Annotated in this window: 59 protein-coding genes, 3 rRNA genes and 1 riboswitch (2 of these 63 running past the window's edge); of the genes, 26 read left to right on the forward strand and 36 right to left on the reverse strand. The window is 72.5% G+C overall.

What is annotated here, in order from left to right; translation table 11 throughout:
* Positions 1-556 carry the 5' portion of a CueP family metal-binding protein gene (locus E7744_RS14195; RefSeq protein ID WP_210417130.1) on the reverse strand. It extends 68 nt beyond the left edge of the window, so 556 of the gene's 624 nt are visible here — the first part of the coding sequence; it begins with the start codon at positions 554-556; its stop codon lies beyond the left edge, outside the window.
* A gap of 99 nt (positions 557-655) precedes the next feature.
* Here E7744_RS14195 and E7744_RS14200 point away from each other — a divergent pair, with 99 nt between their 5' ends.
* Together E7744_RS14200 and E7744_RS14205 are read left to right on the forward strand one after the other, a co-directional pair.
* A complete protein-coding gene (locus E7744_RS14200) occupies positions 656-1315 on the forward strand; it encodes an SDR family oxidoreductase (RefSeq protein ID WP_137774685.1) in 660 nt (219 codons plus the stop codon).
* An 88-nt stretch (positions 1316-1403) separates the two neighbouring features.
* Positions 1404-1766 carry a YciI family protein gene (locus E7744_RS14205; protein ID WP_137774686.1) on the forward strand — a complete coding sequence of 121 codons (363 nt, stop codon included), beginning with the start codon at positions 1404-1406 and terminating at the stop codon, positions 1764-1766.
* 45 nt (positions 1767-1811) lie between these two features.
* Here the strand turns inward: E7744_RS14205 and E7744_RS14210 are convergent, their stop codons facing one another.
* Both E7744_RS14210 and E7744_RS14215 read right to left on the reverse strand, forming a co-directional pair.
* Positions 1812-3194, reverse strand: coding sequence for an HAAAP family serine/threonine permease (locus tag E7744_RS14210; RefSeq protein WP_137774687.1), 1383 nt, complete (start codon positions 3192-3194; stop codon positions 1812-1814).
* 157 nt (positions 3195-3351) lie between these two features.
* A riboswitch (glycine riboswitch) is annotated at positions 3352-3451 on the reverse strand.
* A 117-nt stretch (positions 3452-3568) separates the two neighbouring features.
* Positions 3569-3952, reverse strand: a complete 384-nt coding sequence (locus E7744_RS14215) for a VOC family protein (protein WP_168199832.1) — start codon at positions 3950-3952, stop codon at positions 3569-3571.
* Between the two features lie 124 nt (positions 3953-4076).
* Here E7744_RS14215 and E7744_RS14220 point away from each other — a divergent pair, with 124 nt between their 5' ends.
* Together E7744_RS14220 and E7744_RS14225 are read left to right on the forward strand one after the other, a co-directional pair.
* Positions 4077-4655: an NADPH-dependent FMN reductase gene (locus tag E7744_RS14220; protein WP_137774689.1), complete on the forward strand. Its 579-nt coding sequence runs from the start codon at positions 4077-4079 to the stop codon at positions 4653-4655.
* Positions 4656-4750: 95 nt separating this feature from the next.
* Complete coding sequence (locus tag E7744_RS14225) at positions 4751-5356, forward strand: GNAT family N-acetyltransferase (protein ID WP_246858471.1); 606 nt, start codon at positions 4751-4753, stop codon at positions 5354-5356.
* 15 nt (positions 5357-5371) lie between these two features.
* On the opposite strand, the gene E7744_RS14230 is transcribed toward E7744_RS14225, so the two are convergent.
* From E7744_RS14230 to E7744_RS16530, 4 genes are all read right to left on the reverse strand, one after another.
* Entirely contained in the window at positions 5372-5929 is a 558-nt protein-coding gene (locus E7744_RS14230) for a maleylpyruvate isomerase N-terminal domain-containing protein (protein WP_137774690.1), read from the reverse strand.
* Between the two features lie 188 nt (positions 5930-6117).
* Positions 6118-6699 (reverse strand): dihydrofolate reductase family protein, encoded by a 582-nt coding sequence (locus E7744_RS14235; protein WP_137774691.1) that lies wholly within the window; start codon positions 6697-6699, stop codon positions 6118-6120.
* Between the two features lie 3 nt (positions 6700-6702).
* Positions 6703-7341, reverse strand: coding sequence for a dihydrofolate reductase family protein (locus E7744_RS14240; RefSeq protein WP_210417131.1), 639 nt, complete (start codon positions 7339-7341; stop codon positions 6703-6705).
* A 3-nt stretch (positions 7342-7344) separates the two neighbouring features.
* Positions 7345-8061, reverse strand: coding sequence for a phosphoribosyltransferase (locus tag E7744_RS16530; protein ID WP_137774692.1), 717 nt, complete (start codon positions 8059-8061; stop codon positions 7345-7347).
* Positions 8062-8266: 205 nt separating this feature from the next.
* Between E7744_RS16530 and E7744_RS14250 the strand changes: the two genes are divergently transcribed.
* From E7744_RS14250 to E7744_RS14280, 7 genes are all read left to right on the forward strand, one after another.
* Entirely contained in the window at positions 8267-8515 is a 249-nt protein-coding gene (locus E7744_RS14250; protein WP_137774693.1) for a hypothetical protein, read from the forward strand.
* 17 nt (positions 8516-8532) lie between these two features.
* Positions 8533-9261, forward strand: a complete 729-nt coding sequence (locus E7744_RS14255; protein ID WP_137774694.1) for an OBAP family protein — start codon at positions 8533-8535, stop codon at positions 9259-9261.
* Between the two features lie 116 nt (positions 9262-9377).
* Positions 9378-9869: a DUF4383 domain-containing protein gene (locus tag E7744_RS14260; RefSeq protein ID WP_137774695.1), complete on the forward strand. Its 492-nt coding sequence runs from the start codon at positions 9378-9380 to the stop codon at positions 9867-9869.
* Positions 9870-9898: 29 nt separating this feature from the next.
* Positions 9899-10315: a CBS domain-containing protein gene (locus tag E7744_RS14265; protein WP_137774696.1), complete on the forward strand. Its 417-nt coding sequence runs from the start codon at positions 9899-9901 to the stop codon at positions 10313-10315.
* A gap of 100 nt (positions 10316-10415) precedes the next feature.
* Complete coding sequence (locus tag E7744_RS14270; protein WP_137774697.1) at positions 10416-10991, forward strand: hemerythrin domain-containing protein; 576 nt, start codon at positions 10416-10418, stop codon at positions 10989-10991.
* Positions 10992-11036: 45 nt separating this feature from the next.
* A complete protein-coding gene (locus E7744_RS14275; protein WP_137774698.1) occupies positions 11037-11777 on the forward strand; it encodes a LysE family translocator in 741 nt (246 codons plus the stop codon).
* A gap of 13 nt (positions 11778-11790) precedes the next feature.
* The gene (locus tag E7744_RS14280; protein ID WP_137774699.1) at positions 11791-12492 is read left to right on the forward strand and encodes a hypothetical protein; all 702 of its coding nucleotides are present in this window, start codon (positions 11791-11793) and stop codon (positions 12490-12492) included.
* 76 nt (positions 12493-12568) lie between these two features.
* Here the strand turns inward: E7744_RS14280 and E7744_RS14285 are convergent, their stop codons facing one another.
* Positions 12569-13282, reverse strand: a complete 714-nt coding sequence (locus E7744_RS14285; RefSeq protein ID WP_137774700.1) for a DUF899 family protein — start codon at positions 13280-13282, stop codon at positions 12569-12571.
* A gap of 162 nt (positions 13283-13444) precedes the next feature.
* Between E7744_RS14285 and E7744_RS14290 the strand changes: the two genes are divergently transcribed.
* Positions 13445-14062, forward strand: a complete 618-nt coding sequence (locus E7744_RS14290) for a class I SAM-dependent methyltransferase (RefSeq protein ID WP_137774701.1) — start codon at positions 13445-13447, stop codon at positions 14060-14062.
* A 181-nt stretch (positions 14063-14243) separates the two neighbouring features.
* Positions 14244-14897 carry a maleylpyruvate isomerase family mycothiol-dependent enzyme gene (locus tag E7744_RS14295; protein WP_137774702.1) on the forward strand — a complete coding sequence of 218 codons (654 nt, stop codon included), beginning with the start codon at positions 14244-14246 and terminating at the stop codon, positions 14895-14897.
* A 14-nt stretch (positions 14898-14911) separates the two neighbouring features.
* On the opposite strand, the gene E7744_RS14300 is transcribed toward E7744_RS14295, so the two are convergent.
* Entirely contained in the window at positions 14912-15442 is a 531-nt protein-coding gene (locus tag E7744_RS14300) for a DinB family protein (RefSeq protein ID WP_137774703.1), read from the reverse strand.
* Positions 15443-15510: 68 nt separating this feature from the next.
* On the opposite strand from E7744_RS14300, the gene E7744_RS14305 reads away from it, so the two are divergent.
* The gene (locus E7744_RS14305) at positions 15511-15990 is read left to right on the forward strand and encodes an aminoacyl-tRNA deacylase (RefSeq protein ID WP_137774704.1); all 480 of its coding nucleotides are present in this window, start codon (positions 15511-15513) and stop codon (positions 15988-15990) included.
* Between the two features lie 269 nt (positions 15991-16259).
* The gene (locus tag E7744_RS14310; RefSeq protein ID WP_210417132.1) at positions 16260-17378 is read left to right on the forward strand and encodes an LLM class flavin-dependent oxidoreductase; all 1119 of its coding nucleotides are present in this window, start codon (positions 16260-16262) and stop codon (positions 17376-17378) included.
* Positions 17379-17644: 266 nt separating this feature from the next.
* Here the strand turns inward: E7744_RS14310 and E7744_RS16310 are convergent, their stop codons facing one another.
* The gene (locus tag E7744_RS16310; RefSeq protein ID WP_137774705.1) at positions 17645-18127 is read right to left on the reverse strand and encodes a hypothetical protein; all 483 of its coding nucleotides are present in this window, start codon (positions 18125-18127) and stop codon (positions 17645-17647) included.
* Between the two features lie 451 nt (positions 18128-18578).
* On the opposite strand from E7744_RS16310, the gene E7744_RS14320 reads away from it, so the two are divergent.
* Both E7744_RS14320 and E7744_RS14325 read left to right on the forward strand, forming a co-directional pair.
* Positions 18579-19019 carry a DoxX family protein gene (locus E7744_RS14320; protein WP_246858472.1) on the forward strand — a complete coding sequence of 147 codons (441 nt, stop codon included), beginning with the start codon at positions 18579-18581 and terminating at the stop codon, positions 19017-19019.
* A 353-nt stretch (positions 19020-19372) separates the two neighbouring features.
* Positions 19373-19612: a hypothetical protein gene (locus E7744_RS14325; RefSeq protein ID WP_137774706.1), complete on the forward strand. Its 240-nt coding sequence runs from the start codon at positions 19373-19375 to the stop codon at positions 19610-19612.
* Here E7744_RS14325 and E7744_RS14330 read toward each other — a convergent pair.
* Entirely contained in the window at positions 19609-20067 is a 459-nt protein-coding gene (locus tag E7744_RS14330) for a MarR family winged helix-turn-helix transcriptional regulator (protein WP_137774707.1), read from the reverse strand. The genes E7744_RS14325 and E7744_RS14330 overlap by 4 nt on opposite strands.
* A 251-nt stretch (positions 20068-20318) precedes the next feature.
* Here E7744_RS14330 and E7744_RS14335 point away from each other — a divergent pair, with 251 nt between their 5' ends.
* On the forward strand, positions 20319-21260 hold the full coding sequence (locus tag E7744_RS14335; protein WP_137774708.1) for a DUF1963 domain-containing protein: 942 nt from the start codon (positions 20319-20321) through the stop codon (positions 21258-21260).
* Between the two features lie 109 nt (positions 21261-21369).
* Here E7744_RS14335 and rrf read toward each other — a convergent pair.
* From rrf to E7744_RS14360, 5 genes are all read right to left on the reverse strand, one after another.
* Positions 21370-21486 (reverse strand): 5S ribosomal RNA (gene rrf, locus E7744_RS14340).
* Between the two features lie 306 nt (positions 21487-21792).
* Positions 21793-24883, reverse strand: a 23S ribosomal RNA gene (locus tag E7744_RS14345).
* Positions 24884-25506: 623 nt separating this feature from the next.
* Positions 25507-27032 (reverse strand): 16S ribosomal RNA (locus E7744_RS14350).
* The 16S, 23S and 5S rRNA genes sit together here, the layout of an rRNA operon.
* Positions 27033-27904: 872 nt before the next feature.
* Positions 27905-28579 carry a C40 family peptidase gene (locus E7744_RS14355; protein WP_137774709.1) on the reverse strand — a complete coding sequence of 225 codons (675 nt, stop codon included), beginning with the start codon at positions 28577-28579 and terminating at the stop codon, positions 27905-27907.
* A gap of 195 nt (positions 28580-28774) precedes the next feature.
* Positions 28775-29332 (reverse strand): dihydrofolate reductase family protein, encoded by a 558-nt coding sequence (locus tag E7744_RS14360; protein ID WP_137774710.1) that lies wholly within the window; start codon positions 29330-29332, stop codon positions 28775-28777.
* 318 nt (positions 29333-29650) lie between these two features.
* Between E7744_RS14360 and E7744_RS14365 the strand changes: the two genes are divergently transcribed.
* Both E7744_RS14365 and E7744_RS14370 read left to right on the forward strand, forming a co-directional pair.
* Complete coding sequence (locus E7744_RS14365; RefSeq protein ID WP_168199833.1) at positions 29651-30874, forward strand: ScyD/ScyE family protein; 1224 nt, start codon at positions 29651-29653, stop codon at positions 30872-30874.
* Between the two features lie 284 nt (positions 30875-31158).
* On the forward strand, positions 31159-32355 hold the full coding sequence (locus tag E7744_RS14370) for a ScyD/ScyE family protein (protein WP_168199834.1): 1197 nt from the start codon (positions 31159-31161) through the stop codon (positions 32353-32355).
* Between the two features lie 96 nt (positions 32356-32451).
* On the opposite strand, the gene E7744_RS14375 is transcribed toward E7744_RS14370, so the two are convergent.
* The 4 genes from E7744_RS14375 to E7744_RS14390 form a co-directional block, all read right to left on the reverse strand.
* On the reverse strand, positions 32452-33366 hold the full coding sequence (locus E7744_RS14375; RefSeq protein ID WP_137774713.1) for an amidohydrolase family protein: 915 nt from the start codon (positions 33364-33366) through the stop codon (positions 32452-32454).
* 95 nt (positions 33367-33461) lie between these two features.
* Positions 33462-34187, reverse strand: coding sequence for a YitT family protein (locus E7744_RS14380; protein ID WP_137774714.1), 726 nt, complete (start codon positions 34185-34187; stop codon positions 33462-33464).
* 79 nt (positions 34188-34266) lie between these two features.
* Positions 34267-35268: a zinc-dependent alcohol dehydrogenase family protein gene (locus E7744_RS14385; protein ID WP_137774715.1), complete on the reverse strand. Its 1002-nt coding sequence runs from the start codon at positions 35266-35268 to the stop codon at positions 34267-34269.
* Between the two features lie 46 nt (positions 35269-35314).
* Positions 35315-35749 carry an OsmC family peroxiredoxin gene (locus tag E7744_RS14390; RefSeq protein WP_137774716.1) on the reverse strand — a complete coding sequence of 145 codons (435 nt, stop codon included), beginning with the start codon at positions 35747-35749 and terminating at the stop codon, positions 35315-35317.
* Between the two features lie 196 nt (positions 35750-35945).
* Here E7744_RS14390 and E7744_RS14395 point away from each other — a divergent pair, with 196 nt between their 5' ends.
* Positions 35946-36452 (forward strand): pyridoxamine 5'-phosphate oxidase family protein, encoded by a 507-nt coding sequence (locus E7744_RS14395; RefSeq protein ID WP_137774717.1) that lies wholly within the window; start codon positions 35946-35948, stop codon positions 36450-36452.
* Positions 36453-36472: 20 nt separating this feature from the next.
* Here the strand turns inward: E7744_RS14395 and E7744_RS14400 are convergent, their stop codons facing one another.
* A complete protein-coding gene (locus E7744_RS14400) occupies positions 36473-37756 on the reverse strand; it encodes an alpha/beta hydrolase (protein WP_137774718.1) in 1284 nt (427 codons plus the stop codon).
* 75 nt (positions 37757-37831) lie between these two features.
* Complete coding sequence (locus E7744_RS14405; RefSeq protein ID WP_137774719.1) at positions 37832-38374, reverse strand: helix-turn-helix domain-containing protein; 543 nt, start codon at positions 38372-38374, stop codon at positions 37832-37834.
* Between the two features lie 137 nt (positions 38375-38511).
* Here E7744_RS14405 and E7744_RS14410 point away from each other — a divergent pair, with 137 nt between their 5' ends.
* Positions 38512-38976 (forward strand): pyridoxamine 5'-phosphate oxidase family protein, encoded by a 465-nt coding sequence (locus E7744_RS14410; RefSeq protein WP_137774720.1) that lies wholly within the window; start codon positions 38512-38514, stop codon positions 38974-38976.
* Between the two features lie 16 nt (positions 38977-38992).
* On the opposite strand, the gene E7744_RS14415 is transcribed toward E7744_RS14410, so the two are convergent.
* From E7744_RS14415 to E7744_RS14430, 4 genes are all read right to left on the reverse strand, one after another.
* Complete coding sequence (locus E7744_RS14415) at positions 38993-39850, reverse strand: SDR family oxidoreductase (protein ID WP_137774721.1); 858 nt, start codon at positions 39848-39850, stop codon at positions 38993-38995.
* Between the two features lie 93 nt (positions 39851-39943).
* On the reverse strand, positions 39944-41179 hold the full coding sequence (locus E7744_RS14420; protein WP_210417133.1) for an NAD(P)/FAD-dependent oxidoreductase: 1236 nt from the start codon (positions 41177-41179) through the stop codon (positions 39944-39946).
* 89 nt (positions 41180-41268) lie between these two features.
* Complete coding sequence (locus tag E7744_RS14425; protein WP_137774722.1) at positions 41269-42102, reverse strand: SDR family oxidoreductase; 834 nt, start codon at positions 42100-42102, stop codon at positions 41269-41271.
* Positions 42099-42377, reverse strand: coding sequence for a hypothetical protein (locus E7744_RS14430; protein WP_137774723.1), 279 nt, complete (start codon positions 42375-42377; stop codon positions 42099-42101). Before E7744_RS14430 ends, E7744_RS14425 begins: the two co-directional genes overlap by 4 nt.
* A gap of 233 nt (positions 42378-42610) precedes the next feature.
* Between E7744_RS14430 and E7744_RS14435 the strand changes: the two genes are divergently transcribed.
* Positions 42611-44122 carry an FAD-dependent oxidoreductase gene (locus tag E7744_RS14435; protein ID WP_137774724.1) on the forward strand — a complete coding sequence of 504 codons (1512 nt, stop codon included), beginning with the start codon at positions 42611-42613 and terminating at the stop codon, positions 44120-44122.
* Positions 44123-44206: 84 nt separating this feature from the next.
* Here the strand turns inward: E7744_RS14435 and E7744_RS14440 are convergent, their stop codons facing one another.
* From E7744_RS14440 to E7744_RS14450, 3 genes are all read right to left on the reverse strand, one after another.
* Positions 44207-44911, reverse strand: coding sequence for a hypothetical protein (locus E7744_RS14440; protein WP_137774725.1), 705 nt, complete (start codon positions 44909-44911; stop codon positions 44207-44209).
* A 101-nt stretch (positions 44912-45012) separates the two neighbouring features.
* A complete protein-coding gene (locus E7744_RS14445; protein WP_137774726.1) occupies positions 45013-45459 on the reverse strand; it encodes a hypothetical protein in 447 nt (148 codons plus the stop codon).
* Positions 45460-45528: 69 nt separating this feature from the next.
* Positions 45529-46305: a M50 family metallopeptidase gene (locus E7744_RS14450; protein ID WP_246858473.1), complete on the reverse strand. Its 777-nt coding sequence runs from the start codon at positions 46303-46305 to the stop codon at positions 45529-45531.
* A gap of 159 nt (positions 46306-46464) precedes the next feature.
* Here E7744_RS14450 and E7744_RS14455 point away from each other — a divergent pair, with 159 nt between their 5' ends.
* Entirely contained in the window at positions 46465-47742 is a 1278-nt protein-coding gene (locus tag E7744_RS14455; protein ID WP_137774727.1) for a patatin-like phospholipase family protein, read from the forward strand.
* Positions 47743-47776: 34 nt separating this feature from the next.
* Here E7744_RS14455 and dnaB read toward each other — a convergent pair whose 3' ends face one another.
* Positions 47777-49099: a replicative DNA helicase gene (gene dnaB / locus E7744_RS14460; protein ID WP_137774728.1), complete on the reverse strand. Its 1323-nt coding sequence runs from the start codon at positions 49097-49099 to the stop codon at positions 47777-47779.
* Positions 49100-49803: 704 nt separating this feature from the next.
* On the opposite strand from dnaB, the gene E7744_RS14465 reads away from it, so the two are divergent.
* A complete protein-coding gene (locus E7744_RS14465) occupies positions 49804-50421 on the forward strand; it encodes a class I SAM-dependent methyltransferase (protein WP_137774729.1) in 618 nt (205 codons plus the stop codon).
* Positions 50422-50539: 118 nt separating this feature from the next.
* Here the strand turns inward: E7744_RS14465 and rplI are convergent, their stop codons facing one another.
* From rplI to rpsF, 4 genes are all read right to left on the reverse strand, one after another.
* Complete coding sequence (rplI, locus tag E7744_RS14470) at positions 50540-51004, reverse strand: 50S ribosomal protein L9 (protein ID WP_137774730.1); 465 nt, start codon at positions 51002-51004, stop codon at positions 50540-50542.
* A gap of 30 nt (positions 51005-51034) precedes the next feature.
* The gene (rpsR, locus tag E7744_RS14475) at positions 51035-51274 is read right to left on the reverse strand and encodes a 30S ribosomal protein S18 (RefSeq protein WP_010144869.1); all 240 of its coding nucleotides are present in this window, start codon (positions 51272-51274) and stop codon (positions 51035-51037) included.
* Positions 51275-51471: 197 nt separating this feature from the next.
* On the reverse strand, positions 51472-52047 hold the full coding sequence (locus tag E7744_RS14480; RefSeq protein ID WP_137774731.1) for a single-stranded DNA-binding protein: 576 nt from the start codon (positions 52045-52047) through the stop codon (positions 51472-51474).
* An 80-nt stretch (positions 52048-52127) separates the two neighbouring features.
* Complete coding sequence (gene rpsF / locus E7744_RS14485; protein ID WP_137774732.1) at positions 52128-52433, reverse strand: 30S ribosomal protein S6; 306 nt, start codon at positions 52431-52433, stop codon at positions 52128-52130.
* Positions 52434-52671: 238 nt separating this feature from the next.
* Between rpsF and E7744_RS14490 the strand changes: the two genes are divergently transcribed.
* Complete coding sequence (locus E7744_RS14490) at positions 52672-53250, forward strand: DUF1697 domain-containing protein (RefSeq protein ID WP_137774733.1); 579 nt, start codon at positions 52672-52674, stop codon at positions 53248-53250.
* A gap of 9 nt (positions 53251-53259) precedes the next feature.
* Here E7744_RS14490 and E7744_RS14495 read toward each other — a convergent pair whose 3' ends face one another.
* A complete protein-coding gene (locus E7744_RS14495) occupies positions 53260-54672 on the reverse strand; it encodes a M18 family aminopeptidase (RefSeq protein ID WP_137774734.1) in 1413 nt (470 codons plus the stop codon).
* A gap of 4 nt (positions 54673-54676) precedes the next feature.
* Positions 54677-54821: the end of a glycosyltransferase family 87 protein gene (locus tag E7744_RS14500; RefSeq protein WP_246858474.1), read on the reverse strand. The gene runs 1586 nt beyond the window's last position; the window shows 145 of its 1731 coding nt (coding positions 1587-1731); its start codon lies off the right edge, out of view; its stop codon occupies positions 54677-54679.

Consider the following 54821-nt stretch of genomic DNA (forward strand, 5'->3'; position numbering starts at 1 on the left):
ACTTGCCCCTCGCCTCCACCGTGATGGTGCCCTCGATGCCCGCCGGCAGCCACAGGCCCACGAAGCCGTTGGCGTAGGTGGTGCGCTCCTCGTCCACGAGCACCTCGCCGTCCGCGGCCGTGACGCTCACGTGCACGGGCGTGTCCACGAGTTCGCCCTGGCAGCCGGCCAGGCTGTGGTGGAAGCACTCGTGCGTGGTGGTCTCGAAGGGCGCCACCGCGAGGTAGAACCGGCCCTCGGGGACGGGCAGGGTCTCCTGGCGCTCCCCGTCCGCGAGGACCACCTCCTCCGGGGTCACGGAGGCCGCCAGGCCCCGCTCGCGGTCCTCGTGGGTGGCGTCGAGGGCCTCCACGACCTCCTCGGTGCCGCGGTCCTCCAGGCCATAGTCGGCCAGCAGCGAATCGCCGGGCCCGGCGGCCGCCGTCGCCGGGGACGAACCGGACGCGGAACCGGAGGCGCCGCCGTCGGCACCCGGGGTGGCGGCCGGTGCGGAGCAGCCGGCCAGCAGGAGGACGGCCGCGGCCGCCCCGAGGACTCGGTGGAGGGAAGACGTCATGGCCTCCATTCTGCCGGGAGCCGAAGGCACTGGCCTTCCCGGCCGTCACGGTGACACAGTGGCGGGAGGAGACCGCACCCGGACGGAAGGACCCCACGCATGGCGAAATACCTGATCATCGGCGGACACGGCAAGGTCGCCCTGCTCACCGCTCCCCTGCTGGCCCGCGAGGGGCACGAGGTCACGGCCGTGATCCGCAATCCGGAGCACGCCGGGGACGTGGAGGCCGCGGGCGCCACCCCGCTCGTGCTGGACGTGGAGACCGCCTCGCAGGACGAGCTGGCGAGCGCGTTCGCCGGCCAGGACGCGATCGTCTGGTCGGCCGGGGCCGGCGGGGGCGACCCGCGGCGCACCTACGCGGTGGACCGGGACGCCGCCATCCGGTCCATGGACGCCGCCGAGCAGGCCGGCGTGCGGCGCTACGTCATGGTGTCCTACCTGGGCGCCCGTCCGGACCACGGCATCCCGGAGGACGACTCCTTCCACGCGTACGCCGAGGCCAAGGCTGCCGCGGACGAGCACCTGCGCCGCTCCGGGCTGGACTGGACCATCCTCGGCCCGGGCGCGCTGACGCTGGACGAGCCCACGGGCCGGATCCGGCTCGCGAGCCCGGAGTCGGTCGGCGAGCGCCGGGAGACCTCGCGCGGCAACGTCGCCGAGGCGATCCGCGTGGTGCTGGCCGCCGAGCACGCCGTCGGCCACCAGTACGAGTTCGTGGACGGCGAGGAGCCCATCGTCGCCGCCGTCGCCGCCTCCTGAGTCCCCGGCCCCCGCCGGAGTACCCACCCCCCAGCCGTCCCAGCCGTCCCAGCCGTCCCAGCCGTCCCAGCCGTCCGAGGAGGACGCCATGCCCCAGTTCATGATCTCCGTCTGGCACGCCCCCGGCATCCAGCAGCGGCCCACGGGCCCCTACGGATCCGAGGAGGAGATGCAGGCGGCGTTCCAGGCCGTCGGCGAGTTCAACGAGCAGCTCCAGGCCGAGGGGGCCTGGGTCTTCGCCTGCGGGCTGGACGCCCCGGAGCTGGCCTCCGTGGTGGACGGCCGGCGGGAGGAGCCACGGGTCACCCAGGGTCCGCTCGCGAAGTCCATGGAGTCCATGGGCGGGTTCTGGATCGTGGAGGCCTCGGGGCCCGAGCAGGCGCGGGAGATCGCCACCCGCGCCTCGCGGGCGTGCGGCCAGCGCGTGGAGCTCCGGCCCCTCCAGGGCTGAGCGCCGCCGTCGGGCGCGCCCGAGCGCCTCCCGCCGGGGACCGGCTCAGCCGACGAGGCCGAGCAGGATCCCGCCCACGGCCACCACTCCGGCGACCACCACGAACACGTTGGACAGCGCGCCGCGGAAGGGCGCCAGGGCGGGCACCTTCCGGATGGCGTACATGGGCATCAGGTAGAGCACGGCGGCGATGACCGGCCCGGCCAACGACTCGATGAGCCCCAGGATGCTCGGGTTGAGCACGCCCGCCAGCCACGTGCTGGCGATGAGGAACACGCTGATGCCGATCCGCAGGGCGCGGTCGGGGATGCGCCGGGCCTGCGGGTCCACCATGCCGCGCACGATGCCCTGGGCGCCCTCGAAGGCGCCGAGCCAGTGGCCGAAGAAGGACGAGCCGATCGCGGTCACGGCCACCGCGGGGCCCAGCCAGGCGATGACCGGCAGGCCCATGACGTTGGCCAGGTGCGAGAGCACGGGCAGGTTGGCGTCCTTGGCCTCCTGCAGCCCCTCCGGGCCGAGGGCGAGCACGCAGGACCACACGAAGCCCATGGTGAAGACCACCAGCAGGGTCGCGGTGACGCGCAGGATGGAGGAGGCCTTCCGCACCGAGCCCGCGCCGTACTCGCGGCGCAGGGACAGGGAGAACTGGGAGATCGCCGGGGAGTGGTTGAAGGCGAAGACGAGCACCGGGATCATCAGCCACAGGGACATCCCGAAGTCGCCCGCGGCGGGCACGGCGCCGAAGCCCTCGAGGGACCAGGACGGGATCAGCAGCAGGGTGACGGCGAACAGCACGGCGATCAGCGGGTAGACGAGCCACTGGGTGACCACCAGCATGACGCGCTGGCCGGCCACCATCACGGCGGACATCAGCAGCACGAGCACCCCGGACAGCAGCCAGCGCGGCCACGGGTCCAGACCGAGCTGGTTCACCATGAGGCTGTCCACGGTGTTGGTGATGCCCACGCCGTAGATCAGCACGATCGGGAAGATCGCCAGGAAGTACAGGACGGTGACCACGCGGCCGGCGGCCGGGCCGAAGTAGTCCGCCACCACGCCGGTGATGTCCCGGTCCGGGCGCGGGGAGGCGCACACCATGCGGGACAGGGCGCGGTGGGAGAGGTAGGTCATGGGCCAGATCAGCACCGTGGCGACCAGCAGCGGCCACAGCCCGCCCAGGCCGGCGTTGATCGGCAGGAACAGCACGCCGGCGCCCACGGCAGTGCCGAACAGCCCGATCGTCCAGCTCGTGTCGAAGCGGTTCCAGCGCGGCGCGGCGGGACTGTCGGCGGCGGGGCCGGCCGCGGTGCCGCCGGCTCGGCCCTCGCGGACGAGGGTGGCGGTCGGCGCGGCGGGGCCGGCGTCGGTCCCGACGGCGGCCGGGCCGGCCTCGGTCCCGGTGGCGGGCCCGGTGGGGCGGGGTTCCATGGGTACTCCTCAGGTGGACGGGGGACGGTCGGTCCCTGCGTGTCCTCCCCGCTCTGTCCGTGGACCTGAGAGTGTTCGCGCCGCTCCGCCCGTTGCCGGGCGGCCCGCTTGCCCCGTCGGTGGCCGCGCGTGGGTGTGGCGGCGCTCTCCAGAGGTGCCCAGCGGTCCGGTACGGGTGCCTGTGAGTTTCCCGGGGAGGGCTTGCTCCGTCGGCGTCGCGCATCCGGGTGGAGCGGGATCTCTCCCGGACCGCTCAGTGGCTGATTCCGGGAGGACACTGTAATGCGCCTCACACGCGGGGGCGAATTCGCGCATCCGCCGCCGGGGGCGTATAAGCCGGTCCGGAGGCGCGGCCGGGCGGGCCGGTGCGGCGCTCAGTCCTGGTGCAGGCAGATGAGGTTGCCCACCGTGTCGTCCACCAGCGCGTCCGTGCCGCCGTACTGCTGCCGGGTCGGCTCCATGACCACGCGGGCGCCGCGGGCCCGGACCTGCTCGAACTCCTCGGCACCGCCGGTCAGGGTCATCGCGAAGGCGGGTCTCCCCGCCGCGCGGGTCTCCTCCTGGTAGGCCCGCGCGGCACCCTCCGCACGGCCGAGCACCAGCGAGGCGCCGCCGTCGGGCCCCGGGGCGCGCAGCGAGAGCCAGCGGAAGTCCCCGGCGGCGTAGTCGGTCTCCACCTCGAGACCGAGCACCTCGGTGTAGAACCTCTTGGCGGCGTCCTGGTCGTCGACGAGCAGGTGGGCCTGGGTGATCTTCATGGGCTGGTCCTCTCCGCAGGGCCGCGCTGCCGCGGCGTCACCCCCTAGTGTGGTGGCGGGGCACCGGCCCCGCCACCACATCCGCCACCACGTCCGCCACCACGGCACCCGGGAGGACCACGTCATGAGGATCGGCATCGTCATCGGATCGGTTCGCGAGGGGCGCCTGGGCGCATCGGTCGGCGACTGGGTGGCCGCCCGGGCCCGCGCGCTGGACGCCGGCGCGGAGGTGGAGTGGGAGGTGCTGGACCTCAAGGACTTCGACCTGCCCCTGATGACGGACGAGGACTGGGCGCAGGCCGAGGACGGGCCGGCCGAGGTGCACCGCTGGCGGGACGCCGTCGCGGCCTGCGACGGCTTCGTGTTCATCACCCCCGAGTACAACCGGAACATCCCGGGCGCGTTCAAGAACGCCTACGACCTGCTCTCGCGCCAGTGGATGGACAAGACGCTGGCGATCGTGGCCTACGGCGGCCTCGGCGGCGTGCGGGCCAACGAGGCCTGGCGGATCACCACCGCCGCGTACAACATGCACGTGGTGGGCGACTCCGTGAACCTCGTGCGGCGCACGGACTTCCCGGGCGGCGAGCTGGCCCTGACCGACCACCATGACCGCTCCCTGGCCAAGGTCCTGCACCGGCTCGTGGAGCTCACGCGCGCCGTGACCCCCGCGCGCGCCGAGCGCGCCGCCGTGCGCGGCTGAGCCCGGCGGGATCCCATGGACTCCCCCGCACCGGTGCGGACGGCGCCGGGCCGCCTCCCCACCCCCGGGGCACGGCCCGGGGATCGGGAGGACCGGTGACGCGCCCGACGCCGGCCCCGCCGCCCCCCGTGCCCCTGCACACCGAGCGACTCGTGCTGCGCTACGTCCGCGAGGCGGACGCCCCGGCCCTGCTGCGCTACTACCGCCGCGAGGACACCACCCGGTACCTGCTGGACGGCCCGTGGGACGGGGAGAAGGCCCACCGGGAGGCGTCGCTGCGCTCGGGCCGGCTGCACATCGAGGCCGCCGGGTTCGCCGTGTGCCTCGTCGCCGAGGAGGTGCCCCCGGCGGTCCCGCCGGCGCCGGCGGGCGCCGTCGTCGGGGACCTGTCCCTGTGGGCCGTGGACGGGACGCTGTCCCTCGGCGAGGTCAGCTGGGTGTTCGACCCGGACGCGGGCGGCCGCGGGCTGGCCACGGAGGCGGCGGGAGCCCTGCTGGACCTCGCGTTCGGGCACTACGGCATGCACCGGGTGCGGGCGCGGATGGACGCCCGCAACACCGCCTCGGCGCGGCTCTGCGAGCGCCTGGGGTTCCGGCGCGAGGGGCTGCTGCGCCAGGACTGGCTCATCAAGGGCGAGTGGACGGACACCCTCGTCTACGGGCTGCTCGCCGCGGAGTGGCGGGGCGGTCCGGGGGCCTGAGCCCCTGGACCGGGCTCAGAGGGTCTGGGGGCGCCGCCGCCGCACCGCGCGGCCCGTGCGCCCCAGCACCTGCTCCTGGCGGGAGGCGCCCGGGGCCACGGGCACGGCCTCCTTGAAGATGCCGGGGGCGTAGGCGGCCTGGCCGTAGCCGTCCACGGCGGCATCGACCTCGGCGAGCTCCTCGTCCGTGAGGCGGTGGTCCTCGCCCTGCGAGGTCGCCAGGTCCCAGCGGTGGACGATGAGGTCCATGCCGTAGAAGTCGAGCAGCACCTGGCCCACCGTCGAGTCCCCGAACGGCGTCTCCAGCGGCCGGGACACGAGGTCCCCGTCCCGCACCAGGGCGGCCATGGCCGCGGCGTGCGCGTTCCACTGCTCCGCCGGGGTGCCGGCTACGAGCGGGACCTCCCGGCCGTGCCGGAGCATGAACTCGCGGTGGGTCTGCATGAGGTGGTCCAGCACGTCGGCGGCCGTCCAGCCCTCGCAGGGGCTGGGGGCGTCCCAGTCGGTGACGGCGTTGACGACCTCGGTCAGCGGGTCGGCGTGTCGGTCCCAGGTCTCGGCGAGTGTGCTCATGGCTCCATGGTGCCCACACCCGGGCCCACGTGGGAGGTCTGGCCGCCAATCGGTCGCCCCGGGCGCGCCGGCGGGCGCCCGGCCGGCGTCCGGCCGGCGTCCGACCGGCGTCCGGCCGGCGCCGAGTCCGCATCCCCCGGCCCGCGGGATTCTCCCGGTGCCGGACGCGCGAGGGCCTTCGCCCGGGCTCAGGCCTCGGCGCCGGCCGCGAGCCGCTCCACCCGGTGGCGCAGCGCCACCGCACCGCCGGCGAACCGCCGTTCCGCGACCAGCTCGAGGTCCATCCGCAGTCCCGCGGGGAACACCGCCAGCCCGCCGCCGATGACGATCGGCAGCAGCACCTGGCTCACCTCGTCCACGAGGCCGGCGCGCAGCGCCTGGGCGGCCAGGGTGGGCCCGCCGATCAGCAGGTCCCCGTCCGCCTCCTCCTTGAGCCGGCGCACCACCGCGGGGTCGAAGTGCCGCCGCAGCGTGGTGCGCCGCGTGGACACCTCGTCCAGCGTGGAGGAGTAGACCACCTTGTCCGCCTCCTGCCAGACCCGCGCGAACTCCGCGGTCACGGGGTGGCCCTCGATCAGCTCGGTGTCGTGTTCCCAGGCCGTCATCAGCTCGTAGGTGCGGCGGCCGTAGAGGTGGACGGCCACGCCGGCCAGCTCGTCGTTGGCGTACTGGTGCACCTCGGCGTCCGGCTCGGCCCACGAGAAGTCCCCCGCCTCGTCGGCGATGAACCCGTCCAGCGAGGCGATGACCGAGTAGACGAGACGTCCCATGGCTCAGTCCTCCTGCTCCGAGCCCAGCCCGGCCAGGGTTTCCTCGCCCGCGTCGGCACCGGCGGCGGACGCCCGCGGACGCACGGGGGTGTCCAGGCCGGCCGGCTGGTAGGCCGCGTACACGACCCCACCCGGGAAGACCCGGCCGTCCACCCGGCGCAGGTGCGGCACGTCGAACCCGTCCGGGAAGAAGGACCGGCCGCGGCCCTGCCAGGCCGGGTACGTGAACATCCGGAACTCGTCCACGAGGGCCGCGAGGATGAGCGCGTGGGCCAGGCGGATGCTGCCGGTGACGACCACGTCGCGGCCCGGCGCCCGGCGCAGTGCTCGCACGGCCTCGAGCGGGTCGCCGGGGACCACGGTGGTGTTCCGCCACCGCGGGTCGGTGAGGGTGGAGGAGACCACGCGCTTGTCCGCGGCGTCCAGGGCCGCGGCCACCCCGGTGGTGTCCCCGGACTGCCGCGGCCAGTAGCCCCGGAGGTCCTCGAAGGTCCGCCGTCCCAGCAGCAGCACGTCCTCCTGGGCGGTCTGGCGGCGCAGCTCCGCGGAGAGCTCGGGGTCCTGCCGGGCGGGGTCGAACCAGTCCTCGAGCATCTCGACCCGGCCGTCCAGGGTCATGTTCTGGGAGACGACGATGCGCACGGCTCAGCCGCTCCCCTCGGACCCCGCGGACCCCTCCGGGCCGACGCCCCCCGCCGGACCGCCCGGGGAGGGGCCACGGCCCGCACCGAGGATGGCGGCCACCCGGGCGTCGTCCACGGCGGAGAAGTCGCGGTAGTGCTCCCCCACGGCCCGGAAGCGGCGCGGGGTGGCCAGCACCTCGATCTCGTCCGCCTCCCGGCTCATGAGCATCGTGTCGACCGTCGTGCGCGAGGCCACCGGCAGGGCCAGCACCACGTGGGCCGCCCCCAGCTGCCGGGCCACCCGGCACGCCACGCGCGCCGTGGCGCCCGTGGCCATGCCGTCGTCGATGATCACCGCCGTCTTCCCCCGGAGGTCCAGCGGTTCCCGGCCGGCGCGGAAGGTCCCGGCGCGCCGCTCCAGGGTGGCGTGCTCCTGCTGCTCCACGAGGCGCAACTGCTCGGCGGTGACGGCGAAGTGCCGGATGGTGCCCTCGTCCGTCAGGCGCACCCCGTGCTCGCCGATCGCGCCCATCGCGAGCTCCGGATAGGCCGGCACGCCCAGCTTGCGCACCATGATGACGTCCAGCGGGGCACCGAGTTCGCGGGCCACCACCTCCGCGACCGGCACCCCGCCGCGCGGCAGGCCCAGGACCACGACGTCGGCCCGCCCGGCCCAGCGCGGGGCGAGCCGCGCGGCCAACTGGGCGCCGGCGTCGTACCGATCCGTGAACTCGGGCACATGCCCTCCCGGCGGTGGGTGGTGGTTGCGCCCAGCGTAGGCGGAGCGCCCGAGGTCACGGTAGGGACGGCCGCCGGAGCTCCGGCGCCGGGGCCGCCGGGACACCCGGCGGGCGTGACCCGGGCGGGCATCCCGTGCCAACGCGCCGGCACCGGGGCTAGCGTGGGGCATTCCGACCACGTGTGACGAGGGAAGGACCACGGACATGTCCCATCACGGCGACGACGAGCACCAGCAGGGATCCGCCGGCCCGGACCGTGGTGAGCGGTCCCGGCCGGAGGAGATCCTGGAGGACCGTGCCGACGAGTGGGTCGTCTCGGACGAGGAGGCCGTCCTGGCCTACAACGCGAATGCCGAGCGCCCGGACACGCCCGGGGCCGAGGGTTCCGGGCAGGCCAACGAGGCCGACGAGGCCGACGAGGCCGACGACAGTGGTACCGAGCGGGCGGAGTGACGGGGAGGGAGGCAGGCATGGCCAAGCGGGACAGCCCGACCACGCCGGCGGGCGAGGGCAAGGGAGCATGGCTCGCCACGCTGGAACTGGGCGCCAGGATGCTGCAGGACACGGCGCCGCTGAAGGGGTTCGACGTCTACGTGTGCGGGTTCCACCCCGCGAAGGACGACCCCTCGATGCAGATGGAGGCGCACCACTACTGCCGGGTCGTCAACGACGACTTCATCCAGGCGGTGCTCTTCGACGGCAACACCGCCGAAGCCAACCTCATCGGGATCGAGTACATCGTCTCGGAGGAGCTGTACGGGACCCTGCCGGTGGAGGAACGCGACTACTGGCATCCCCACAACTTCGAGGTGCTCTCCGGCCAGCTCGTGGCCCCGGGCCTGCCCGCCGTCGCGGAGAAGGCGCTGATGAGGCGACTGCTCAACAGCTACGGCAAGACCTGGCACACGTGGCACACCGGCCGGCACGACCTCGGCGGCGGGCACCAGCTGCCGCTGGGCGACCCCATGCTGATGTGGTCCTTCAACCGGGACGGCGAGAACGACCCGGCCCTGGAACGGGACCGCGAGTCGGCCCTGGGCCTGGACACGGCCGCCACGCGCCGGCAGCGCCAGGACCTCGCGGACCACGCGCATCCGCAGCACGGCGTCGACGCCCTCGCCGACCGGTTCACCGGCACGGTGCCCCTGCCCGGGGTCGTCGACGCCGACGCGCCGGAGGCGGGCCCGGCAGGGGGCTGAAAGGGGTGGTTGCCGGGCTGCCGGGACCACGAGGCCTTCACTCTCCGGGATCCGGGGAGCATGATCGGCGCCATGGCATCCGCCATGAACCCGCTGTCCGCCCGAGGGGGTACACCATGAGTACCGCACCGGGCCGGTCGCCGACCGGCCGCACCCATGCCGGAGACACCACGCACCGCAGTCCGGTCCAGGTCGTGGCGCTGCTCTACGGCATCGTCTTCCTGCTCGTGGGGATCGCCGGGTTCATCCCCGGCCTCACCACCAACTACGACTCCCTGCAGTTCGCGGGCCACCAGTCCGAGGCCATGCTGCTGGGGATCTTCCAGGTCTCCATCCTGCACAACGTCGTCCACCTGCTCTACGGCATCGCCGGACTGGCCCTGTCCCGCACGGGCACCGCCGCACGCCAGTTCCTGCTGTGGGGCGGCATCGTCTACCTCGTCCTGTGGCTCTACGGCCTGTTCGTCGGCCAGGACTCCCCGGCCAACTTCGTGCCGCTGAACAGCCCAGACAACTGGCTGCACCTGGCGCTGGGCGTGACCATGGTCGCCCTGTCCTTCCTGCCCCGCAGGACCACCACGGACCACTACGCGGCGGATCGTCCCTGACCGCTGCCGACCGACCCGAGAGGAATCCCATGAAGACCGCACGTGATGTCATGACCGCCGGCGCCGAGTGCATCGGCGAGAACGACACCCTGGAGGAGGCCGCCCGCAGGATGAAGGACCTGGACGTCGGCCAGCTGCCGATCTGTGGCGAGGACAACCGCCTCAAGGGCGTCCTCACCGATCGCGACATCGTCGTGAAGTGCCTGGCCACGGGCGGTGACCCGCGGCAGACCAGGGCCGGGGAACTGGCCGAGGGCAAGCCGGTGACCATCGGCGCCGACGACAGCATCGAGGAGGCCATCAAGACGATGAAGGACCACCAGGTGCGGCGCCTGCCGGTCATCGACGGCCACGACCTGGTCGGCATGGTCAGCCAGGCCGACATCGCCCGCAACTGGCCCGAGGAGCGCGTCGGCGAGCTGCTGGAGGCCATCTCCCAGGACTGAGCCACTTTTCCCGAGTGCCGTGGTCCCGCCGGGACGCCACCGTCCCGGCGGGACCCTGCACGCCCCGAGAACCGAACCGTCATCCACCTGGAGGCACACCATGACCGATACCCCCACCCCCGGCCGGGAGACCGATGCCGTGGACATCCTCACCGCCGACCACCGCTCCATGCTCGAGCTCCTCGGACAGGTCGAGGGCGAGACCGACCCGCAGCGGCGCCGCGACCTGGCGGACACCGTGATCGCCGAGGTCGTGCGTCACTCCGTGGCCGAGGAGATGTACGTGTACCCGGCGATGGAGAAGCACCTGCCCAACGGGCCCGAGGAGGTCGAGCACGACAAGAAGGAGCATGACGAGATCGTGCAGGTGATGAAGGCGCTCGAGGACGTCGACGCCGCCACGCCCCGCTTCATGGAACTGGTCCGGGACCTGGAGGGCCAGCTCCGCCACCACGTCGACGACGAGGAGTCCGACCAGTTCCCCCGGCTGCGGGCCGGCATCCCGGCGGACGAGCTCGTCGAGTTGGGACGGAAGGTGGAGAAGGCCAAGACGGCCGCGCCCACCCGGCCCCACCCGCACGCCCCGCACTCCGAGCTGTTCCACAAGACGATCGGCCCGGGCGTCGGGATGGTCGACCGCCTGCGGGACCGGCTCTCCGGCCGGTCCACCGGCTGACGCCGGGGGTGCCGAGGAGTCCCCGGCCCGCACTACCCTGTCCTGGTGACGATCCTCGACGCCGTCCTCGCCTTCGCCGTGGTGGCCGGCCTGCTGACCCTCGTGCCCGGGCTGGACACCGCCCTGGTCCTCCGGTCCTCCCTGACCCGCACCCGCTCCTACGCCTGGGCGACCGCCCTCGGCATCGCGACGGGCGCCATGGTGTGGGGCGTCGCCGCGGCCGTGGGCGTCTCCGCGCTGTTGGCCGCCTCGGAGCTGGCCTACCGGGTCCTGAGCACGACGGGCGCCGCGTACATGCTGTGGCTCGGCGTCTCGATGATCCGGACCTCGCTCCGCGCCGCCCCCCGGGACACCGGGGCCCGGGCGGCCGGCGGAACCGCCGACGCCGACCGCGGGCCGGCCACCGCGGAGGGTGTCGTCGTCGGCCGGTCCGCGGGCGCCGTCGCCCCCTCGCACGGAGGCCCTCCCTGGCGCGGCTGGCTGACCGGCACCGGCACCAACCTGCTCAACCCCAAGGTGGGGGTGTTCTACATCGCCACCATCCCGCAGTTCCTGCCGGAAGGGACGTCCCCCCTGCTGATGGGCGCCGCCCTCGCCGGCGTCCACTGCGTGCTGACCATGGCGTGGTTCACCGTGCTGATCGTCGGGGGCGGCTACGCCCGGCGCTGGCTGTCCAGCGCGCGCGCCCTGGCCGTGGTCGACCGCGTGACGGGCCTCGTGCTCCTGGGCTTCGGCGGCACCCTGCTGGCGGACGCCCTCGCCCCACCCGCCCCCGCCCGGACATGACCCGGGCCCGTCCGTGATCACCGTCCTGCCGAGCCCGCTGCTCCCGGCGGTGGCCTATGCGGACCTCCTCGCAGGACTCCGCCGTGCTGGACTCCCCTCCTCCCTGGCCCGCGCCGGCCTGGCTCCCGGCGAGGGCGCTGGGGAGCTCGTGCGCCGCTGGTCCGCGTCCGTGGAGCCCGGCACCATCCTGCTCGCGCACAGCAACGCCGGGTTCCTCGCCCCGCTCGTCCGCCGGCGCATCGGCCCGGGCGCCGCGCCCGGGACGCCCATCGTCTTCGTGGACGCCGCCCTGCCCGCGGAACGGGGGGAGTTCACCCTGGCACCGGAGGCCTTCCGGGTCCACCTCGCGGCCCTGGCCGGCGAGGACGGGATGCTGCCGCCCTGGACCCGGTGGTGGCCGCGGCAGGCCCTCGCCCAGGTCATCCCCGAGGACCGGTTCGAGGCGCTGGACTCCGCCTGTCCACGCCTTCCCCTGGCGTACTTCGACACGCGGCAGACGGCGCCCGGGGACTGGACCCGCGGGCCGAACGCCTACCTCGCCTTCAGAGGCACCTACGCCGAGGAGCTCGAGTCCGCCCACCGATGGGGCTGGCCCACGGCGATGCTGGACGGCGGCCACCTGGCCTGGTTGGCGGCCCCGGACGACGTCGCGGCCGCCGTCGTGGACCTCGTCGGGCGGATGGGCCGCGGGACGGCAGGAGGCTGCGCCGGGTAGGCGACCTGTCGCCATCACCCCCGGGCCGCGCCCGCGCGGGACGGCCCGGAGGGTCCGTGATCCGCCCGGCCCGCCCTCACCGGTCGCCGTACCACCGCGCGATGTCCGCGGCCTCCGGCCAGCCGGAATAGGTCTCCCGCTGCGGCCAGCCCGCCGGGACGTCCTGCCACTCCTCCTGCCGGCCGTAGGGCAGCAGGTCCACGAGCGGGAACACGTGCGAGACCTGCTCCACGCCCCGGCTGAAGGTCACCCACGTGCGGTAGACGTCCTCGCCGTCCCGCAGGAACACGTTGAGGGCGAACCCGCCGTCCGGCGGGGCGCCCACGTCGGCGCCGAAGGGGCTGTGCGCCGTGGAGTACCACGTCATCCGGTTGCCCACGCGACGCCGGTAGGCGAGCGCCTCGTCGATCGGGCCCTGGGTGACCACCACGAAGCGGGCGTCGTAGTTCTCCAGGGACTCCAGGCGGGTGAACTGGGAGGTGAAGTAGGTGCAGCCGCCGCACTGGAACTCCGCGCCGGGGTGCCACATGTGGTGGTAGGTGATCAGCTGGTGGCGGCCCTCGAAGACGTCCACGAGGCGCAGCGGGCCGAAGGCCCCCTCGAGCGTGTACTCGGGCATCCTCACCATGGGCAGGCGGCGGCGCTGGGCGGCGATGGCGTCGAGCTCCCGCGTGGCCGCCTTCTCCCGGACACGCAACGCGTCGAGCTCGGCCTGCCACGTCGCCTCGTCGACGACCGGCGGAAGGGCCGGGGCGGCGTCGTGGTGCCGGAGTGATTCCTCGACGGACATGGTGACCCCCTCGGATCGGGCGCCGGGACCACCGTGGCCCCGGTGATGACTCCACGCTAGGCCCGCGGGCCGGCCCCGGCACCTCCGATCCTGCGCGGTTGCCGCGCCTTCCGCGGCCGCCCGTCCCGCGCGGATACTGGACGTCGAGGGAGGCGGCCGAGCATGGGGTTCTACACCGAGAGGATCCTCCCGCGGCTGGTCGACGCGGGCTGCGGGACCGCGGCGGTCGAGCCCCTGCGCCGGCGAACGTGCGCGGGCCTGCACGGCGAGGTGCTCGAGCTCGGCTTCGGCTCCGGGCTCAACGTGCCCTTCTATCCTCCGGCGGTCACCCGGGTCCGCGCCGTCGATCCCTCCGATCTCGCGTGGCGCCTCGCCTCCACCCGCGTCGCGGCCTCCCCCATCCCGGTGGAGCGGGGCGGACGGGACGGCCAGTCGCTCCCCTTCGCGGACGGCACCTTCGACACGGCGCTGTCGACCTGGACGCTCTGCACGATCCCGGACCCCGCTGCGGCGCTGCGGGAGCTACGGCGCGTGCTGACGCCCGGCGGCACGCTGCACTTCGTGGAGCACGGCCTGGCCCTGGAGGAGGCGGTGCGCACGTGGCAGCGCCGGCTCGAACCGCTGCAGAAGCGCGTCTGTGGCGGGTGCCACCTCACCCGGGAGCCGCTGCGACTGATCCGGGAGGCCGGCTTCACGGTGACGTCGGTCGAGCGCTTCTACGAGGAGGGGGTCCCGCGTCCCTTCGGGGCGGACTCCCTCGGCGTCGCCACCGCCCGCTGACCCGGCGGAGCGCCGCCGCGGCCACCGCGCGGCATCGCCGTGCCGTGGCCCCCGGTTCCGCGGGCTCCGTCGCCGCGCCCGCTCCGCGGGCGCCCACCCCTCGCCTCGGTCGCTATTTAGTCATATCATCGAACTATTCCATCCCCCCCGCGCAGCCGCGCCCCTCCGGAAGGACAGCACCATGGACACCACCGAGGTCTGGGCAGCCGTCGACGACCGCCGGCACGCCCTCGCCGAGCTCCTCGGGCGCCTGGAGCCCGGCGAGTGGGACCGCCAGTCCCTGTGCGAGGCCTGGACGGTCCGCGAGGTCGCCGCCCACCTGACACTCGTGCGATTGCCGCTGCCGCGCCTGTTCGCCCTCTTCCTGCAGTATCCCGGCAGCACCAACCGGACCATCCGGGACGGCTCCAAGGCCCTCGCGCGACGCATGACGAACGAGGAGATCGTCGAGGCGCTGCGCTCGATGGTCGGCCTGCACCACCACTTCCCCGGACTGACCTGCCGCGAGGCACTCATCGACTCCGTCGGCCACACCCTGGACATCACCCTCCCGCTCGGCCGCGAGGTCGAGCTCCCGACGGCGGCGCTCGCCGAGGCCGCCGACCACGTCCTGTCCTACGGCGGGCGGGGCAACGCCCGCGTCTTCCGGCACCTGCCGACCGAGGGGTTCCGCCTCGTGGCCACCGACCACGACTGGTCGCGGGGGTCCGGTCCCGAGGTCACGGGCACCATGGCGGACCTGTTCCTGGTCCTCACCGGCCGGACCGTTCACCTGGACCGGCTGGGCGGCGAGGGCGCAGACCGGCTGCGGGACGCCGTCGTCCAGCCCGCCTGACGCGGACCGGCCCCTCAGCCGCGCACGTCGTGGAGGTGGTGCTCCATCTCGTGGCCGATGTACTGCCCCAGCGAGTCGATCGTGAAGGCCGTGCCGTCCGAGCGCCGGCCCGGGCGGCCGCGGTCCTGCGCCGGCACGGAGTCCAGGATGGCCACCGTGCGCCGGGTGGAGCGCTCCAGGTCCTCCCACGTGGTGCCCGGGTCTGCGGCCCAGTAGGCCAGCTGGACGGCCTTGGCGTTGCCGTCCCAGTCCGCCAGGACCGGGTCCTGCTGGTCCCGCATCGACTTCACCCGCTCACCCAGCAGCCGCACCATGTCCCGGACGTGACAGGCGTACTCCAGGGGTGACCAGACCTCCGGCACCGGGCGGACGGCCACGTCCGGCCGCTGCAGGACCGGCAGCCACCGCCGGGTCCCCTCCCTGATCCGGTCCGCCACCTGCGCCGGGTCGAAGGGCCGGAAGCCGCACTCCGCACAGCCGTCGGTGATGACGGCGGTCCAGTCGCGGTCGTCTGCGGGCACGGGGGCCGGGGCCGGGGTGTTCATCCGCCCATCCTGCCCATCCGGACCGGGCCCGTCGAGGGCGGGCGACCGGTGCTGGGTACGCTGTGGGCGTGACCGACCAGCCCGCCGGACTGCCCGCGATCGCGGCCTCCGGCATCCCCTACACCCTCACCCGGCACGGGCCGGTGTCCTCGCTCGCCGAGGCCGCGGCCGCCCGGGGCGTGGACCCGGCCCGCCTGGTGAAGACCCTCGTGGTGCGCCGAGGCGAGGGAGACTACGTCTTCGTGCTCGTCCCGGGCCTGCGCAGCATCGCCTGGCCGAAGCTGCGCGCCCTGCTGGGGGTCAACCGCCTGTCCCTGCCCCCGGCCGAGGAGGCCCGGGCGGCCACCGGCTACCCGCGCGGGTCCATCACGCCCTTCGGGGCGACGACGGCCTGGCCGGTCATCGCGGACGTCACCCTGCGCGGCCAGGAGGTCTCGATCGGCGCCGGCGCGCCGGGCGCGGCCGTCACCGTGGCCGCCGACGCGCTCCTGGAGGTGCTGGGCGCCCGGGTCGCGGACGTCACCGAGCCCGAACCGGACCGGGGTTGAGCCTCCGGGGGCGGGGCACCGTCGTCGTCCCGGTGTCCGGGCCCGCGTGCGGGAGCCGATCCCCCACCACGCATCCCCGGCCGGCGCCCTGCCCGGCCGACGTCGACTCCGGGCTCCCTCCCAGCCCCCGTTCACGCAGGTGACATCGGGATGTCGCCCTCCTTTGCCCGGCCGCGCCAGTCTGGTGGGATGGGCAGGGGCCGTGGACGCGCCCCGCCCGCCGCCGGCCACGGCGGCCCGGGACGAGACGAGACGAAGGATGATGACGCGTGACCCAGGAGATCGACCTCGGCTGGTTCATCCCCACCATGGGGGACACCTCACGGCTCGGTGACCCGGCCGCCGCGACCCCGCCGAGCCTCGAGCTGTTCACGCACATCGCGCGCACCGCGGAGGACGCGGGCTTCACCTACCTGCTCGTGCCGGTGATGCCGGAGTGCCACGAGGCCTACATCTCGTGCGCCATGGTCTCGGCCCGGACGGAGCGGATCGACATGCTGGTCGCCGCCCGCGCGGGGTTCATGGCCCCCACCGTCATGGCCAAGATGCTCGCCACCTTCGACCGGCTCTCCGGGGGCCGGCTGCGCGTCAACCTCATCACGGGCGGCGACTCCGCCGAGATGGCCGCGGACGGGATGTTCCACGGGCATGACGAGCGCTACGCCGTGCTCACCGAGACGGTGCAGGTCCTCAAGGACGCCTGGACGCGCGAGGAGCCGTTCGACGTGGACGGGACGTACTTCACGGCGCGCGGCGTGGACGTCCGGCCGAAGCCCGTGCAGCGCCCGCACCCGCCGTTCTACCTCGGCGGGATGTCCCCGGCCGCCCGGGAGCTGTGCGCCGCCCACGCGGACGTGCACCTGTTCTGGGGCGACACCCCGGCGAACATCGCCGGCCACGTGCGGGACATGACGGCCCGGGCCGCGGCGAAGGGGCGCACCCTGGACTTCGGCATGCGGCTCCAGGTGGTCGTCCGGGAGACCGAGGCCGAGGCGTGGGCCGCCGCCGAGGACCTCATCTCCCACGCCAGCGCCGAGCACAAGGAGTCCGTGAAGGGCCGCTGGAGCGAGTCGCAGGCCAACGACCGGATGAAGGAGCTGGCGCAGGCCGAGGGCCACCTGGTGGACGATCACCTGTGGAGCGGCATCGCCACGGTGCGCCACGGCGCGGGGATCGCGATCGTGGGCGACCCGGCGCAGGTCGCCGCCAAGATCGCCGAGTTCGTGGAGGCCGGCTGCTCCAGCTTCTGCCTGTCCGGCTACCCGCACGCCGAGGAGGCCGAGCGCTTCGGCCGGCTCGTCATGCCGCTGCTGCGCGAGCGCTTCGCCGTCCGGCTCCCCGGCGGGGGCGCGACGCCGGCCCCGGACCTGGCCGGCTCCGTCGCCTGACCGGGCGGTGGCCTGGCCGGGAGGTGGCCTGGCCGGGAGGTGGCCTGACCAGGGCGTGTCCCGACCGGGCGGTGGCCGGGGCGCGGTACCGGCGGGTGCCGGCATCGCGGGAGTGCCGCCATCGTGAGGTTCCCCCGCTCCGGGCCCGCCGTCGCGGGACGCGGGAAGGCCCCCGACCGGGGCCGGGGGCCTTCCGTGCGGCCGTGCGCCCAGGGCGCAGCGGGCCGCCGCGACCGGTCAGGGAAGACGACCGGTCAGGGGAGACATCAGCCGAGCACGATCGACTGGTCGATGGTGATGGCCTCCGGGGCCGGCGCGGTCACGTCACCCTCGGCGGGGGCCGTGGCCTCGGTCTCGACCGGGGCGGTCTCCTCCACCGGGGCCTCCTCGGTCACCTCACCCTCGGCCGGGGCGGTCTCCTCCACCGGGGCCTCCTCGGTCACCTCACCCTCGGCGGGGGCGGCCTCCTCGGTCACCTCACCCTCGACCGGGGCTGGCTCCGTCACCTCACCCTCGGCCGGGACGGTCTCCTCCACCGGGGCCGGCTCCGTCACCTCACCCTGCTGCTGGCCGGGCGCGAACTCGTGAGCCACGTCGGCGTTGGAGGTGCCCGGCGCCTTCTGCTGCGCCTCTTCGGAGATCGACGCTCCGGGGTTGTCGGCAGGGGCGGCGTTGGCAGCACCCATGGTGCCGGCGACGCCGAGGGCGCCCATCGCGGAGGCGGACAGGATCTTGTGGACCAGCTTCATGGTTCCACCCTTCCTTTCGGGGTTGGTGTCCTCTGGGTTGGGGGGCCCGGGACGTGGTGGCAACTCGGCGAGCGCCGGTCACGTTCCGGGTGCGCGTCGTCCGGACGACGCACCATCCACTGGAACAGGCCCAGCCCTCGGAGGTAAAGGCCCATGTCAGATCCGACGGCGAGTTCTGAGCCAGCGCCAAGGCCCTGTCAAGGAGACCGGGCGCCCGGGGAGAAGGTGTCCAAGATCACTTCACGAGTCTCCCTTCCGCTCGCGATCCGCGACATCCCGGGGCTCAGGGCGGCACCTACTCGTCGGTATACGAACTACCCCGCCTCCGACACGCACCTCCGGCTTGACGCAGGACCGCCCTCCGGGGCACATTTAGTTGACGCGTAAATCATTTGCGCCCGGGCCGAGGCCGGGGCGCCACTCCCCGACGAACGACCACAAGGAGCCGTCCGTGACCACCTCTGCCCAGATCCTCCCCGCCCCCCGCCCCGTCCAGGATTCGCTGCTGCTCGTGGCCCGCGTGATCCTCGGTGTCATCTTCATGGCCCACGGGGCCCAGAAGTTCTTCGAGTGGACCTTGGCCGGCACCGGCGCTGCCTTCGCCGAGATGGGCATCCCGCTGCCGCAGGTCGCCGCCACCTTCGCCGCCATCGTCGAGTTCGGCGCCGGCGCCCTGCTCATCCTCGGCCTGTTCACCCCGATCGCCGCCGCCCTCACCCTGGTCGTCACAGTGGGCGCCTGGCTGATGGTCCACCTGTCCAACGGCATCATGGTCGCCAACAACGGCTGGGAGCTCGTCGCCGCCCTCGCCCTCGGCGCCCTGGTGTTCGTGGCCGTCGGCCCCGGCCGGTTCAGCCTGGACGCGCTGATCGCCCGCCGCCGCAGCGCCTGACCACCACGCGACAGCCTGCCCCCGTGGGGCACGGCTCGGCCCGCCCCCGCCACGCCCCCGCCCCTCCGGGTCGGAGCGACGGGGGCGGGCCTTTCGCGTGCGGCCACCCCCGCCCCACCGGACGGGTCCACCGGTACGGCCGCTCGGTCTCGGGCGATCACGGCGGCGGCGCAGTCCTCGGCCGGGAGGACGCCCTGTTCGGGGTGGAGTGTCGGGGCATGGCCCGGCACCGGACGCCCTCCGGATCGACCGGCCGGCCGGGGTTCTACGACGTGTAGAATACATAGCGCACTAACTAATTGCGTCCATGGAGTCCCGTGCCATGCTCCCGGGGTTCCTCGAGGGAGAGCCACATGCGCGAGAAGCCCTACTCCGTCACGTCCGACCGCACCGGGCTGGGATTCGGGTACCGACTGGGCTGGCGGCTGGCCTACATGGTCACGTTCGTCACGGGTTCGGCCAGTCGCCAGGGCACGCTGGATCCGAGTGCGCAGCTGCGCAGGGAACGGGCCCGGCGGCTCGTCGAGGCCTACCGCGCGCGGGGCGAGGAACCTCCGGCCGGTGCGCTGACCGCCGCCGGCTACGCCGGCTAGTCCCCCGGCCGAGGGTGGACCCGGTCCATCAGCATGCTCATCAGCCGGTGGAGTTCCTGGAGCTCGGTCCGGTCCATCTGCAGGCGTTCCATCATCTGCACCGGCACGGCCTCGGCCTGCCGGCGCAGGTCCCGGCCGGCCTCGGTGAGGTCGATGGCCAGGGCCCGGTCGTCCTCGGGATCCCGGCCCCGGTGGATGTACCCCAGGGCCTCCAGTCGCTTGGTCAGCGGGGACAGGGTGGCCGGCTCCATGTGCAGCAGCGCCGCCAGGTCCTTGATCGACAGGGGCGCGTGCTGCCACAGGGCCAGCATGACCAGGTACTGCGGGTGGGTGAGCCTCAGGGGCTCGAGCACGGGCCGGTACGCGGCGATGACCCCTCGGGAGGCTACCGACAGGGCGAAGCAGATCTGGCTCTCCAGCGCCAAGGGGTCGGTGAACGGGGCACTGTGGTCCATGCCTCCAGCATGCCCCATCCCGGCCCGCACGGGATCCCATGTCCGGCCTCCCCGGATCGGGCTTGGGCGCCGTCGGCTTCCACCTCTACCCCTGCGGGGGAACCCTCGCCGGCGCCCACTGGATGAACGGTCACCTACCGGACCAGCACCAGGAGAACACGTGGACCGGCCCCTCTGGTTGACTACCTGACAGGTCACGGCGTGCCACCACCCGTGGCAGCCATTCGCCGGTCGAGACCCCAGGAGTCGGCTTGGTTCTCCCCCTCGGATCCTTCCCCCCGATCCACGGTACGTACCCGGCCATCCTCGACTGGCTCGATGCACACGGCGGTGGGCAGTGGCAGGACAGGCTGCGCTACGCCCTCGCGTTCTCCGAGCAGGGCTTCGACCCGGGCGAACAAGAACTGGCCGACGCGTGGCCGAGTGGCGCCCAGGTCAGTTGGCTCGGCGGGCCGGCCGTGGACACCGGCGCCTGGCCGCACGACGCCGACGGCGTGCCGCTGACCCACGTCGCCACCATCGACCTCGCCGGACTGGACGGAGCCCTGGACCGCGCCGGGAAGGCCATCTGGCCCACCGCCCAACTGCAGGAAGGCCTACCCCGGGCAGGCATCCTGCAGGTCTTCCATGACCTGCGGACCTACGGCCACGAGCCCGGTGATCGAGAACGGAAGGCCTGGGTCGTCATTGTCAGCGGGGACCCTGCATACCCTACGGGCGGCCCAACCCCTGCGCCGACCGGGCGGCGGCCGGCCCTCGTCGACCGTCCCGGAGCCTGGGCCGCACCCACCCGGGCCTGCCAGTTGGTGCTGCCCTTCTCCGGCTTCGCGCTGCCTTCGCCCTTGGACCTCTCCCCCCGGGAGGCGGGCGAGTTCGATCGACTCGAGGAGCTCACCGAGACCGTGCACCTGGCATGGATGAGCCAGCGCGGCGTCGGCGGTTCCTCCGCGATCCCCACCACCCATGCCTACGGGTACAGCTCCCGAGGTCACCACGCGGCCTCCATGGACCTCCTGCCCGAGGCGCTCCCGCTGGCCGATGGCGACCGGTACCGATTGATCCTGGAGATCGAGGGCTGGACCGTGCTGGAGGGGTGGTTCGGCGACGCCGGCAGCCTGGAGGTCTGGATGCGCCAGTCCGACCTGGATGCCGGCGCCTTCGAGAACACATGGTGCCTCGTCCGCACCGACTGAGGACACGGTCGGGCCAGTGGGCCTGGCGGTGCCGGTGGCGCTGGGGGGTGGGGGGTGTTAAAGGCCAGGAGCCCTGGACCGTGTGGTCCAGGGCTCCTGGTGAATGGTTGTCCGGCGGCGTCCTACTCTCCCACATCCTCCCGGATGCAGTACCATCGGCGCTGTGGGCCTTAGCTTCCGGGTTCGGAATGGGACCGGGCGTTTCCCCCACGCTATGACCGCCGTAACCCTGTGACCGCCCTGTCCGGGCCCGTGCCCCGCACTCCCCGGGTGGGGGGTGGGGTGGGCCGCCGTGTCGGGGGTGGCTTGGTGGTTACAACACTGTGGTTGCACTGTTCAATTGTACCCATACTGGGCCCCGGCCGGGCCCGGCGTGCCGGGGGGCTGGTGGGGTGCCCGGGGTGGTGCCCCGGGCTGGCCGCCCCCCGCGGGGGGTGGTGGTTCGGTCGGGTTGTTGTTCCGCAACCGCATAGTGGACGCTGCGCACCTGGCCCTCCCCGGCCGGTGAAGCCCGGCCCGGGGGTGGTGTTGTGTGTTTAAGTTGTCGGCCTATTAGTACCGGTCGGCTTCACAAGTCGTTGGTCCTTGCTTCCACGTCCGGCCTATCAACCCAGTGGTCTGCTGGGGGCCTCCCACCCACGAGGGGTGTGGAAATCTCATCTCGAAGCTGGCTTCCCGCTTAGATGCTTTCAGCGGTTATCCGTTCCGAACGTAGCCAATCAGCGGTGCACCTGGCGGTACAACTGACATACCAGAGGTTCGTCCGTCCCGGTCCTCTCGTACTAAGGACAGACCTTCTCAAATTTCCTGCGCGCGCAGAGGATAGGGACCGAACTGTCTCACGACGTTCTGAACCCAGCTCGCGTACCGCTTTAATGGGCGAACAGCCCAACCCTTGGGACCTACTCCAGCCCCAGGATGCGACGAGCCGACATCGAGGTGCCAAACCATGCCGTCGATATGGACTCTTGGGCAAGATCAGCCTGTTATCCCCGAGGTACCTTTTATCCGTTGAGCGACGGCCGTTCCACAACGGGCCGCCGGATCACTAGTCCCGACTTTCGTCCCTGCTCGAGATGCCTCTCTCACAGTCAAGCCCCCTTGTGCACTTGCACTCGACACCTGATTGCCAACCAGGCTGAGGGGACCTTTGGGCGCCTCCGTTACATTTTGGGAGGCAACCGCCCCAGTTAAACTACCCATCAGGCACTGTCCCTGACCCGGATCACGGGCCGAAGTTAGATGTCCAATGTGACCAGAGTGGTATTTCAACGATGACTCCACGAGCACTGGCGTGCCCGCTTCACAGTCTCCCACCTATCCTACACAAGCCACACCGAACACCAATACCAAACTATAGTAAAGGTCTCGGGGTCTTTCCGTCCTTCTGCGCGTAACGAGCATCTTTACTCGTAGTGCAATTTCGCCGAGTTCACGGTTGAGACAGCGGGGAAGTCGTTACTCCATTCGTGCAGGTCGGAACTTACCCGACAAGGAATTTCGCTACCTTAGGATGGTTATAGTTACCACCGCCGTTTACTGGGGCTTAAATTCTCCGCTTCGCCTTGCGGCTAACAGGTCCTCTTAACCTTCCAGCACCGGGCAGGAGTCAGTCCGTATACATCGTCTTGCGACTTCGCACGGACCTGTGTTTTTGATAAACAGTCGCTTCCCCCTGGTCTCTGCGGCCCCGATCCCCTCCATCCAGCGCGTGGATGTCAGGGTTGGGGCCCCCCTTCTCCCGAAGTTACGGGGGCATTTTGCCGAGTTCCTTAACCATGATTCTCTCGATCGCCTTGGTATTCTCTACCTGACCACCTGTGTCGGTTTGGGGTACGGGCGGCTGGAACCTCGCGCCGATGCTTTTCTTGGCAGCATAGGATCACCGGATCCCCCACCTGGTGGGGGCCTATCGGGTCTCAGGCTCACGTCCGGCGGATTTGCCAACCGGACACCCTACGCCCTTGGACCAGGTCATTTCCATTGCCTGGCCCGGCTACCTTCCTGCGTCACACCTGTTAATGCGCTTGCCTCCCCGGTTCAGGTCCCGCGCTTGCCCGCCACGCGCCCCCGAAGGGGCGTCCAGGCGGGTTCGGGCGGTTAGTATCACCGGCTCGGCAGGGGCGGTTCTTCGCCGGTACGGGAATATCAACCCGTTGTCCATCGACTACGCCTGTCGGCCTCGCCTTAGGTCCCGACTTACCCAGGGCAGATTAGCTTGACCCTGGAACCCTTGGTCATCCGGCGGACGGGTTTCCCACCCGTCTTTCGCTACTCATGCCTGCATTCTCACTCGTGCACAATCCACCGGCGCTTCCGCCCCGGCTTCACCTCGTGCACGACGCTCCCCTACCCATCCAGCAGATGCTGAATGCCACGGTTTCGGCGGTGTGCTTGAGCCCCGCTACATTGTCGGCGCGGAATCACTTGACCAGTGAGCTATTACGCACTCTTTCAAGGGTGGCTGCTTCTAAGCCAACCTCCTGGTTGTCACAGCAACTCCACATCCTTTCCCACTTAGCACACGCTTGGGGGCCTTAACCGGTGGTCTGGGCTGTTTCCCTCTCGACCATGAAGCTTATCCCCCACGGTCTCACTGCCACGCTCTGACTTCCCGGCATTCGGAGTTTGGCTGACGTCAGTAACCTTGTAGGGCCCATCAGCCATCCAGTAGCTCTACCTCCGGGAAGAAACACGTGACGCTGCACCTAAATGCATTTCGGGGAGAACCAGCTATCACGGAGTTTGATTGGCCTTTCACCCCTACCCACAGCTCATCCCCTCCATTTTCAACTGAAGTGGGTTCGGTCCTCCACGCGCTCTTACACGCGCTTCAACCTGGCCATGGGTAGATCACTCCGCTTCGGGTCTAGACCGTGCCACTAAGATCGCCCTATTCAGACTCGCTTTCGCTACGGCTTCCCCCCACGGGTTAACCTCGCGACACAGCACTAACTCGCAGGCTCATTCTTCAAAAGGCACGCCGTCACCCCGCAGGGCTCCGACGGATTGTAGGCACATGGTTTCAGGTACTATTTCACTCCCCTCCCGGGGTGCTTTTCACCATTCCCTCACGGTACTGATCCGCTATCGGTCAACAGGTAGTATTCAGGCTTACCAGGTGGTCCTGGCAGATTCACACGGGATTTCTCGGGCCCCGTGCTACTCGGGCACACTCACTAGGCGGCGGAACGCATTACGGCTACGGGACTCTCACCCCCTACGGTCAGGCATCCAAACCTGTTCGCCTATACGCCCGCACCTCACCACCCCAGGCCGGCAGACCTGGGACGCAAAGGCCCACAACCCCGAACACGCAACCCCTGCCGGGTATCACACGTGCACGGTTTAGCCCCATCCGCGTTCGCTCGCCACTACTGACGGAATCACATGTTGTTTTCTCTTCCTGCAGGTACTGAGATGTTTCACTTCCCTGCGTTCCCTCCAACCGGCCTATGTGTTCAACCGGCGGTCACACGCTCGTCGGCGTGCGGGGTTCCCCCATTCGGAGATCCTGGGCTCAACGTCCGGTTATCGACTCCCCCAGGCTTATCGCAGATTCCCACGTCCTTCATCGGCTCCTGTTGCCAAGGCATCCACCATGCGCCCTTGAAAACTTAGCCACACAACGGCCAAGCCTCGATGAGCATAAGACACCCACCACGCCGGCACCCCCGAGGGGACACCACGGGCGGGCATCGAAAGATGACTACATTCTCGGCGCCGCCACACCACGCCAGGGGGCGTGGGCATGACGGCAAAATAAGATGCTCGCGTCCACTATGCAGTTCCCAAACAACAACCCGCGCCACACGCCCCCACCCGCGCCGGCACCCCCCACGAGGAGGAGAACCCACGCACCACGGTGTCTCGGTGCAGCCGGAACCAGACCACAGGCCCGGAACAACCACCCCCCGGCCACCCCACCACGACGGGCAGGGCGCCACCGGGATCGGCGGCCGGTCCTGTTGTCCCAGGACCCAACAGTGTGCCAACACCCCCACGCCCATCCACCCGGGGTCCTCCTTCCACACGCCGGCGCGACACCCCAGGACAACCCCCGGGGCGCCCATTCCAGGCGCAGTACTGCAAGGACCACCGGCCGGTACGGCCAGGGGCACCATTCGTTGATGTTCCACCCATGAGCAACCCGCCGGTCCACACGCGGGACCGACACGGGCACCAAATGGACCACCCCGGTAACCCCCGCACCTGGTGCGGGACGAGATGGCCATGCGCTCCTTAGAAAGGAGGTGATCCAGCCGCACCTTCCGGTACGGCTACCTTGTTACGACTTAGTCCCAATCGCCAGTCCCACCTTCGACGGCTCCCCCCACGAGGGTTGGGCCACCGGCTTCGGGTGTTACCGACTTTCGTGACTTGACGGGCGGTGTGTACAAGGCCCGGGAACGTATTCACCGCAGCGTTGCTGATCTGCGATTACTAGCGACTCCGACTTCATGGGGTCGAGTTGCAGACCCCAATCCGAACTGAGACCGGCTTTTTGGGATTAGCTCCACCTCACAGTATCGCAACCCATTGTACCGGCCATTGTAGCATGCGTGAAGCCCAAGACATAAGGGGCATGATGATTTGACGTCGTCCCCACCTTCCTCCGAGTTGACCCCGGCAGTCTCCCATGAGTCCCCGGCACGACCCGCTGGCAACATGGAACGAGGGTTGCGCTCGTTGCGGGACTTAACCCAACATCTCACGACACGAGCTGACGACAACCATGCACCACCTGTGAACCCGCCCCAGAGGGGAAGGACCATCTCTGGCCCGGTCGGGAACATGTCAAGCCTTGGTAAGGTTCTTCGCGTTGCATCGAATTAATCCGCATGCTCCGCCGCTTGTGCGGGCCCCCGTCAATTCCTTTGAGTTTTAGCCTTGCGGCCGTACTCCCCAGGCGGGGCACTTAATGCGTTAGCTGCGGCGCGGAAACCGTGGAATGGCCCCCACACCTAGTGCCCAACGTTTACGGCATGGACTACCAGGGTATCTAATCCTGTTCGCTCCCCATGCTTTCGCTCCTCAGCGTCAGTAACAGCCCAGAGACCTGCCTTCGCCATCGGTGTTCCTCCTGATATCTGCGCATTTCACCGCTACACCAGGAATTCCAGTCTCCCCTACTGCACTCCAGTCTGCCCGTACCCACCGCAGATCCGGGGTTAAGCCCCGGACTTTCACGGCAGACGCGACAAACCGCCTACGAGCTCTTTACGCCCAATAATTCCGGATAACGCTCGCGCCCTACGTATTACCGCGGCTGCTGGCACGTAGTTAGCCGGCGCTTCTTCTGCAGGTACCGTCACTTGCGCTTCTTCCCTACTGAAAGAGGTTTACAACCCGAAGGCCGTCATCCCTCACGCGGCGTCGCTGCATCAGGCTTGCGCCCATTGTGCAATATTCCCCACTGCTGCCTCCCGTAGGAGTCTGGGCCGTGTCTCAGTCCCAGTGTGGCCGGTCACCCTCTCAGGCCGGCTACCCGTCGTCGCCTTGGTGGGCCATTACCCCACCAACCAGCTGATAGGCCGCGAGTCCATCCAAGACCGATGAATCTTTCCACCCCCACACCATGCGATGGAGGGTCGTATCCGGTATTAGACCCGGTTTCCCAGGCTTATCCCAGAGTCAAGGGAAGGTTACTCACGTGTTACTCACCCGTTCGCCACTCATCCACCCCAGCAAGCTGGGGCTTCAGCGTTCGACTTGCATGTGTTAAGCACGCCGCCAGCGTTCATCCTGAGCCAGGATCAAACTCTCCGTAAAAAACTACAGAAGAAACAACACCACGCCCGGCGGAAAACCCGGCACGGCATCATTCAATCCCTGGCAAGAGGCCCTCCACCACACGGGGGTGCGGCGGTCAGGCCATCCACCAATTTCAAACAATTGGCATCAACAAACTTGGCACACTATTGAGTTCTCAAACAACAGGCACGTGATCAGTACCGGCGAAGGAAACCGGTTTCACCCGGCCGTTTCTTCGCTTTCCTCATCCGCGGCTTTCAAAGCGTAGTCCCTCTTCCCCGGCCCGTCAAACCGGCGTTCCCGCCGCGCTCACCGCACCCGGACCGAAGTCCCACCGCCGCCCCCGGACCACCCGCCGGCCGCCACAGCGACCCGCCAGCTCCCCGGAGCAACTTTCCCATCCTAGACCCTCCCGGGCCCCGGCGTCAAACCCGCCGCACCCGGCCGGCCCCCGGCACCAGGCCGGACACCGCCCCAGTCAAGGACAGCCGCACCACCACCGGAAGGACAACCGCCCCTCCACGCCGTGGCACGAGGAGCAACCCTACACCCCCACCCACCCCCACGCAAACCGGGACGGCCTCGCGCCTCCGACGTGGAGGGAGCAACCCGATATCCCGGCCCCCAACCGCAGCCGGCGGACGGCCGGTGGACGATGTCGAGTAGCCGGCGGCCGGGGTGTGAGGCGTCCAGGGCCAACGCCCCGGCGGCATGGGCTCCGAGGAACCCCGTGCCCAGCACCTCGCAAGCCGCGGGCACGACAACGGCCCGGAGACGCGGCTGGGCCCGGCATCCCGTTCCGGGGATGCCGGGCCCTGTCCCTCCGCGAGGGTGCCGGTGCAGCGTTCAGCCGCGAGGTGGTCCGGCACCGGGCCGGACCGGGGGTCCACTCAGTAGCGGACCGCGGTGCTCATCATGTTCCAGGGGCTGTAGTCGAGGTCGGTGACCGCGACGCCCATCTGGGGGTTGCGAGCGTGGGCGATCTTGCCGTCGCCGATGTAGATGGCCACGTGGTAGACGCCGGAGCCAGAGCCGTTGTTGGACCAGAACACCAGGTCGCCGACCTGGAGGTTGCTCATGGAGACCTGCTGGCCGCCGTAGAACTGGGCCGAGGAGGTCCGCGGGATGCTCTTGCCGGCCTGGGCGAAGGCCTGCTGGGTGTAGCCGGAGCAGTCGTAGGCGGTCGGGCCGTTGCCGCCCCAGCTGTAGTAGACGCTCGGGTCGGCGGCCTTGGCGGCGGCCCACTGCGCCACGTCCGCCTGCCAGCCGGTGGCCGAGGAGGTGGAGTACGAGGCGAGCTGGTAGGTGCCCCCGGAGGCGGTCGAGGTGGAGGCCGTCGAGGAGCTCGTCGAGGTGGACGCGGAGCTGTAGCTGTAGTCCTGCTGGGCCGAGTAATCGGTGGTGGACACTCCACCGTCGTGGGCCGAGGCGGGGGCGACACCGGCGAGGGTGGCACCGGCGAGCGTGGCCAGGCCCGCGGCGCTGACCGTCAGGGAGCGACGGCGGCGGGAGCGGGCGGACAGCTTCTCGGCCTCGAGACGGGCACGGCGGGAGGGGTAGTTCATGGGGATACTCTCAATACCTAGCGCGTTATCTGAACGTTATCCACCGTACACGCTCGTTATGGAAACGCAACACTGAAGGAACGCTGATCGTTCGCTGGGAACGGCACGCACCACGCCACTCGGGCGCGAGAGCGCCGCCCGAAGGCCGACCTGCCCACGTTACCACTTCGTGATCACGACGGGCGTCCTCGGTGGTCAGGCGGACGTCGGCCGGACGTCGTAGACCAGCCTCGCCCACTCGCCGACCTTCTCGGCCGAGCACAGCCGCAGCCGGTCCCATCGCGCGTCGCCGGCGAACAACGGCTTCCCCGTGACCAACGTCACGGGCGCGACCGTCAGGCAGATCCGGTCCAGCGCCCCCGCGTCGAGGAACCGGGCCGCCAGGCCGCCCCCGCCCATGAGCCAGACGTCACCGTCCCCCGCGGCCGCACGGATCTCCGGAAGGTGACGGCCGACGTCGCCGTCCACGACCCGGACGTCCGCTCCCTCCGGGACGGGCAGGTCCCGGCTCGAGAAGACGAACAGGGGCTGCCGGCCCAGGTACTCCGGCCACTTCTCCGGATGGGCCAGCAGGTCCTCGGTCCGCAGGACCCACTCATAGGTGGTCGAGCCCATGACGATGGCCGTGGCGGCCTCCATGAACGGCTTCAGGTCCGGTTGCTCGCCCGGGATGGCGAACAGCCAGTCGAGCGAGTCGTCCTCGGTCGCGAGGAATCCGTTGAGCGTGCACGCGGTCTCGTAGATGACGGCCATGCCGGAACGCTAGCAACGCGGCGGAGCCCGCGGCAGGGAGCGGCGGCCGAGCGGGTACGGCAGCCAGGACGGGGAAGGGTTAATTCGCGCCCGGGGGGTTGTGCGGTCATGGACCCCGTGCCGGGCCCGCCCTACTGTCTGCCCTGTCCCGGCATCCCGCCCTCCCGGCTTCCTCCACCGTTCTCCGTGCACACCCAGCAGCCGATCACTCCACTACCGACAGCGCTCCACGGCGCAGACTCCACCGGCGGCTCCACCGGGCACCGACCGTCTCGACCGAGGCGGCCTTCGGCACCATCCCCTCCCGGAGGAATCACCATGCGTACCAAACCACTGCTCGCCGGGGCCGGCGCCCTGGCCCTTGCCACCACCCTCGTCGGCGCGCCCGCACAGGCCCACGAGAGCCCGAGGCCCCCGCGGGCCCACGAGCTGGCCAGCGGGCTCGTCAGCCCCCTCAGCCTGGACCTGGGCCGCCGCGGGGACGTGTACGTCACGCAGAATTTCGCCGGCGCCCTGTCGAAGGTGGACCGCCGGGGCACCGTGACGGACGTCCATCGCGGCAACCTGGCCGAACTGGCCGGCGTCGCCTATGACCGGGGAGCCACGTATCACGTGGAGACGAACGCCCCCGAGGGCGGGACGCCCACCTCCCACGTGATCAAGACCGCGCGGGACGGCATGCGGACGGTGGTCAGCGACGACTTCATGAAGTACGAGCGTGACCACAACCCGGACGGTGACGAGACCTACGGCTTCGTCCGCCTCCGCGGTACCTGCGCGGCCCAGCTGGACGCGTTCCAGGACTCGCTGGCAGACCTGGCGGGACCGGGCGGAGGAACCCCCCAGTTCGCGCGGTACACCGGCATCGAGGAGTCCCACGCCTACCAACTCGAGGTCGATCGCGGCACCATCTACGTCGCGGACGCCGCCGCCAACGCGATCCTGAAGGTCAACGAGCGCACGAAGCGGATCTCCACCGTCGCCGTCATCCCGGCCACCCCTGTGAGGTTCACGGCGGCCATGGAGACCTACCTGGAGGAGACCATCGAGGGCGCCCTGCAGCAGCAGGGCCAGGAGCGGGACATCGACATGCCGGACTGCCTGGTCGGCCAGCGGTACGTGCCCGAGCCGGTGCCGACGGACGTCGTCAAGGGGGGCCGGGGCGAGCTGTTCGTGTCCACGCTGGGCGGCGGGGTCGGCGAGGCCACTGCGCAGAGCAAGGTGTACCGCATCGAGCAGCGCCGTGGACCGGACCGGGTCACCACGGTGGCCCGTGGCCTGTTCGGTGCCACCGGACTGGACCGCGCCCCGAACGGCGACCTCTACGTCGCCGAGATGTTCGGCGGCGAGATCTCGCGCCTGAAGGCCCACGACGTCCGACACGCCCACCACGGCCACACCGCCAAGGCCTGGACCGTGGTCAAGGCCGAGACGCCGGCCGACGTCAAGGTGAGCGGTCACCACCTGTACGCCACCATCAAGGCCCTCTCCCCCACCGGCGGCGACCTGGTGAGGTACGACCTCAAGAACCGGAGGCCGTGACCGCACGGGGTGGGGGACCGCTGGCCGACATCTCCGCCGGGCGGGGTTAACCCGCCCCCGGGGAGTCGTGCGGGCATGGACCCCCGGGACAGGGCGCCATACTGTCGCCCTGTCCCGGCCCGCCACCCTCCCGGCATCCCCCACCGTTCTCCGTGCACACCCGACCGCCGATACATCCAGCACCGCTTGCGCTCCAGACCGCAGACTCCACCGGTGGCCTCCCCGGGCACCGACCGTCTCGACCGAGGCGGCCTTCGGCACCATCCCCTCCCGGAGGAATGACCATGCGTATCAAGCCACTGCTCGCCGGGGCCGGCGCCCTGGCGCTGGCGACCACCCTCGTCGGCGCGCCCGCCCAGGCGCACTCGGAGAAGCCCAGGAACCAGGAACCACACGTGCTCGCCAGCGGGCTGGCCGGCCCGCTGACCCTGGCGGTCGGCCAGCGCCGGGACGTCTACGTCACGGAGGTGTTCGCCCCGAGACCCACCCTGACCAAGGTGGACCGCCGGGGCGCCGAGAGCACCGTCTACGAGATGCCGAATCCCCCCGGGACCACGGAACTCGTGGGCGTCGCCTACGACCGCGGCTCGACGTACCACGTGGAGACGGACCATGCCGCCGAGGGAGGGCCCACGTCCCACGTGGTCAAGACGAACCGTAACGGTCAGCGGACCATCGTCAGCGACGACCTCTGGGACCACGAGGCCCGCAGGAACCCCGACGCGGGCCAGACCTACGGGTTCCACGGCCTGGACCGCCAGTGTGCCGCCGAAGTGGCGGCCTACGAGGCCCCGGAGAACGTCCCGGACATCTTCACGGGCTACCGGGGCATCGTCGAGTCGCACGCCTACCAGCTCGAGGTCCACCTGGGCACCATCTACGTGGCCGACGCCGCCGCCAACGCGGTGCTGAAGGTCGACGAGCACACGAAGCGGATCTCCACGGTCGCGGCCATCCCGGCCTCGCCGATCCGGTTCACGGATGAACTGGAGGAGTTCGTCGAGGACACCTTCGGCGGGGACTTCCCCGGATGCACCGTCGGCGAGAGGTACGCGCCGGAGCCCGTGCCCACCGATATCGCGGTCGGCCGTCGCGGTGAGCTGTTCGTCTCCACCCTGCAGGGAGGGGCGGGCGAGGTCGTCCCCATCAGCCGGGTGCACCGCATCGAGCAGCGCCGCGGCCCGGACCGGGTCACCACCGTGGCGCGCGGGCTGTTCGGGGCCACGGGCCTCGACCGGACCCGCAACGGTGACCTCTACGTCGCCGAGATGTTCGGTGACGAGATCTCCGTCCTCGAGGGCCGCGACGTCCGCCATGCCCACCCCGGCCACCTGGCCAGGGCCCACACCCTGTTCGAGGCCGAGACCCCGGCCGACGTCCAGGTGAGCGGCCGCCACCTGTACGCGACCGTCAACGCCACCGCCGAGCCCGAGGTCGGCGGCGACCTCGTGCGGTACGAGCTCAAGCACCACGGGAGGTGAGGACGCCGGGCCGGCGTCGCCGTCGGTGACCGGCGACCGAAGGCCGAGGCCGTACGGGCGGCCCCGGGTCCTGTCCCAGGATCCGGGGCCGCCGCGTCAGCGGGCGTCCGCCACGACGCCGTCCGCCCCGAGTATCCGGTGCGGCGTGTGCCACAGGGCGGTGCGCATCCACTCGTCGTCCATCCCCCAGCGCACGAGGGCCTCGACCTGGTGGCTGTAGGGATAGGGGATGGAGGGGAAGTCGGAGCCGAACACCACCTTCCCCTCGAGGGCGGCCAACACCTCCGGGTACCGCTCGGGGGCGGGGTGCTGCTGCTCCATGTATCCCGTGCCGACCATGGTGGTGTCCAGGTAGACGTTGGGGCTCTCCGCGGCCAGCGCCGCGAACTCGAGGTACTCGGGCAGTCCGGCGTGGGCGATCACCAGCACGAGCCCGGGGTGGCGGTCGACGAGCTCGCGGATGCGCCCGGGGCCCGTGAACTCGCCCGGATGGGGGCCGCTGCCGCAGTGGATGACGACCGGCACGGCGGCCTCCTCGAGGCTCCGCCAGGCATGGTCCAGCCGCGGGTCCAGGGGCGAGAACCCCCCGACCTGCACGTGCACCTTGAACAGCCGGGCCCCCCGTTCCAGGCTGCGGGCCACCTCGGCGTCCACCCCGTCCTCCGGGTAGAGGGTGGCCGAGTGGATCGCGTCCGGGTGCTCGGCGGCGAAGGCTGCCGAGTAGTCGTTGAGCCAGGCGGCCATGCCCGGCCGGTGGGCGTAGTTCAGGGTGCCGTAGGCGCTGACGCCGAGGTCCCGGAGGACCCGCACCCGGTACTCCTCCGAGTGCCGGTACTCGATGTGCCACGGCGGCCCGCCCCGCTCCGCCTCGGCGTCGAAGAAGGCCCACACCTTCTCCTGGACGTTGGCCGGCATGAAGTGCACGTGCAGGTCGACGATCCCCGGCAGGCCGAGCGCGTCGAGGTACGGGCGCAGTTCCGCGTCCGAGCGGGGGGCGGGCGTGTGGGCCATCGTGCGGTTCCTCGGTGGTCTGGGTCCGTGGTCTGGTGGCGGGTCCGTGGCCGCTCAGCCGCAGGACCCGGAGCGGCGCGGCTCGTGGTGCCACCCTAGGTGCACTGGGCGCTCCCGGGCACGTCCTCCCCGGTGGTCCCGGGCGCGTCCGGGGCGGCCCGGCGGCGGAGCTGCCAGCGCGAGTGCAGCGACTCGATGGCCTTGATCAGGGCCCCCACGCCGAGGGCGGAGAGGAGGGTGCCCTCCCGCACCCCGTACAGCTGCCCGAGCAGGGCCAGGGACAGGGCCACGGCGAGGACGACCAGCGTCCAGTCGAACACCTGCTTCACCGTGCCGAAGCGCGCCCCCAGCAGGCGGTGCAGCACCACCACGATCCCGTCCCCCGGAAGGTAGGCGATGCGGGCGTTGACCTCGATGTAGACCCCGACGGCGGCCACCACCACGCTGAGCACCGTCCACCCGGCCTGCGCCGCGTAGTGGACCGGCTCGATCCACTCCGTGGCCCACAGCGCCACGTCGCACATCAGCCCGAACACGAGCGTCAGGGGAACCTGCAGGAGCTGCAGCGGGGGGAACCGGCGCCGCAGCAGGGCGAGCTGGAGCAGCACGAACACCATGTTCAGGGCGGCGATGTAGGCGCCCACCGTGAACGGGGTGGCCGCGGCCAGGACGTTGGGGATCGTGGAGATCGGCGTGGCGCCGAGCCCGGCCCGGATGCTCAGCGCGATGCCGAAGGCCAGGATGAAGATGCCGAGGAAGAACCGCAGCCAGCGCCCGGCCGTGGACCGCGGGGGCGTACCGGCATCCGTGCGTTCCTCCACCGTCGCCGCGCCCCCCGTGCCGTCCCGCGCCGGCCGTCCGGCGCGCCGATCACTATAGGCCACGGGCCGGGCGGGGCGCTCAGCCCACGCGCAGCACGGCCGCCCCGGTGACGCGGTCGGCGGCCAGGTCGGCGAGCGCCCGGTCGGCCTCGGCGAGCGGGTAGGACACCGTGGTGGGGCGCAGCCGCATCCGGGCGGCCAGGCGCAGGAACTCCTCGCCGTCCTGCCGGGTGTTCGCGGTGACGCTGCGCAACTGGCGCTCCTGGAACAGCTCGGCGGCGTAGTCCAGCACCGGGATGTCGCTGAGGTGGATGCCCGCCAGCGCGAGCGTGCCGCCGCGGTCCAGCGCCCGGAGGGCCGGCGGGACGAGGTCCCCGGCGGGGGCGAAGATGATCGAGGCGTCCAGCGGCACGGGCGGCGGCTCGGAGGCCTCCCCCACGAAGTCGGCGCCGAGCGCCCGGGCCAGCGCCCGGCCCCTCTCCCCGCGCGTCATGACGTACACCTCGGCGCCCTGGTGCAGGGCCACCTGGGCGGCCAGGTGGGCCGAGGCGCCGAAGCCGTAGATGCCCAGGCGACCGCCGGGCGGGAGCTGGGCGCGCTGCAGGGCGCGGTAGCCGATGATCCCCGCGCACAGCAGCGGGGCGGCCTCCTCGTCGCCGAAGTCCGGGGGCAGCTCGTACGCGTAGGCCTCGGGGACCACGGCGAGCTCGGCGTAGCCGCCGTCGGCGTCCCAGCCGGTGAACCGCGGGTCCAGGCACAGGTTCTCGGCGCCGCGGCGGCAGAAGCGGCAGTGCCCGCACGTGGAACGCAGCCACGCGATGCCCACCCGGGCGCCGGCGTCGAACCTCCGCGCCCCCGGGCCGGAGCCCACCACCTCGCCGACCACCTCGTGGCCCGGGACGACCGCCGGGCGGTGCAGGGGCAGGTCGCCCTCGGCCACGTGCAGGTCGGTGCGGCACACACCGCAGGCGAGGACGCGCACGAGCACCTCGCCGGGGCCCGGCTCCGGGTCGGGCCGCTCGCCGAACGCCAGCGGTCCCTCCTCCGCGGGGCCCTGGCGCTGCACCCACCAGGCGCGCATGCGCTCCTCCTCCGTCCGTCCCGCTGCTGTCCGGCCGGGACGGCGCTCAGGCGAGCGTGGCCCGGAGGGTGATGTCCTCCACGGCGGCGAGCGCCTGGGACACGGGGCACTGTTCCTTGGCCTCCCCGGCGATCCGCTCGAAGTCCTCCGCGGAGATGCCCTCCACCTGGCCGGTGACCGCCAGTGCGATCGAGGTGATGCCCTTGCCGGCCTCGAAGGTGACCTCGGCGGTGGTGTCCAGCTGGGTGGGGGCGGTGCCGTTCTGCTTGAGCATGTTGGAGAACTGCATGGAGTAGCACGTGGCGTGGGCGGAGGCGATCAGCTCCTCCGGCGTGGTGGTGCCCCCGGACTCCTCGGCGCGGGACTTCCAGGCGACCGGGAAGCTGCCCGCCCCCGAGGTCTCCAGGCTGGTGGTGCCGGACCCGGTGAACAGGTCGCCCTTCCACTGCGTGCGGCCGGTGTTGGTGATGGGGCGGGGCATGGTTCCTCCTGCGGGGGTGTGCGGTCGTTGGCGGTGTCCGTGGCCGGCGGGGGCCACCCGTGGCCACCGTAACGACATCCCGCTGCCGCTGTCAGGGGGTGCTGGTCGCCCCTTGCCCGCGCGGCGTGCGCGCACGAGAGTGGAACCACCGGGGTCCGGCACGGGCCCCGGCGAGGATCGTGACGAGGAGGACCGGATGAGCCACCACCCCACACCGGCCGGGGAACTGACCGAGGACGCCTGCTGGGCGCGGCTGCGCGGCGGCGAGGTGGCCCGGCTGGCGGTCATCGTGGACGGGCATCCGGAGATCTTCCCCATCAACTACGTGGTGGACCGCGGATCCCTCGTGTTCCGCACCGCGGAGGGCACCAAGGTCTCGGCGGCCCTGTCCGGACAGCCGGTCGCCGTCGAGACGGACGGCCTGGAGGCCACCGGGCCCGACGGCGGCGCCGGCACCGCGCCCGGCGAGGCAGGGCGGGCGCTGGCCTGGAGCGTGGTGCTCAAGGGCCGGGCCGAGCAGATCACCGGCACCGACGAGCTGATGGACACCACGGAACTGCCGCTGACCCCGTGGCAGGCCGGGGAGAAGGGCAAGTTCGTGCGGATCGTCCCGACCGAGGTGACCGGCCGCAGCTTCCCCGTCGTCTCCCCGGACACGTGGCGGACCGCCGTCTCGGGGACGCCGCACGCCGCGGAGGAGTAGGCCGCGGGCCCCGCGCGGCCTCAGGCGGTCGCCCGCACCCGCTGCTCCATCCAGGCGCCCACCGTCTCGAGCACCTCGGCGTCCGTCGGGCGGCGGACGAGCGCCGAGTAGGCGGCGAGGTTCGGCCGCTCGGGGTCCCGGCGCAGCAGGTGGGTCAGGTCCGGCACCCGGTGCACCTCCACCGGCCCGGCGACGGTGTCCCGGATGACGTCCAGGTCCGCGGGGTCGACCTGGAGGTCCTTCTCACCGGTGAGGGCCAGCACCGGGGCGGTGATGCGCCGCAGCGCGGGGACGGGGTCGAACGCCAGCAGCTCGCGCTGCCAGCGGGCGTTGACCCGGCGCCCGGCCATCCGGACGGTGTCCGCCGTCGAGGCCTGGACCCTGGCGATCGACCGCTGCTGGAGCCGGGCGAGGTCGATCCGGGCCAGCCGGACCACGGCTCGGGTGACGGGCGGCAGGGCGTCGGCGACCTGCCGGCCCTGCCAGGCCATGAGCTCGGTGCCGGTGGTGCCGGGCGCCGCGAGCAGCACCACGCCGTCGAGGCGGTCGTCCCCGGCGGCGACCAGTTCGGCGATGATGCCGCCCTCGCTGTGTCCCACCACGAAGGTCGGCCGGGACGCTCCGGACCCGGCCGAGCGCAGCCAGTCCAGCGCGGCCCGGGCGTCGTCCACGTTGTCCGAGAGCCCGGCGGCGTAGAAGTCGCCCGCCGAGGCCCCCACCCCGCGCTTGTCGTAGCGCAGCGAGGCGATGCCGCGCGCGGCGAGGGACACCGCGAGGTCCGAGCTGACGCCCAGCGGCAGCCGCGCATGGTCGGCGTCGCGGTCCACCTGGCCCGAGCCGGGGAGGATGAGCGCGGCCGCCACGGGCTCCCGGTCCCGGGGCGTGGCCAGGGTCCCGGCCAGGCGCAGGCCGCCGGAGGTGAACGCCACCTCGGCCTGGGACACCGCCGCGCGGCACCGACGGGCGGCCTCGAGGGCCCGGAGGTGCTCGCCGGCGTCCGGCAGGGCGACGACCAGCCCGGCCAGCCGGTGGCCGCGCAGGGTGACCTGCAGGCCCTCCCGGCCGCGGTGGGCCACCACGAACCACCGTCCGCCGCGGCGCCACCACGTCCCGATACGGGCGCGGCCCGGGAGGTCCAGGCCCGGGGCCCGCAGGCCGTGCACGGCCGCGAGCGTGTCCGGGACCACGCGGACGGCCGCGACCGCGTCGAGCGGGATGCGCAGGTCGCCGTGCAGTCCGGCCACCTTCTCCCGGGCGGTCAGGGCGAGGACGAGGTCCTTGGCGGTGAGGGTCAGCGTGGCCATGCGCATCCTTCCGGAGGGTCGATGCGCTCGATTATTCTCAATATCGCGAACGGTGTCAACGGTGCAACCGCCGGCCTACTCCTCCCCACCGGGGACGAGGACCGCGGAGAGCAGCCGGCGGACCCGGCCCTCCCCGGGCCCGTTCCCCGCCCGGGCCCGCACCAGGTCCCCGACCTCGGCGAGCAGCTCCCCCAGCTCGGCGTCCGTCAGCCACAGGGCGAGGTGCCGGTAGCCCACGCCGTCCCGGGCCAGGTCCACGTCCGGGCGCTCGAGGTAGCGCTCGAAGGAGGACAGCAGCCCGGCGAGGAAGGCGACGAAGGCCACCCGGTGCTCCTCGGGGGACATCCCGGCGACCTCGTCCGCGGACAGGTCCGCTGCCGGGGCGTGCAGCCCGTACGTGCGCTCCACCGCCCCGCGCACCCGCTGCTCGTCCACCACCTCGAGGATCCCCGCCTCGGCGAGGGTGGCCACGTGCCGGTAGAGCGTGGCCGTGGAGACGTCGTCCAGCTCCGCCGCGATCTGGGCGGTGGTGAGCTCGCGGCCGCCCAGCAGCGACTGGATGATCCGCAGCCGGACCGGGTGGAGGACGACGTCTGCCGTGCGGGGGGTGCCTGCCATCCCCTCAGGATCACACAGCCGGGCTCCGGGGCCGAGTGCGGGCAGGCACCCCTCGAGTGCTGCGCCCCCTTGCCCGCCGCGCCCGCGCTGGGGACGATGGGACCCGGACCAGCCGAGGCACGAGTCGAGGAGGACGCATGGCAGACGGACCCGCCGCGGAGGAACACCTCTCCGAGGACGAGTGCTGGGAGCGGCTGCGGCACGCCCCCGTGGGCCGGATCGGGCTCTGGGTGGAGGACCACCCGGAGGTGTTCCCGGTGACGTTCGTCGTGGACCGCGGGACCATCGTGTTCCGCACCGCGCCCGGCCGCAAGCTCGATGCGGTCCTCTCCGGGGCGCCCGTGGCGTTCGAGGCCGACGCCCTGGACGCGAGCACCTCGGTCGTGTGGTCCGTGATGGTGCGCGGGCGGGCCGAACAGGTCACCCGCTCCCTGGACCTCATGGAGACGGCGGACCTGCCGCTGCGTCCCTGGCACGCCGGGGACAAGGCCCTGGCCGTGCGGATCGTGCCCACCGAGCTCACCGGTCGGCGCTTCCCCATCGCCGACCCGGACTGGTGGCGGCGGCTGGGCGCGGACGCCGCCCGCCCGGACCTCGACTGACGGGGCCGGTCCCGGCTCAGCGGGGCCGGCCGCCCGCGGCGAGCCAGTCCTCCACGGTCGTCCGGTCGACGACGGCCACGTCCGGCACCAGCGCGCCCGAGGCGATCGCCGGGCCCAGGTACGGCAGCTCCCGGACCAGGCGCGGGCGGCGGCCGCCGATCGAGCCGTGGGCCGCCAGCATGGCGCGGGCCAGCTGCGCGGCGGTCTCCACGCGCGGGCCCCGGATGGCGACCTCCCGGACGCCGGTGGGGGCCGGGCCCGGCGCCGGGCCGCCGCGCGCCGCCTCCTCCGCCACGAGCCGGGCCACCGCGCCCACGTCCACGGCCGCCACCCGCATGGTGGGCAGCACCGCCACCGGGCCCAGCGTGGTGCGGGCGGCGATCTCGGAGACCTGGTCGAACCACAGGGTGGAGTGCACCAGGGTCACCGGCACCCCGGCGGCCCGGTAGGCCGCCTCCTGGGTGGCCTTGCCCGCGTAGTACCCCATCCAGCGGTGCACGGCCGGGTCGCTGGCCCCGGCGATCGACACGCACACGATCCGGCCCACCCCCGCGCGGCGGGATGCCTCGGAGACCGTGTGGGCCGCCGTCGAGAAGAACTCCACGGCCCGGGCGCGGTCCCCGGTGGGGATGTTCAGGGCGTCCACGACGGCGTCCGCACCCGCCAGGGCGTCCTCCAGCCCGCGCCCGGTGACCGCGTCGATCCCCGTCCCGCGGGTCGCTGGGACCACCTCGTGGCCCGCGGCCTCGAGGGCCGCCCGGATCCGTGTCCCGACCAGCCCGCTGGCCCCCAGCACGACGATCCGCCGGCCCGCCGGGGCACCTCCCGCCCCGGGGACCGTCTCGTCCGCCGCAGCCGGGTCGTCCGTGGTCATCGCGTCCTGCTCCTCCGTCCGGTCCTCAGCCCAGCGGGATCGTCCCGCGCAGGGACGCCGGGTCCTCCACCGGCTCCTCGCGCGTCCGCCCGATCAGCTCGCGCGCGGCCTTGACCTTCTCCCACACGTTCCACAGCAGCACGCCGCGCACGGCGCCGCCGTCGTCGAGGTAGTAGACGACCCCCTCGAGTGGTCCGCGCGGCCCTCCGCGTCCGTGGCCCAGTCCTCCACCATGCGCAGCCGGGAGTCCACCTCCCCCACGGCCTCGTAGCCGTGGTCGAACAGGTCGGACCAGAAGAACGGGGTGGTGGCATACGCCCGGTCCGCCCCCGCCATGTTGCGCCCGGCCGCGGTGCCCATCGTCTCGGCCGCGGCGGCGTGCTCCACGCGGCGCGGCCCGAGCAGGCGGTCCGGGTACCGGGCGATGTCCCCCGCGGCGTACACGTCCGGGGCCGAGGTGCGCAGGTGGTCGTCCACCACCACGCCGTCGTCCACGGTGAGCCCGGCCGCCTCGGCCAGGCCGGTGCGCGGGCGCACCCCGATCCCGACGACGGCGGCGTCCGCGGCCAGTTCCGTCCCGTCCCCGAGGCGCACGGTCACGCCCCCGGCGTCCACCGATCCGCCGGCGAGGCGGCCCACCACGATCTCCACGCCGCGGTCGCGGTACTCGTGCGTGACCGTCGCGGCCAGGCCGGCGGGGAACAGGGCGCCCAGGAGGGGCTCGGAGGAGACCACGAGCGTCACGCGGACGCCGTTGAGCGCCAGGGCGGCGGCGACCTCCGAGCCGATGTACCCGCCGCCCACGACCACCACGTGCGCGCCCTGCCGGGCGATCTCCCGCAACCGCCGGTAGTCGGCCAGCGTGCGGTAGTACACGACCCGCTCGCCGGGTTCCAGGCCGCCGACGCGCGGCTCGGCGCCCGTGGCCAGCAGCAGGGACCCGTAGCGCACCGTCCGCCCGTCCTCGAGGGTGACCGTGTGCGCGGCGGGGTCCAGCGCGGCCACGGTGGTGCCGAGGTGGAAGCACGTGTGCTCGTCCGGGGCGGTGTCCGAGCCCTGCTCGCCGGAGACCATGACGCACCCCTCGACCGAGCCCTTCGGGTCCACCCACAGCGTCTTGGACAGGTCCGGCCGGTAGACGGGCGGCGCCGGCTCGGTCCCGAACACGCCGATGCCGCCGTCCGGGTCCTGCGAGCGGATGCCGCGGACCGCCTTGGCCGCGGCCATGCCGGCCCCCACGATGACGTAGTCGTAGGCGTCCCGGACCTCCGCGGAGTGCACCCCACGGGCCGTGGGGTCCAGGTCCGGTCCCGTGCCGTCAGCGGCCATGTCCGTCCTCCTCGAGGGTTCCCCGGCCGCCTCCCGGCCGGTGCGGGTCGTCTCCGCCGTCGCCCGGCGGGGGTGGTGCGGCGGCCGCCTCAGGGGCGGCGCCAGTCGTCCTCACGCAGGTGCGAGCCCGCCATGGGGCCCATCGTCAGCATCCCGCCGTCCACCGCCCAGGACGCCCCGTTGACGTAGCCGGCGTCCGGGCCGCACAGGAAGGCGACCGTCGCGGCGATCTCCCGGGCGTCCCCGGGGCGGGCGACCGGGATCCCGGGCCGGCGCTTGTCCCGCAGCACCGACTCGTCCTCCTGGCCCGTCATGGGGGTGGCGATCTCCCCGGGGGCCACGGCGTTGACGGTGATCCCGTGCTCGGCCAACTCCAGGGCGGCCACCTTGACCAGCAGGCCCAGCCCGCCCTTGGCGGCGCAGTACGGTCCCGCCCCCACGCGGGGGGCGTGCTCGTGGACGGAGGTGATCGCCACGATCCTCCCGCCGGCCCCGGCATCCACCATGTGGCGCGCGGCGGCCTGCAGGCAGCAGAAGGCGCCGTCGAGGTCCACCGAGACGACTTCGCGCCACGTGGCCAGGTCCAGGTCCAGCAGCCGGGTGGCCGTGCCGGTGCCGGAACACATCACGAGGGTGTCCACCCCGCCCATCGCGCCGGCCAGCTCGTCCACCACGCGGGTGCCCGCCGCGGGGTCGGTGAGGTCCAGCCGGCGCACGTGGGCGGTGCCGCCCGCGGCGCGGACCTCCTCCGCGGTCGACTCGGCGCCGGCCTCGTCCTCGTGCCACGTGATGCCCACCTGCCGGTCCGGGCCGGCCAGGGCCACCGCCGTCGCCTTCCCGATGCCGGAGTCGGCACCGGTGACGATGACGCGGCGGGGCTCGAAGGCCTGCGCCCCGCTCGTGGGCTCCGGCTGCGCCGTCACCGGGAGACCAGCTTGAAGAACGTGCTGTCGCTGCCGTCCGCCTTCTGCTGCTGGTAGAGGAAGGCCAGCTCCTCCTCGTCGAACTTCGCGAACCAGTCCTCCCAGCTGATGTGCTCGAGCCGGTCCTCGCCCGCGCCGCCGGGGAAGTCGATCCTCAGCACGCCGGCCGCACCGGATTCCTCCGTGCCCCTGACGCTGGCGGGCTTGCCGTCGTGCTCCTCCACCCAGCGCCGGATCTCGTCGTGGTCGGTGGTGGTGTGGCTCTCGGATGCCATGGTCTCCTCCTGGGGTGCTCAGTCGGGCCTCGTGCGCTGTCCTCGGGCGGCCGTCGCGCGCCCGGGGATCTCCCCCGACGCTAGGTCCGGCCCGAGCGCGGGCACAAGGCCCGGCCACCGAGGCCTCGCCACGGCGGCCGGGGCACGGCATGCTGGCGAGGGACGGGTCCGACGTCGGTGGACCGGATGGGACCCGCTGAGGACGACGGGCAGGGACGGGAAGGACGAGCACCATGACGGTTCCAGGACCGCTGCACTCGCTGTGGAACGACACGTACACCGTGCCGGCGGCACCGGCGGGCGAGTTCGTCCCGGGCTCGCACGCCGGCACGGTCATCGCCGGCGCTGGATTGACGGGGCTGGTGACGGCCGTGCTGCTGGCCCGGGCCGGCGAGCAGGTCACGGTCCTGGAGGCGCGCTCGGTGGGTGCCGTGTCCACCGGCAACACCACGGCCAAGGTGTCCCTGCTGCAGGGCACCGTGCTGTCCCAGGTCCGCCAGCATCAGTCGGACCGGGTGCTGCGGGCCTACGTGGACGGCAATCGTGAGGGACAGTCGTGGCTGCTGCGCTACCTGGACGAGCACCAGGTCCCCTACCAGCGCCGGACCGCCGTCACCTATGCCACGACGTCCGCCGGCGCGGAGTCCCTGCGCCGCGAGCAGCGCGCGTGCGAGGCCGCCGGGCTGCCCGTGACGTGGACGCAGGACACCGAGCTGCCGTTCGAGGTGACCGGGGCGATCACCCTCGAGGACCAGGCGCAGATCAACCCGATGCTCGCCCTGGGCGCGCTGGCCGCCGAGCTGCGCGAGCTCGGCGGGACGGTCATCGAGGGGGTGCGCGTCACCGGGGCCGGCTTCGGCTCGCCCCTGGAGGTGCGCACCAGCCACGGCTCCGTGCGCGCCGACCGACTCGTCCTGGCCACCGGGGTCCCCGTGCTGGACCGCGGCGGGTACTTCGCCAAGCTCAGCGCGCACCGCTCCTACGCGCTGGCCTTCCGCGTCCCCGGCGCCCCGGCGACCATCCCGCAGGGCATGTACCTGAGCGCCGACTCCCCCAGCCGGTCCCTGCGCACCGCACCGGTCACGGACGGGGAACTGCTCCTCGTGGGCGGCAACGGCCACCCGGTGGGACGGGCGGAGTCGCCGCAGGCCGGGCTCGAGGCCCTGGACGCCTGGACGCGGCGGTACTTCCCGGGGGCCGAGCGCACCCACGCGTGGGCCGCCCAGGACTACCGCTCGGCCAACCTCATCCCGTTCATCGGCACCCTGCCCCGGGGAGGCGGGGCCATCCACCTGGCCACGGGCTACAACAAGTGGGGCATGACCAACGGCGTGGCGGCCGGACTGGCGATCGCCGGGGAGGTCCTGGGGGACACGATCCCCTGGGCCCAGGTGCTGGGCCACCGGATCACCACGCCCTCCGACCTGCTGACCGGGCTCAAGGACAACGCCGCGGTGGCCGCCCACCTGGCCGGCGGCTGGGCCGGGGCCTGGCTGCGCCCCGTGGTCACGGAGCGGCCCGTGGAGGGCGAGGGCCTCGTCGGCCGCGCCGAGGGCCGCCCCGTGGCGGTGTCCACCGTGGACGGGGTGACCTGCCGGCTCTCGGCGGTGTGCACCCACCTCGGCGGGATCCTCGCCTGGAACGACGCGGAGCGGTCCTGGGACTGCCCGCTGCACGGTTCCCGCTTCGCGGCCGACGGCACCCGCCTGGAGGGCCCGGCCGTGCGGGACCTGCCCCGCGTGTGACGGGTGGCCCCTCCCCCCGGCCCCCGGTGGCGGCGCCGGACGTGGAGGCGCAACCTGCCCCGTGCCGGCGCCCGGCCACCCTGCTCACCACCCGGCCGGACCGGCCTGCCCGGGATAGGGCCGCGTGAAGTCGAAGGCCCGCGGCCCGTACGCGGCGCGGTAGCGCGCCAGCCAGTCGGGCAGCAGCCACACCCGCCGCAGGAACTGCGGGTGGCGCGGCTGGCGCCGCCCCGCCCACGAGGCGAACACGAGTTCGGCGAGGTCGGACTCGATGAGGTAGGTGCACTGCCCGGCGGGGGTGCTGCCCAGCATCACCACGCGGCGCGGGGCGGCCATGTGGCACTCCAGGATGCTGCGCCAGTCCCAGCCGACCAGGCTCCTGGGAGTGCGCAGGTAGAAGCCGTACTGGTTGACGCACAGCAGGCCGTCGTCCAGGTGGTGCCACGCGGGCGCCGCCGCCCGGGCCGCCTCGGCCCGCCGGCGGGCGTTGCCGATCGACCGCCCGATCGCCGCTCCGACCGTCAGCGCCAGCCCGGTCCGGCCGCCGGCGAGGAACAGGCGGGAGTCGTGGGCGTGGGAGCCGTCCCCCCGGGACTCGTAGGAGTACAGCCGGAACGGCGCGACGGCGACGATCCGGTTCTCCGGATAGGTCCCGTCCACCGCGAAGTCGACCGCCACGGGCAGGATCTGGTCGAACTCACCGTGGACGTAGGCGTGGACGACCTGCGCCGTGCGCAGCAGCATCCGGTCGCGCGGCGTCCACTGCGGTCCTGCACCGTTGGGCCCCATGCCAGCCACCCTAGGGCTCGGGGCCGATGCGCGTCGACGCCGTCCACAGCCGCGAGCGCCCCGGCCGCCGCACCCGTCTCGCGTCCCGGCGCGGGTGCTGCTCAGCCGGGGTCCGTGGCGGCGTACTCGTCCAGGGCGGCCTTCCACAGGCGCCCGAAGAGCCGGCGCATCGGGCGCACGTGGACGAGGAACAGCAGCGGCCGCTGCGTCCACGGCGCGCCCGTGTTGTCCCACTCCGCGTGGACCCGGCTGCCGCCCCCGGCCAGCGGCGTGGCCCGCACGAAGCCCTCCCCGCCACCGCGGTAGCTGCTCTCGGTGATGGTCCACCGGACGACGTCCGGATCGGACCAGTCGTAGCGGGACACCACCCAGAACGGCGAGTGGGAACTGCTCTCCCGCGCCACCGCCCAGGTGTCCCCCGCCCCGAGGACCCTATAGGTCTCGGGGTCCAGCGAGCGGTGCCACGTCCGGAGCCGGCGCTCGCCGAAGTCGGTGAGGGCCCGGCGCACCTGCGCCGGCGAGGCCCTCGTCTCGAAGTCGAGCCGCATGCGACCAGTGGAGCACCACCGTGGCGGTCCGTCCATCCCCGGTCGGCGCCGCCGGGTGCCGACTGCAGGTCAGGCGGTCCCGCCCAGGAGCAGCCGGCCGCCCGGCAGGAGGCACGCCACGCACGCGAGCCAGAACACCGCCGTCCACAGGGTGGCGGGCACGCCGCTCAGCCGGGCGAGCTGGTCGGCGTCGCTCTCGGGCCCCGGTCCGGGGACCGCACGGCGCGCTCCGTGGCGCCGGAGCCGGCGTCGCTGGCGCTGCATCTCCGCCACCGCGCGCGGCGCGGCGAGCAGCAGGGACCACGCGACGAGCTGGGCGGCCGCCGCGAGCACGAGCGGCGGGGCCGTCCAGGACAGGGCCGCCACGGCCGCCCCGGTGACGAGCACGACCCACAGCCCGTAGAGGTTGCGCACCAGCAGCAGCATCAGGGCGCACAGCAGCACGATCGACCACAGCCACCCGGCGGCGTAGCCGGCCCCCACGAGCCAGGCCCCGGCGAGCCCGACGACGGCCGGGGCCGGGTACCCGGCCGCGAGCGTCGCCACCATGCCGGGACCGCGCGGCCGACCGCGCGAGAGGGTCACGCCGGAGGTGTCCGAGTGCAGGCGGATCCCGCTCAGCCGGCGGCCGACGAGCAGGGCCACGAGCGCGTGGCCGGCCTCGTGGGCCAGCGTGGCGAGGTGGCGGACCAGGCGGTACCCGAGCGGGCTCCACGCGAGCACGAGGGCCAGCACGGCCACGCCCACGGCCCAGGGAGTCTCCAGTGCCGGCTGCGTGGTGGTGGCGCGGTCCCAGAGCTCGCCCAGCACGGCGGCCGGTCCGGGGGCGGGGTCCATCGTCGTCATCGGGATCCACGGTAGCCGCCGGCGGGCCCGTGGCACGCCGGGACGCGACCGGCTGGCACCCGGGGCCCGCCGAGGGGAGCCGGGGCGTCCGCTGGGCGCGGGGCGCGTCCCCGGCACGCCGCGCCGGGCCCGTCCACCCCGGCGCCTAGGCTCGGGACCGTGACCTCCGAGCCGCGACGCATCGCCATCGCCTGCCAGGGCGGCGGCAGCCACACCGCCTTCACCGCCGGCGCGCTCTCCCGGTTCCTGCGGGAGGACGTGCTGGACGGGCACCGGGTCGTGGGGCTCAGCGGGACCTCGGGGGGCGCCATCTGCGCCGCGCTCGCGTGGTCGGCCCTGCTGCGCCGGCGCCCCACGGAGGCCGAGGAGCTGCTCGGGCGGTTCTGGAGCGCGAACAGCGCCACGGGCTGGGCCGAGCAGGCCCTCAACGCGATGGTGCTCTGGGGCCACCGCATGTCCGAGACGGTGGCCGTGCCCGCCGTGAACCCGTACCTCAACGCGGGGGCGGCGTGGAGCGCGCAGCAGTTGCGCGCGGCGATCGACCGGGTCGTGGACCTCGACGCCGCCCAGGAGTACGCCACGGCCTCGGTGGCGGACCCGATGCTGCTCATCGGGGCGGTCGACGTCCTGGAGGGGGCGTTCCGGACCTTCGACTCCCGGCGGGGGGAGATCTCCACGGACGCCCTCCTGGCCTCCGCGGCGATCCCCAGCATCTTCCGGGCGGTGCGCCTGGGCGGCGGGGTGTACTGGGACGGCCTGTTCTCCCAGAACCCGCCGGTCCACCGGCTGCTGGACTCCCGCCCGGACGAGGTGTGGGTGATCCAGGTCAACCCGTCCCGGGTGGCGGCCGAGCCCGTCACGGTGGGGGACATCGCCACGCGGCGCAACGAGCTGTCCGGCAACCTCTCGCTGTACCAGGAACTCGGGTTCATCGAGCAGGTGGACCGCTGGCTGGCCCACGGCATCATCCGCTCCGACCGCGTCCGGCACATCACGGTGCGCATCCTGGAGATGACGCGCCCACCCGGCGCCGCCCGGTGGGGCTCCGCCAGCAAGCTCAACCGGGATCCGGCGTTCATCGCCGAGCTCATGGAGCAGGGGCGCCGGCAGGCACAGGAACAGGTGGACGCCATGGCCCTCGAGCGGGACTGGGGCGCCGCGGACGGCGACCTGGCGCCCGTCCTGGACCGCTTCGCCGAGGGCGCGGTGGTCGCCAGCACGCATCCCCTGGCGCCCCTGGAGCCGACCTCCGACCGGGAACGGATCCGCCGGTTCCTCGACGAGTTCGGCCTGCGGGTGGAGACCAGCCGGGCGCGGGTCTGCGCCGGCGGCGCCCGCTGGACCGTGCACTCGACGGCCGACCGGCGCATCACCGCGCAGGTGCGCGCCCACTTCGAGGACGGCCGCGTCACGCGGCTGACCGTCTCGGAGGGGTGACCGGGCCCGGGGACCCGCCGGCCGGCGTCGGGCCTCAGAACCCGCCGGTGTCCGGCGCCATGTTGGAGAACCGCGAGTAGTGCCCCTGGAAGCCGACGACGATGGTCTTGGTGGGGCCGTTGCGGTGCTTGGCGACGATGAGGTCCGCCTCGCCGGCACGCGGGGACTCCTTGTCGTAGATGTCCTCGCGGTGCAGCAGGATCACCATGTCCGCGTCCTGCTCGATCGAGCCCGACTCGCGCAGGTCCGAGACCTGCGGCTTCTTGTCCGTGCGCTGCTCGGAGCCGCGGTTGAGCTGGGACAGGGCGATGACGGGGACCTCGAGCTCCTTGGCCAGCAGCTTCAGGGCACGGGAGAACTCGGCGACCTCCTGCTGCCGGGACTCCACCTTCTTGCCGGAGCTCATCAGCTGCAGGTAGTCCAGCACCACGAGCTTCAGGTCGTGCTTCTGCTTCAGCCGCCGGCACTTGGCCCGGATCTCCATCATGGACATGTTCGGCGAGTCGTCGATGAAGAACGGCGAGTCGTTGAGCCGGCCCACCGTGGCGGCGATCTTGGACCACTGCTCATCCCGGATCGTGCCCTTGCGCAGGTCCTGCAGGGCGATCGTGGCCTCCGCCGAGAGCAGGCGCATGGCGATCTCGTTCTTGCCCATCTCGAGGGAGAAGAACACGGTGGTCATGTTGTGCTTGATCGCGGCCGAGCGGGCGAAGTCCAGCGCGATCGTGGACTTGCCGACGGCCGGGCGGGCGGCGATGACGATCATCTGTCCGCCGTGCAGGCCCTGCGTGAGCTCGTCGAACTCGTAGAAGCCGGTGGGCACGCCGCTCATGCCCTCCCCCTGGGAGCCGGCGGCCTCGATCTCGTCCACCGTGTGCTCGAGGATCCCGGACAGCGGCACGTAGTCCTCGGACTGGCGGGTCTCGGCGACCTTGTAGACCTCCGCCTGGGCCTCGTTGACGATCTCCTCGACCTCGCCGTCCTGCTGGTAGCCCATCTGGACGATCTTGGTGCCGGCCTCCACCAGTCGGCGCAGGACGCCCTTCTCGCGCACGATCTCGGCGTAGAAGCCGGCGTTCGCGGCGGTGGGCACGGACTGGACGAGCTCGTGCAGCACGGCGGGACCGCCCACGCGGGCGAGTTCCTGGCGCTTGTTGAGCAGGTCGGCCACGGTGACGGCGTCGGCGGGCTCGCCGCGGCCGTAGAGGTCGATGATCGCCTCGTAGATCATCTCGTGCGCCGGCTTGTAGAAGTCGTTGCCGCGCAGCACCTCCACGACGTCCGCGATGGCGTCCTTGGAGAGCATCATGCCGCCGAGCACGGACTGCTCGGCGACCAGGTCCTGCGGGGGCAGCATGGTGTTCCGCGAGCTGCCGGAGCCGTCGGTGGAATCAAAATACTCTGATACCAACTAGTTGATTCCCTTCCTCATACCGGACGGCCCGGCTGCTCCCCGCGGCGCCCCGAGGTGCCCGCCACACCCGTGCGGATGCGGCGGTCGCCCGGACGAGGCCTGCCGGATGCGCGCCGTGTATCCCGGCCAATACCCGGCTCGTCCCTGGGGGATACCCCGTGACACTACTCCCCGGTCCCGCCCCGCTCAAGCACGATTCCCACAACATCTGTGGATAACGTGTGGAACCTGCGGCGTGTTGTGTGCACAGCGTGGGGACAACTTTGGGGATAAGGAGTGGAATCCGTCACCCACCCCCCTCTGACATGGCCTTTCTTAAACAACAGCCTGTGGACAATCGGGGATTGAGGTGGGGATTTCTCGCCCGCGCGTAGCATCCCGGCGCGCCGGGACGCAACTCGGTCCCGTGGTTCTTCACAGTTATCCACAGGTTATCCCCATTGTTTGTACCGGTGGTTGTACGGTCCCCGGGCGCTCTTGCCGGGGCGGGTACGGAGGGGACGCGAGGGGCGGGGCGTTCCCCGTCACCGGCCGGGCCACGGGGACGGCGCCGGACTCCTGGCCCGCTTCACGTTCGCGGGCGGGGCGGTGCTGGCAGGATGGGCGCACGGCTGCGAGAGCGCGGCCCCCGGACGGGAGGACGGACCATGGCAGACGACCATTTCGACGCCAGCGCGGACACCTGGGACCTCGAGCCCGGCAAGGCGGAGGAGTCCCGCCGGGTGGCGGACGCGATCGCCGCGCGGCTGGCCCTCGGCGGGCGCGAACGGCTCCTGGAGTACGGGGCCGGCACCGGCCTGGTGTCCCAGGGCCTGCTCCCCCACGTGGCCGGCGTGACCCTCGCGGACAGCTCGGAGGGCATGCGCCGGGTCGCCCGGGGGAAGGTGGCCGCCGGGGCGTTGCCGGCGGGGACGCGGGTGTGGGACCTGGACCTGGAGACGGCGGAGGCCCCCGGGGAGCGGTTCGACCTCGTGGTCGCCTCGCTCGTGCTCCACCACGTGCACGACGTCCCGCGGGTGTTGGCGGGGTTCCACGGGCTGCTGGACGCGGGTGGCCACGTGGCCATCGCCGACCTCGACACGGAGGACGGGCGGTTCCACGCCCACCTGCACGACTTCGACGGCCACCCGGGGTTCGACCGGGCCCGGCTGGCGCGGTGGCTGGAGGAGGCGGGATTCGAGGAGGTGGCCGTGGAGGACTGCACGTCCATCGACAAGGACGGCACGGACTTCCCGGTCTTCCTGGCCACCGCGCGCCGGCCGTGAGCGCGGCCCGGAGACGCCACGTGCCGGCCCCCGGGGACGGGGGCCGGCACGCGGCGGGGTGGAGTGGTGTCCTACGGCCGGACGGCCGCGGGGCTCACTCCTGCGGGGGAACCCGCAGTCACTTCTTCTTCGTCTTGGCGGCGACGACGTCCAGGTCGATGACGGCCAGGACATCCTCGTGCAGGCGGGCGTGCGCCTGGAACCGGCCGGTCGCCTTGATGGCGGTCGGCAGGGTCACGGTGCGACGGTCGATGCTGCCCAGGCCGGCGGCCTCGACGGCGTCGGCCACGTCGGCGGCCTTGACGGCGCCGAACAGGCGCCCACCCTCACCGGCGGTCACCTCGAGCTTCACCGGGGCCGACTGCAGCTTCTCGGCGAGGGCCTGGGCCTCCTCGAGGGACTTCACGGCGCGGGTGTCGCGGGCGGCCTTGATGGACTCGACCTGCTTCTCCCCGCCCTTGGTCCACAGGGTCGCGAAACCGCGCGGCAGCAGGTAGTTGCGGGCGTAGCCGTTCTTGACGTCGACGACGTCACCGGCGGACCCCAGACCGGTCACTTCCTGGGTCAGAATGAGCTTTGCCATCTGTATCTGTTCCTTCCTCGACTCGGTCGATCAGCCGCGGCCAGCGCCGGAGTAAGGAAGCAGGGCGACCTCACGGGCGTTCTTGATGGCCTGGGCGATCTTGCGCTGCTCCTGCACGGTCACGCCGGTGACGCGACGGGCACGGATCTTGCCGCGGTCGGAGATGAACTTGCGCAGCAGGGCGACGTCCTTGTAGTCGATGACGGTGATGTCAGCGGCCTTCAGCGGGTTGGACTTTGGTTTGGGCTTGCGGATCTCAGCCTTCGCCATCGTGGTGCTCCTTCGATAGTCGGGAGCCCGCAGAACGGTTCTGCGGGATGGGATCGCAGGCGGCGTGCTGCCGCCTGCTGCCGCCGGTCGGGAAACGGTTCCCGACGGCGTCCGGTGGGGTGGGCGCACGGGGCGCCTCCCCGCCGGGGAGGGGACCGGACGGACGCCGGTCCCGGGGTGTGGGGACTACTGCGGGATCAGAACGGGGGCTCGTCGTTGCCCGGGGTGTCCCACGAGCCCGCGGAGGAGGAGGACCCGCCCCACGGATCGTTCGAGCCGGCACCGGCGCCCCAGCCGGCGTTGCCGCCGCCCTGGCCACCGGCGTTGCCGCCCTGGGAGAACCCGCCGCCCTGGTTGCCGCCGAAGCCGCCACCCTGGCCGCCGCCACCGAAGCCCCCGCCGCCTCCGCGGCCGGACTTGGTGACCTTGGCGGTGGCGTAGCGCAGCGACGGGCCGATCTCGTCCACGTCCAGCTCGTAGGAGGTGCGCTTCTCGCCCTCGCGGGTCTCGTAGCTGCGGGCCTTCAGCCGGCCCTGGGCCACCACGCGGGTGCCCTTGGTCAGGGACTCGGCCACGTTCTCGGCCGCCTCCCGCCAGATCGAGGCGCGGAGGAACAGGGTCTCCCCGTCCTTCCACTCGTTCGACTGGCGGTCGAAGGTCCGGGGGGTGGAGGCGATGGTGAAGTTCGCCACCGCGGAGCCGGACGGCGTGAACCGCAGCTCCGGGTCGGCCGTCAGGTTCCCGACGACGGTGATGATGGTCTCTCCGGCCATGGTGCCTCCTGTGGACGCTTCGGACGTTTCGTTCGGCTGGACTCAGCGGGTGTGCGGCACCGGAGGGGCGCCGCACGGGATCACTCTGCGGAGACCTTCTGCTCTTCCGGGCGGATGATCTTGGTGCGCAGGACGATCTCGTTCAGGCCCAGCAGGCGGTCCAGCTCCTTGGAGGTCTCCGGGGTGCTGGTGAAGTTGACGACGGCGTAGATGGCCTCGGTCTTCTTCTGGATCTCGTAGGCCAGGCGGCGCCGGCCCCAGAGATCGAACTTGTCCACGGAGCCGCCGTCCTTGGTGACGACCTCCAGGTACTTCTGCAGGGTCGGTTCAACGGTGCGCTCGTCCACTTCGGGATCAATCAGCACCATCAGTTCATATGCACGCATGCGAACCCACCTCCTTCGGGCTAACGGTCACGGTCTTTCCGTAACAGGAGGTTCTGTGCGGTGGTCCTGCGCGTGATCCGTCATGGGACGGCACGCAGAAAACCTTGACCATCATACCCGCTGCCGGCAAGGGCCCCGAACCGGTTCCCATCCTGCCGACCGTGCGGCCACCGGTCCATCGGCGCCCGGCGGTCCGTGGACCTTGGCGGGGCCCCGGCACGCTGTGCAGGATGGGGCGATGGCCTCCGCCCCGCGCACCGACCACACCCACGTCCTGCTGCTGCGGGGGATCAACGTGGGCGGGCACGCCCGGGTCCCCATGGCGCACCTGCGCGAGATCGCCGCGGCCGCCGGCGCCCTCGAGGCCGGCACGCACCTGAACTCGGGCAACGTCCTGTTCCGCGTGGACGGTGCCCCCGGGGACGCGGCGGACGCGGAGGCCCGCCGGGTCGCGGCGGCGGTGGAGTCCGCCCTGGAGGACGAGCTGGGCCTCGCCGTCCCGGTGATCCCCGTCAGCCGCGCCGAGCTGGACACGGCCCTGGCCCTGCACGCCCAGTTGCCCTTCGCCGGCGGCGAGGACAAGCTGACCCACCTGGCCGTGCTCGCGGAGCCGGCCGACCCGGAGGACGGCGACGCCCTCGAGGCGCTCGACGCCGGCGACGACCGGTGCGCGGTCGCCGGCCGGTTCGTCTGGATGCGCTTCGCGCGCGCCTCGCACACCTCGCGGCTGACCCTGGACCGGATCGAGCGGATCCTCGGCACCCCCGCCACGGCCCGCAACCTGCTCACGGTGCGCCACCTGGCCGGCGTCGGCTGACGGGTGGGCTCAGGCCCCGGCCAGGAAGGAGCGCACCACCGCGGCGAGGTGGCCGGGATCGCGCGCACCGCACATCTCCCGGGCCGAGTGCATGGACAGCAGCCCGATCCCCACGTCCACCGTGCGGATCCCGAGCCGGGTGGCCGAGATCGGGCCGATCGTGGAACCGCACGGCACCGTGTTGCGGGAGACGAACTCCTGGAACGGCACCCCGGCGTGCGCGCACCAGCGCGCGAAGGCGGCCGCCCCCGCCGCGTCCGTGGAGTACCGCTGGTTCGCGTTGATCTTCAGCAGCGGGCCGGCGTTGGGCCGGGGGCGGTTGACGGGGTCGTGCCGCTCCGCGTAGTTCGGGTGCACCAGGTGCCCGGCGTCGGCCGAGAGCAGCCACGAGCCGGCCAGCGAGCGCGGCACGCCCTGGCCGTGGACGCCGAGGGCCTCCAGCAGGCGGCGCAGCACGTCCTCCAGGACCGGCCCGGCCGCCCCGGATCGCGAGGCCGAGCCGAGTTCCTCGTGGTCGAACGCGGCGAGCACCGGGATCACCGGAGCGCCGTCCGCCGAGTCGGCGGGGGCCTCCGCGGCCAGCGCCTCCATCCCCACCAGCCCGGCGTGCACGGAGGAGAGGTTGTCCAGCCGGCCGGAGGCGAAGAACTCCCCGGCGGTCCCGAAGAGGGCCGGCGGCTGGGTGTCGGCCATCACCACGTCGAACCCGCGCACCGCCCGGGGGTCCACGCCGGCGGCGCGGGCCAGCACGGCGAGGATGTCGGAGGGCCCGGGGCCGGCGTCGTCGGCACCCCACACCGGGTTCAGGTGCTGCTGGCGGTCCAGGGACAGCCCGTCGTTCACCTCGCGGTCCAGGTGGATGGCGAGCTGCGGGAACCGGGCCACCGGCCCGGTGGCGGCCAGGTGCTCGGTGCCGTCCTCGGTCACGAGCCGGCCGGCGAAGCACAGCTCGCGGTCCAGCCAGGAGTTCAGCAGGGGGCCGCCGTACACCTCCACCCCCGCCTGCAGCCAGCCCTCGCGGGACGTCGTCGGACGCGGCTTGAGCTTGAAGGTCGGCGAGTCCGTGTGCGCGCCGAGGATCCGGAACACCGGCACGGTGCCGACCGCGCCCTCCCCCCTCGGGGCCGCCGCCTCGCTCCGGGCCGCGTCCGGACCGGCGCCCGCGGCACCGGCCGGGCCGACGCCGTCGGGAATCCACCAGGCCAGCACGGCCCCGTCCCGCACCAGCACGTATCCCCCGGGCGCGGCGGGGAAGTCCCGGCGCTCGTCCACCCGCCGGTACCCGGCCGCCTCCAGGCGGCGGGCCACCTCCGCGGCGGCGTGGTAGCTCGAGGGGCTGGCGCGCACGAAGCCGGCCAGGTCCTGCAGGTGGGGGTGGCCGGCCAGCGGGCCGGCGGGGGTCACGGGATCCGGGGTGGTCATGCCCCTACCGTACGGGCAGCCGCGCCGCCCCCCGGTGCCGCGCCACGAGCCAGGGCGCCCGGTCCGGGGCGTCGTCGTAGGGACCGCCGAGCGGGTCGTCCACGGGGAGCCGGTCCGCCGCGGCCGGGTCGAGGCCCAAGTGCGCCAGG

The organism is Citricoccus sp. SGAir0253 (genome assembly GCF_005877055.1).
In the GTDB taxonomy this organism is placed as follows: Bacteria; Actinomycetota; Actinomycetes; order Actinomycetales; family Micrococcaceae; genus Citricoccus.

Bases quoted from the DNA above. Each gene is read 5' to 3' on its own strand.
- E7744_RS14355 (WP_137774709.1), bottom strand. From the start codon at position 28,579: ATGAACTACCCCTCCCGCCGTGCCCGTCTCGAGGCCGAGAAGCTGTCC.
- E7744_RS14480 (WP_137774731.1), bottom strand. From the start codon at position 52,047: ATGGCCGGAGAGACCATCATCACCGTCGTCGGGAACCTGACGGCCGAC.
- E7744_RS14215 (WP_168199832.1), bottom strand. From the start codon at position 3,952: ATGAAGATCACCCAGGCCCACCTGCTCGTCGACGACCAGGACGCCGCC.
- E7744_RS14270 (WP_137774697.1), top strand. From the start codon at position 10,416: ATGACCGATACCCCCACCCCCGGCCGGGAGACCGATGCCGTGGACATC.
- E7744_RS14395 (WP_137774717.1), top strand. From the start codon at position 35,946: ATGAGCCACCACCCCACACCGGCCGGGGAACTGACCGAGGACGCCTGC.
- E7744_RS14285 (WP_137774700.1), bottom strand. From the start codon at position 13,282: ATGTCCGTCGAGGAATCACTCCGGCACCACGACGCCGCCCCGGCCCTT.
- E7744_RS14370 (WP_168199834.1), top strand. From the start codon at position 31,159: ATGCGTATCAAGCCACTGCTCGCCGGGGCCGGCGCCCTGGCGCTGGCG.
- E7744_RS14415 (WP_137774721.1), bottom strand. From the start codon at position 39,850: ATGACCACGGACGACCCGGCTGCGGCGGACGAGACGGTCCCCGGGGCG.
- E7744_RS14260 (WP_137774695.1), top strand. From the start codon at position 9,378: ATGAGTACCGCACCGGGCCGGTCGCCGACCGGCCGCACCCATGCCGGA.
- E7744_RS14200 (WP_137774685.1), top strand. From the start codon at position 656: ATGGCGAAATACCTGATCATCGGCGGACACGGCAAGGTCGCCCTGCTC.
- E7744_RS14420 (WP_210417133.1), bottom strand. From the start codon at position 41,179: ATGGCCGCTGACGGCACGGGACCGGACCTGGACCCCACGGCCCGTGGG.
- E7744_RS14205 (WP_137774686.1), top strand. From the start codon at position 1,404: ATGCCCCAGTTCATGATCTCCGTCTGGCACGCCCCCGGCATCCAGCAG.
- rplI (WP_137774730.1), bottom strand. From the start codon at position 51,004: ATGGCAAAGCTCATTCTGACCCAGGAAGTGACCGGTCTGGGGTCCGCC.
- E7744_RS14325 (WP_137774706.1), top strand. From the start codon at position 19,373: ATGCGCGAGAAGCCCTACTCCGTCACGTCCGACCGCACCGGGCTGGGA.
- E7744_RS14220 (WP_137774689.1), top strand. From the start codon at position 4,077: ATGAGGATCGGCATCGTCATCGGATCGGTTCGCGAGGGGCGCCTGGGC.
- rpsF (WP_137774732.1), bottom strand. From the start codon at position 52,433: ATGCGTGCATATGAACTGATGGTGCTGATTGATCCCGAAGTGGACGAG.
- E7744_RS14295 (WP_137774702.1), top strand. From the start codon at position 14,244: ATGGACACCACCGAGGTCTGGGCAGCCGTCGACGACCGCCGGCACGCC.
- E7744_RS14465 (WP_137774729.1), top strand. From the start codon at position 49,804: ATGGCAGACGACCATTTCGACGCCAGCGCGGACACCTGGGACCTCGAG.
- E7744_RS14230 (WP_137774690.1), bottom strand. From the start codon at position 5,929: ATGAGCACACTCGCCGAGACCTGGGACCGACACGCCGACCCGCTGACC.
- E7744_RS14385 (WP_137774715.1), bottom strand. From the start codon at position 35,268: ATGCGCGCCTGGTGGGTGCAGCGCCAGGGCCCCGCGGAGGAGGGACCG.
- E7744_RS14390 (WP_137774716.1), bottom strand. From the start codon at position 35,749: ATGCCCCGCCCCATCACCAACACCGGCCGCACGCAGTGGAAGGGCGAC.
- dnaB (WP_137774728.1), bottom strand. From the start codon at position 49,099: ATGCTGCCCCCGCAGGACCTGGTCGCCGAGCAGTCCGTGCTCGGCGGC.
- E7744_RS14300 (WP_137774703.1), bottom strand. From the start codon at position 15,442: ATGAACACCCCGGCCCCGGCCCCCGTGCCCGCAGACGACCGCGACTGG.
- E7744_RS14255 (WP_137774694.1), top strand. From the start codon at position 8,533: ATGGCCAAGCGGGACAGCCCGACCACGCCGGCGGGCGAGGGCAAGGGA.
- E7744_RS14490 (WP_137774733.1), top strand. From the start codon at position 52,672: ATGGCCTCCGCCCCGCGCACCGACCACACCCACGTCCTGCTGCTGCGG.
- E7744_RS14405 (WP_137774719.1), bottom strand. From the start codon at position 38,374: ATGGCAGGCACCCCCCGCACGGCAGACGTCGTCCTCCACCCGGTCCGG.
- E7744_RS14495 (WP_137774734.1), bottom strand. From the start codon at position 54,672: ATGACCACCCCGGATCCCGTGACCCCCGCCGGCCCGCTGGCCGGCCAC.
- E7744_RS14360 (WP_137774710.1), bottom strand. From the start codon at position 29,332: ATGGCCGTCATCTACGAGACCGCGTGCACGCTCAACGGATTCCTCGCG.
- E7744_RS14435 (WP_137774724.1), top strand. From the start codon at position 42,611: ATGACGGTTCCAGGACCGCTGCACTCGCTGTGGAACGACACGTACACC.
- E7744_RS16310 (WP_137774705.1), bottom strand. From the start codon at position 18,127: ATGAAGCTGGTCCACAAGATCCTGTCCGCCTCCGCGATGGGCGCCCTC.
- E7744_RS14400 (WP_137774718.1), bottom strand. From the start codon at position 37,756: ATGGCCACGCTGACCCTCACCGCCAAGGACCTCGTCCTCGCCCTGACC.
- rpsR (WP_010144869.1), bottom strand. From the start codon at position 51,274: ATGGCGAAGGCTGAGATCCGCAAGCCCAAACCAAAGTCCAACCCGCTG.
- E7744_RS14265 (WP_137774696.1), top strand. From the start codon at position 9,899: ATGAAGACCGCACGTGATGTCATGACCGCCGGCGCCGAGTGCATCGGC.
- E7744_RS14440 (WP_137774725.1), bottom strand. From the start codon at position 44,911: ATGGGGCCCAACGGTGCAGGACCGCAGTGGACGCCGCGCGACCGGATG.
- E7744_RS14250 (WP_137774693.1), top strand. From the start codon at position 8,267: ATGTCCCATCACGGCGACGACGAGCACCAGCAGGGATCCGCCGGCCCG.
- E7744_RS14235 (WP_137774691.1), bottom strand. From the start codon at position 6,699: ATGGGACGTCTCGTCTACTCGGTCATCGCCTCGCTGGACGGGTTCATC.
- E7744_RS14445 (WP_137774726.1), bottom strand. From the start codon at position 45,459: ATGCGGCTCGACTTCGAGACGAGGGCCTCGCCGGCGCAGGTGCGCCGG.
- E7744_RS14290 (WP_137774701.1), top strand. From the start codon at position 13,445: ATGGGGTTCTACACCGAGAGGATCCTCCCGCGGCTGGTCGACGCGGGC.
- E7744_RS14210 (WP_137774687.1), bottom strand. From the start codon at position 3,194: ATGGAACCCCGCCCCACCGGGCCCGCCACCGGGACCGAGGCCGGCCCG.
- E7744_RS14450 (WP_246858473.1), bottom strand. From the start codon at position 46,305: ATGACGACGATGGACCCCGCCCCCGGACCGGCCGCCGTGCTGGGCGAG.
- E7744_RS14430 (WP_137774723.1), bottom strand. From the start codon at position 42,377: ATGGCATCCGAGAGCCACACCACCACCGACCACGACGAGATCCGGCGC.
- E7744_RS14375 (WP_137774713.1), bottom strand. From the start codon at position 33,366: ATGGCCCACACGCCCGCCCCCCGCTCGGACGCGGAACTGCGCCCGTAC.
- E7744_RS14365 (WP_168199833.1), top strand. From the start codon at position 29,651: ATGCGTACCAAACCACTGCTCGCCGGGGCCGGCGCCCTGGCCCTTGCC.
- E7744_RS14410 (WP_137774720.1), top strand. From the start codon at position 38,512: ATGGCAGACGGACCCGCCGCGGAGGAACACCTCTCCGAGGACGAGTGC.
- E7744_RS14330 (WP_137774707.1), bottom strand. From the start codon at position 20,067: ATGGACCACAGTGCCCCGTTCACCGACCCCTTGGCGCTGGAGAGCCAG.